The sequence below is a fragment of the Amycolatopsis suaedae genome, from assembly GCF_004214935.1.
Classification (GTDB): Bacteria; Actinomycetota; Actinomycetes; order Mycobacteriales; family Pseudonocardiaceae; genus Amycolatopsis; species Amycolatopsis suaedae.
The window spans coordinates 1-56,339 of the sequence record NZ_SFCC01000021.1 but is presented as its reverse complement, the minus strand read 5'-3'; the positions used below and the strand labels follow the sequence as shown (position 1 = coordinate 56,339).

General features: G+C 72.1%; 55 protein-coding genes and 1 pseudogene (1 of these 56 running past the window's edge). 15 read left to right on the top strand and 41 right to left on the bottom strand.

The annotated features are described in order from the left end of the window. From EWH70_RS32190 to EWH70_RS32135, 12 genes are all read right to left on the bottom strand, one after another. Nucleotides 1–272: the 5' portion of a hypothetical protein gene (locus tag EWH70_RS32190; protein WP_130479349.1), read on the bottom strand. 181 nt of this gene lie to the left of the window's left edge; 272 of the gene's 453 nt are visible here — the first part of the coding sequence; the start codon lies at nt 270–272; the stop codon falls past the left edge of the window. A gap of 7 nt (nt 273–279) precedes the next feature. After that, nucleotides 280–1,029, bottom strand: a complete 750-nt coding sequence (gene dapB, locus EWH70_RS32185; RefSeq protein WP_130479348.1) for a 4-hydroxy-tetrahydrodipicolinate reductase — start codon at nt 1,027–1,029, stop codon at nt 280–282. After that, nucleotides 1,026–2,393, bottom strand: a complete 1,368-nt coding sequence (locus tag EWH70_RS32180) for a M16 family metallopeptidase (protein WP_130479347.1) — start codon at nt 2,391–2,393, stop codon at nt 1,026–1,028. Before EWH70_RS32180 ends, dapB begins: the two co-directional genes overlap by 4 nt. A 73-nt stretch (nt 2,394–2,466) precedes the next feature. Next, nucleotides 2,467–4,725: a polyribonucleotide nucleotidyltransferase gene (locus EWH70_RS32175; RefSeq protein ID WP_130479346.1), complete on the bottom strand. Its 2,259-nt coding sequence runs from the start codon at nt 4,723–4,725 to the stop codon at nt 2,467–2,469. Between the two features lie 229 nt (nt 4,726–4,954). Next, on the bottom strand, nt 4,955–5,224 hold the full coding sequence (gene rpsO / locus EWH70_RS32170; protein WP_130479345.1) for a 30S ribosomal protein S15: 270 nt from the start codon (nt 5,222–5,224) through the stop codon (nt 4,955–4,957). A gap of 134 nt (nt 5,225–5,358) precedes the next feature. Then, nucleotides 5,359–5,856 carry an RNA 2',3'-cyclic phosphodiesterase gene (gene thpR, locus EWH70_RS32165; protein WP_130479344.1) on the bottom strand — a complete coding sequence of 166 codons (498 nt, stop codon included), beginning with the start codon at nt 5,854–5,856 and terminating at the stop codon, nt 5,359–5,361. Between the two features lie 11 nt (nt 5,857–5,867). Further along, nucleotides 5,868–6,350 (bottom strand): helix-turn-helix domain-containing protein, encoded by a 483-nt coding sequence (locus tag EWH70_RS32160; protein ID WP_130479343.1) that lies wholly within the window; start codon nt 6,348–6,350, stop codon nt 5,868–5,870. Between the two features lie 128 nt (nt 6,351–6,478). Next, a complete protein-coding gene (locus EWH70_RS32155; protein ID WP_130479342.1) occupies nt 6,479–7,435 on the bottom strand; it encodes a bifunctional riboflavin kinase/FAD synthetase in 957 nt (318 codons plus the stop codon). A gap of 9 nt (nt 7,436–7,444) precedes the next feature. Continuing rightward, nucleotides 7,445–8,341: a tRNA pseudouridine(55) synthase TruB gene (truB, locus tag EWH70_RS32150; protein WP_205669347.1), complete on the bottom strand. Its 897-nt coding sequence runs from the start codon at nt 8,339–8,341 to the stop codon at nt 7,445–7,447. 14 nt (nt 8,342–8,355) lie between these two features. Continuing rightward, the gene (locus tag EWH70_RS32145; protein WP_130479341.1) at nt 8,356–9,669 is read right to left on the bottom strand and encodes an MFS transporter; all 1,314 of its coding nucleotides are present in this window, start codon (nt 9,667–9,669) and stop codon (nt 8,356–8,358) included. A 751-nt stretch (nt 9,670–10,420) separates the two neighbouring features. Further along, nucleotides 10,421–11,740: an MATE family efflux transporter gene (locus EWH70_RS32140; RefSeq protein WP_130479340.1), complete on the bottom strand. Its 1,320-nt coding sequence runs from the start codon at nt 11,738–11,740 to the stop codon at nt 10,421–10,423. Between the two features lie 32 nt (nt 11,741–11,772). Further along, nucleotides 11,773–12,756 carry a DHH family phosphoesterase gene (locus EWH70_RS32135; RefSeq protein WP_240687340.1) on the bottom strand — a complete coding sequence of 328 codons (984 nt, stop codon included), beginning with the start codon at nt 12,754–12,756 and terminating at the stop codon, nt 11,773–11,775. Between the two features lie 24 nt (nt 12,757–12,780). Here EWH70_RS32135 and EWH70_RS32130 point away from each other — a divergent pair, with 24 nt between their 5' ends. Beyond that, nucleotides 12,781–13,800, top strand: coding sequence for a TRM11 family SAM-dependent methyltransferase (locus tag EWH70_RS32130; protein ID WP_130479339.1), 1,020 nt, complete (start codon nt 12,781–12,783; stop codon nt 13,798–13,800). Next, the gene (locus EWH70_RS32125) at nt 13,797–14,183 is read left to right on the top strand and encodes a nuclear transport factor 2 family protein (RefSeq protein WP_130479338.1); all 387 of its coding nucleotides are present in this window, start codon (nt 13,797–13,799) and stop codon (nt 14,181–14,183) included. Before EWH70_RS32130 ends, EWH70_RS32125 begins: the two co-directional genes overlap by 4 nt. Nucleotides 14,184–14,331: 148 nt before the next feature. Here the strand turns inward: EWH70_RS32125 and EWH70_RS32120 are convergent, their stop codons facing one another. Continuing rightward, nucleotides 14,332–15,039 (bottom strand): SDR family NAD(P)-dependent oxidoreductase, encoded by a 708-nt coding sequence (locus EWH70_RS32120; RefSeq protein ID WP_130479337.1) that lies wholly within the window; start codon nt 15,037–15,039, stop codon nt 14,332–14,334. A gap of 89 nt (nt 15,040–15,128) precedes the next feature. Here EWH70_RS32120 and EWH70_RS32115 point away from each other — a divergent pair, with 89 nt between their 5' ends. Further along, entirely contained in the window at nt 15,129–15,692 is a 564-nt protein-coding gene (locus tag EWH70_RS32115; protein ID WP_130479336.1) for a TetR/AcrR family transcriptional regulator, read from the top strand. Here EWH70_RS32115 and EWH70_RS32110 read toward each other — a convergent pair. The 7 genes from EWH70_RS32110 to rimP all read right to left on the bottom strand — a co-directional run bounded on the left by EWH70_RS32110 (nt 15,689) and on the right by rimP (nt 22,368). Next, nucleotides 15,689–16,525: an alpha/beta hydrolase gene (locus tag EWH70_RS32110; protein WP_240687339.1), complete on the bottom strand. Its 837-nt coding sequence runs from the start codon at nt 16,523–16,525 to the stop codon at nt 15,689–15,691. The two genes, EWH70_RS32115 and EWH70_RS32110, sit on opposite strands and share 4 nt — an antisense overlap. Before the next feature lie 9 nt (nt 16,526–16,534). Further along, entirely contained in the window at nt 16,535–16,999 is a 465-nt protein-coding gene (gene rbfA, locus EWH70_RS32105) for a 30S ribosome-binding factor RbfA (protein WP_130479335.1), read from the bottom strand. A gap of 22 nt (nt 17,000–17,021) precedes the next feature. Further along, entirely contained in the window at nt 17,022–17,315 is a 294-nt protein-coding gene (locus EWH70_RS32100; protein WP_130479334.1) for a DUF503 domain-containing protein, read from the bottom strand. A 73-nt stretch (nt 17,316–17,388) separates the two neighbouring features. After that, a complete protein-coding gene (gene infB, locus EWH70_RS32095) occupies nt 17,389–20,298 on the bottom strand; it encodes a translation initiation factor IF-2 (RefSeq protein WP_130479333.1) in 2,910 nt (969 codons plus the stop codon). A gap of 170 nt (nt 20,299–20,468) precedes the next feature. Beyond that, nucleotides 20,469–20,696: a YlxR family protein gene (locus EWH70_RS32090; RefSeq protein WP_130479448.1), complete on the bottom strand. Its 228-nt coding sequence runs from the start codon at nt 20,694–20,696 to the stop codon at nt 20,469–20,471. Between the two features lie 83 nt (nt 20,697–20,779). After that, nucleotides 20,780–21,853 carry a transcription termination factor NusA gene (nusA, locus tag EWH70_RS32085; RefSeq protein ID WP_240687338.1) on the bottom strand — a complete coding sequence of 358 codons (1,074 nt, stop codon included), beginning with the start codon at nt 21,851–21,853 and terminating at the stop codon, nt 20,780–20,782. Then, complete coding sequence (rimP, locus tag EWH70_RS32080; RefSeq protein ID WP_130479332.1) at nt 21,850–22,368, bottom strand: ribosome maturation factor RimP; 519 nt, start codon at nt 22,366–22,368, stop codon at nt 21,850–21,852. The genes nusA and rimP overlap by 4 nt, the downstream gene beginning before the upstream one ends. Nucleotides 22,369–22,487: 119 nt before the next feature. Here rimP and EWH70_RS32075 point away from each other — a divergent pair, with 119 nt between their 5' ends. Then, nucleotides 22,488–23,402: a ferritin-like domain-containing protein gene (locus tag EWH70_RS32075; protein ID WP_130479331.1), complete on the top strand. Its 915-nt coding sequence runs from the start codon at nt 22,488–22,490 to the stop codon at nt 23,400–23,402. 106 nt (nt 23,403–23,508) lie between these two features. Here the strand turns inward: EWH70_RS32075 and EWH70_RS32070 are convergent, their stop codons facing one another. From EWH70_RS32070 to EWH70_RS32055, 4 genes are read right to left on the bottom strand one after another with little or no spacing between them, the layout of a single operon-like run. After that, nucleotides 23,509–24,153: a hypothetical protein gene (locus EWH70_RS32070; RefSeq protein WP_240687337.1), complete on the bottom strand. Its 645-nt coding sequence runs from the start codon at nt 24,151–24,153 to the stop codon at nt 23,509–23,511. Between the two features lie 6 nt (nt 24,154–24,159). Further along, nucleotides 24,160–25,191 (bottom strand): aminotransferase class V-fold PLP-dependent enzyme, encoded by a 1,032-nt coding sequence (locus EWH70_RS32065; protein WP_130479330.1) that lies wholly within the window; start codon nt 25,189–25,191, stop codon nt 24,160–24,162. A gap of 11 nt (nt 25,192–25,202) precedes the next feature. Beyond that, complete coding sequence (locus tag EWH70_RS32060; protein ID WP_130479329.1) at nt 25,203–26,705, bottom strand: PH domain-containing protein; 1,503 nt, start codon at nt 26,703–26,705, stop codon at nt 25,203–25,205. After that, nucleotides 26,702–27,199, bottom strand: a complete 498-nt coding sequence (locus tag EWH70_RS32055) for a PH domain-containing protein (RefSeq protein WP_130479328.1) — start codon at nt 27,197–27,199, stop codon at nt 26,702–26,704. Before EWH70_RS32055 ends, EWH70_RS32060 begins: the two co-directional genes overlap by 4 nt. 86 nt (nt 27,200–27,285) lie before the next feature. Between EWH70_RS32055 and EWH70_RS32050 the strand changes: the two genes are divergently transcribed. Continuing rightward, entirely contained in the window at nt 27,286–27,885 is a 600-nt protein-coding gene (locus EWH70_RS32050) for a TetR/AcrR family transcriptional regulator (RefSeq protein WP_130479327.1), read from the top strand. 4 nt (nt 27,886–27,889) lie between these two features. Here EWH70_RS32050 and EWH70_RS32045 read toward each other — a convergent pair whose 3' ends face one another. Genes EWH70_RS32045 through EWH70_RS32030 form a run of 4 tightly spaced genes read right to left on the bottom strand, consistent with a single transcriptional unit; the run spans nt 27,890 to nt 31,726 of the window. Further along, a complete protein-coding gene (locus EWH70_RS32045; protein ID WP_130479326.1) occupies nt 27,890–28,543 on the bottom strand; it encodes a GOLPH3/VPS74 family protein in 654 nt (217 codons plus the stop codon). 20 nt (nt 28,544–28,563) lie between these two features. Next, nucleotides 28,564–29,988, bottom strand: a complete 1,425-nt coding sequence (locus EWH70_RS32040) for an ArnT family glycosyltransferase (protein WP_130479325.1) — start codon at nt 29,986–29,988, stop codon at nt 28,564–28,566. Beyond that, nucleotides 29,985–30,791 carry a hypothetical protein gene (locus EWH70_RS32035; RefSeq protein ID WP_130479324.1) on the bottom strand — a complete coding sequence of 269 codons (807 nt, stop codon included), beginning with the start codon at nt 30,789–30,791 and terminating at the stop codon, nt 29,985–29,987. Before EWH70_RS32035 ends, EWH70_RS32040 begins: the two co-directional genes overlap by 4 nt. Beyond that, nucleotides 30,788–31,726 (bottom strand): ATP-binding cassette domain-containing protein, encoded by a 939-nt coding sequence (locus EWH70_RS32030; protein WP_130479323.1) that lies wholly within the window; start codon nt 31,724–31,726, stop codon nt 30,788–30,790. Before EWH70_RS32030 ends, EWH70_RS32035 begins: the two co-directional genes overlap by 4 nt. Before the next feature lie 181 nt (nt 31,727–31,907). Between EWH70_RS32030 and EWH70_RS32025 the strand changes: the two genes are divergently transcribed. From EWH70_RS32025 to mgrA, 3 genes are all read left to right on the top strand, one after another. Beyond that, nucleotides 31,908–33,074, top strand: coding sequence for a sensor histidine kinase (locus EWH70_RS32025; RefSeq protein ID WP_130479446.1), 1,167 nt, complete (start codon nt 31,908–31,910; stop codon nt 33,072–33,074). Nucleotides 33,075–33,091: 17 nt separating this feature from the next. After that, entirely contained in the window at nt 33,092–33,745 is a 654-nt protein-coding gene (locus tag EWH70_RS32020; RefSeq protein WP_130479445.1) for a response regulator, read from the top strand. 397 nt (nt 33,746–34,142) lie between these two features. Beyond that, nucleotides 34,143–35,171: an L-glyceraldehyde 3-phosphate reductase gene (mgrA, locus tag EWH70_RS32015; RefSeq protein ID WP_130479322.1), complete on the top strand. Its 1,029-nt coding sequence runs from the start codon at nt 34,143–34,145 to the stop codon at nt 35,169–35,171. A 161-nt stretch (nt 35,172–35,332) separates the two neighbouring features. On the opposite strand, the gene EWH70_RS32010 is transcribed toward mgrA, so the two are convergent. Next, on the bottom strand, nt 35,333–36,583 hold the full coding sequence (locus EWH70_RS32010; protein WP_165436504.1) for a serine/threonine-protein kinase: 1,251 nt from the start codon (nt 36,581–36,583) through the stop codon (nt 35,333–35,335). A 94-nt stretch (nt 36,584–36,677) separates the two neighbouring features. Between EWH70_RS32010 and EWH70_RS32005 the strand changes: the two genes are divergently transcribed. Beyond that, the gene (locus tag EWH70_RS32005) at nt 36,678–37,496 is read left to right on the top strand and encodes a sulfurtransferase (RefSeq protein WP_130479320.1); all 819 of its coding nucleotides are present in this window, start codon (nt 36,678–36,680) and stop codon (nt 37,494–37,496) included. On the opposite strand, the gene EWH70_RS32000 is transcribed toward EWH70_RS32005, so the two are convergent. Next, on the bottom strand, nt 37,480–38,589 hold the full coding sequence (locus EWH70_RS32000) for a methyltransferase (protein ID WP_130479319.1): 1,110 nt from the start codon (nt 38,587–38,589) through the stop codon (nt 37,480–37,482). The genes EWH70_RS32005 and EWH70_RS32000 overlap by 17 nt on opposite strands. A gap of 78 nt (nt 38,590–38,667) precedes the next feature. Between EWH70_RS32000 and EWH70_RS31995 the strand changes: the two genes are divergently transcribed. Further along, the gene (locus EWH70_RS31995) at nt 38,668–39,411 is read left to right on the top strand and encodes a class I SAM-dependent methyltransferase (RefSeq protein ID WP_130479318.1); all 744 of its coding nucleotides are present in this window, start codon (nt 38,668–38,670) and stop codon (nt 39,409–39,411) included. Between the two features lie 70 nt (nt 39,412–39,481). On the opposite strand, the gene EWH70_RS31990 is transcribed toward EWH70_RS31995, so the two are convergent. After that, the gene (locus EWH70_RS31990) at nt 39,482–40,144 is read right to left on the bottom strand and encodes an aldehyde dehydrogenase family protein (RefSeq protein WP_130479317.1); all 663 of its coding nucleotides are present in this window, start codon (nt 40,142–40,144) and stop codon (nt 39,482–39,484) included. 106 nt (nt 40,145–40,250) lie between these two features. On the opposite strand from EWH70_RS31990, the gene EWH70_RS31985 reads away from it, so the two are divergent. From EWH70_RS31985 to EWH70_RS31975, 3 genes are all read left to right on the top strand, one after another. Beyond that, nucleotides 40,251–41,582 (top strand): MFS transporter, encoded by a 1,332-nt coding sequence (locus tag EWH70_RS31985; RefSeq protein ID WP_165436503.1) that lies wholly within the window; start codon nt 40,251–40,253, stop codon nt 41,580–41,582. 252 nt (nt 41,583–41,834) lie between these two features. Beyond that, nucleotides 41,835–42,581, top strand: a complete 747-nt coding sequence (locus EWH70_RS31980) for a GntR family transcriptional regulator (protein WP_130479315.1) — start codon at nt 41,835–41,837, stop codon at nt 42,579–42,581. Nucleotides 42,582–42,689: 108 nt separating this feature from the next. After that, a complete protein-coding gene (locus EWH70_RS31975) occupies nt 42,690–42,881 on the top strand; it encodes a hypothetical protein (protein WP_130479314.1) in 192 nt (63 codons plus the stop codon). A gap of 318 nt (nt 42,882–43,199) precedes the next feature. Here EWH70_RS31975 and EWH70_RS31970 read toward each other — a convergent pair whose 3' ends face one another. The 6 genes from EWH70_RS31970 to EWH70_RS31945 form a co-directional block, all read right to left on the bottom strand. Continuing rightward, a complete protein-coding gene (locus EWH70_RS31970; protein WP_240687336.1) occupies nt 43,200–43,748 on the bottom strand; it encodes a hypothetical protein in 549 nt (182 codons plus the stop codon). Between the two features lie 7 nt (nt 43,749–43,755). Then, on the bottom strand, nt 43,756–45,162 hold the full coding sequence (locus tag EWH70_RS31965) for an Nramp family divalent metal transporter (protein ID WP_240687335.1): 1,407 nt from the start codon (nt 45,160–45,162) through the stop codon (nt 43,756–43,758). 175 nt (nt 45,163–45,337) lie between these two features. Further along, nucleotides 45,338–47,476: an acetate--CoA ligase family protein gene (locus EWH70_RS31960; protein ID WP_130479312.1), complete on the bottom strand. Its 2,139-nt coding sequence runs from the start codon at nt 47,474–47,476 to the stop codon at nt 45,338–45,340. Between the two features lies 1 nt (nt 47,477). Continuing rightward, on the bottom strand, nt 47,478–48,704 hold the full coding sequence (frc, locus tag EWH70_RS31955) for a formyl-CoA transferase (RefSeq protein WP_130479311.1): 1,227 nt from the start codon (nt 48,702–48,704) through the stop codon (nt 47,478–47,480). A gap of 33 nt (nt 48,705–48,737) precedes the next feature. Beyond that, nucleotides 48,738–50,399, bottom strand: coding sequence for a thiamine pyrophosphate-binding protein (locus tag EWH70_RS31950; RefSeq protein ID WP_240687347.1), 1,662 nt, complete (start codon nt 50,397–50,399; stop codon nt 48,738–48,740). Between the two features lie 224 nt (nt 50,400–50,623). Beyond that, the gene (locus EWH70_RS31945; protein ID WP_165436502.1) at nt 50,624–50,869 is read right to left on the bottom strand and encodes a DUF6457 domain-containing protein; all 246 of its coding nucleotides are present in this window, start codon (nt 50,867–50,869) and stop codon (nt 50,624–50,626) included. A gap of 76 nt (nt 50,870–50,945) precedes the next feature. Between EWH70_RS31945 and EWH70_RS31940 the strand changes: the two genes are divergently transcribed. Both EWH70_RS31940 and fdhD read left to right on the top strand, forming a co-directional pair. Further along, a complete protein-coding gene (locus EWH70_RS31940; RefSeq protein ID WP_130479308.1) occupies nt 50,946–51,923 on the top strand; it encodes a ketopantoate reductase family protein in 978 nt (325 codons plus the stop codon). 2 nt (nt 51,924–51,925) lie between these two features. Continuing rightward, the gene (gene fdhD, locus EWH70_RS31935; RefSeq protein ID WP_130479307.1) at nt 51,926–52,759 is read left to right on the top strand and encodes a formate dehydrogenase accessory sulfurtransferase FdhD; all 834 of its coding nucleotides are present in this window, start codon (nt 51,926–51,928) and stop codon (nt 52,757–52,759) included. Nucleotides 52,760–52,807: 48 nt separating this feature from the next. On the opposite strand, the gene gcl is transcribed toward fdhD, so the two are convergent. From gcl to EWH70_RS31915, 4 genes and pseudogenes are all read right to left on the bottom strand, one after another. Then, nucleotides 52,808–54,493 carry a glyoxylate carboligase gene (gene gcl, locus EWH70_RS31930; RefSeq protein ID WP_130479306.1) on the bottom strand — a complete coding sequence of 562 codons (1,686 nt, stop codon included), beginning with the start codon at nt 54,491–54,493 and terminating at the stop codon, nt 52,808–52,810. A 21-nt stretch (nt 54,494–54,514) separates the two neighbouring features. Further along, nucleotides 54,515–55,396 (bottom strand): 2-hydroxy-3-oxopropionate reductase, encoded by an 882-nt coding sequence (locus EWH70_RS31925; protein WP_130479305.1) that lies wholly within the window; start codon nt 55,394–55,396, stop codon nt 54,515–54,517. After that, the gene (locus EWH70_RS31920) at nt 55,393–56,184 is read right to left on the bottom strand and encodes a hydroxypyruvate isomerase family protein (protein WP_130479304.1); all 792 of its coding nucleotides are present in this window, start codon (nt 56,182–56,184) and stop codon (nt 55,393–55,395) included. Before EWH70_RS31920 ends, EWH70_RS31925 begins: the two co-directional genes overlap by 4 nt. After that, nucleotides 56,184–56,339 (bottom strand): annotated as a pseudogene (locus EWH70_RS31915) (succinate--CoA ligase subunit alpha); the annotation flags it as partial. The gene EWH70_RS31920 and the pseudogene EWH70_RS31915, both read right to left, overlap by 1 nt.

The following is a 56,339-nucleotide window of genomic DNA, read 5'->3' as shown; positions in this document are numbered from 1 at the left end:
ACCCGGCCCGACGGCCGCCGCGGCAGGTCCGACACGTCGGGCAGTCCGCCCTCGGCCTCCAGCCTGCGGGCGAGTCTCTGGATCCGGGTGCCGGACCGCCAGGTGGACACGACGATCCACACGCCGATCAGCGGCAGCAGCAGCACGCCGATCCCGAAGATCACCGGCACGGTCTCGCCGGTGCGCAGCAGCGTGATCGCGCGGCCGGCCAGCAGCACGATGTAGACCACCACCGCGGCGGTCAGCACCAGCGCCAGGTTGCGGGCCCTCACAGCGTCATCACAGGTCGAGCAGGTGTTCCAGGCCGACGGTCAGCCCCGGCCGTCCGGCCAGCGACCGCACGGCGAGCAGCACCCCGGGCAGGAACGACGAACGGTCCATCGAGTCGTGCCGGATGGTCAGGGTCTCCCCCTCGGCACCGAACAGGATCTCCTCGTGCGCCACCAGCCCGGGCAGCCGCACCGAGTGCACCCGCACCCCGTCGACCTCGGCACCGCGGGCGCCGTCCAGCTCGCTGGTGGTCGCGTCCGGTCCCGGGCCCAGCCCGGCCTCGGCGCGCGCCTGGGCGATCAGCCGCGCGGTGTGCGCCGCCGTCCCGGAGGGGGCGTCGGCCTTGCGGTTGTGGTGCAGCTCGACGACCTCGGCCGACTCGTAGAACCGCGCGGCCTGCTGCGCGAACCGCATCGCGAGCACCGCGCCGAGCGCGAAGTTCGGAGCGATCAGCACGCCCAGCTCCGGCCGGCCCTCCAGCCAGCCGGCGACGGTGTCCAGCCGGTCCTGGTCGAACCCGCTGGTGCCGACGACGGCGTGGATGCCGTTACCGGTGAGGAAGCGCAGGTTGTCCATCACCACGTCGGGGTGGGTGAAGTCGACGACGACCTCGGCCTTGCCCGCGGTCAGCTCCTCCAGCGCGTCGCCGGCGTCGACCGCGGCCACCAGGTCCAGGTCGGCCGCCGCCTCGACGGCACCCACCACCTGGCTGCCGACCCGGCCGCGCGCGCCGAGCACGCCCACTCGGATCTTGGTCATGACGCGATCACCTCGTGCAGATCGTCGGGAAGGTCGTCGGCGTGAGCGTACGGGCCCACCACGGCGGCCGTGGACACCCCACCCGGCCTGCGCAGCAGTGTCGCCGCCAGCTCCCGGACGTCGTCGGCGGTGACCGCGTCGATCCTGGCCACCGTGTCGGCCACGCTGAGGTAACCGCCGTAGTTCAGCTCGTTCTTGCCGATGCGCGACATCCGCGACGCGGTGTCCTCCAGCCCGAGCACCAGCTGCCCGCGCAGCTGGCCCTTGGCCCGCGTCACCTCGGCGTCGGTGAGCCCGTCGACGGCGACCTTGCCCAGCACCTCGCACAGCACGCCGGCCACCTCGCCGAGCTTGTCCGGCTGGCAGCCCGCGTACACCGACAGCACGCCGGTGTCGGCGTAGCTGGCCACCGACGAGTACACCTGGTAGGCCAGCCCGCGCCGCTCCCGCACCTCCTGGAACAGCCGCGAGCTCATCCCGCCGCCGAGCGCGGCGTTGAGCACCGACACGGCGAAGCGCCGCCCGTCGTGCCGCGACGGCGACCGCAGGCCCAGCATCACGTGGGCCTGCTCGGTGTCGTCGGTGTGCAGCGCGAGCTTGCGCACGCCCGCGATCCGCGCCCGCCCGGCCCTCGGCCGGGCCGGCATCGTGTCCGAAGAGGACTTCTTGTCCCGCAGTGCCTTGCGGGCCAGCCGGAGCACCTGGCCGTGCTCGACGTTGCCCGCCACGGCCAGCACCATCTTCGGCAGCGTGTAGCGGCGCCGGTAGAACCCGCGCAGCGCGGCGGGCGCCATGCCCGCGATCGACGCCTCGGTCCCCAGCACCGGCCTGCCCAGCGGGTGATCGCCGAGCACCGCGCCGACGAACGTCTCGTGCAGCAGGTCCTCGGCGTCGTCGTCGCGCATGGAGATCTCCTCCAGCACGACGCTGCGCTCGGTCTCCACGTCGGCGTCGGCGCAGGTGGCGCGGAACACCACGTCGGTGACCAGGTCCATGGCCAGCGGCAGGTCGTCGTCGAGCACCTGGGCGTAGAAGCAGGTGTGTTCCTTGGCGGTGAACGCGTTGAACTCGCCGCCGACAGCGTCGATCTCCTCGGCGATCTGCCGCGCGTCCCGGTTCGCGGTTCCCTTGAACAGCAGGTGTTCCAGGTAGTGCGCGGCACCGGCGACGGCGGGCGGCTCGTCCCGGGAGCCGACGCCGACCCACAACCCCACGGTGGCCGACCGGACACCGGGCACCCGCTCGGTGATCACCCGCAGGCCACCGGGCAGCACCGTGCGCCGCACGAGCGGGCCGTCCGATGTGGACTCGAGGGTGCGGGTACTGCCCACCGGCTGCTCGTAGCCCGCGATCTGTCGCGCCATAGGTCCTTCTCGGTTGAACGCAACGAGTGACCCGTCCCCCGATCGGACGCGGGGACGGGCCACTCGGCGCTGGCTACTGGGCGGCGTCGGCCTTCTCGTCGGCCTTCGCGCCCTCGGCGGGCTTGTCGCCCTCGGCCTCGTCCTCCTTGACCAGGATGAGGCTGATCTTGCCGCGGTTGTCGATGTCGGCGATCTCCACGCGCAGCTTGTCGCCGACGTTGACCACGTCCTCGACCTTGCCGATGCGCTTGCCGTTGCCCAGCTTGGAGATGTGCACCAGGCCGTCCTTGCCCGGCAGCAGCGAGACGAACGCGCCGAACGCCGCGGTCTTCACCACGGTGCCGAGGAAGCGCTCGCCGACCTTCGGCAGCTGCGGGTTGGCGATGGCGTTGATCTTGCCGATCGCGGCCTCCGCGGACGGGCCGTCGGCGGCGCCGACGTAGATGGTGCCGTCGTCCTCGATCGAGATGTCCGCGCCGGTCTCCTCGGTGATCGAGTTGATCATCTTGCCCTTCGGCCCGATGACCTCGCCGATCTTGTCGACCGGGATCTTCACGCTGGTGACCCGCGGGGCGTACGGGCTCATCTCGTCCGGTGCGTCGATGGCCTCGGCCAGCACCTCGAGGATGGTCAGGCGCGCGTCGCGGGCCTGGTTCAGCGCACCGCCCAGCACCTCCGACGGGATGCCGTCCAGCTTGGTGTCCAGCTGCAGCGCGGTGATCAGGTCCTTGGTGCCGGCGACCTTGAAGTCCATGTCGCCGAACGCGTCCTCGGCGCCGAGGATGTCGGTCAGCGCGACGTACTCGGTCTTGCCGTCGACCTCGTCGGACACCAGGCCCATGGCGATACCGGCGACCGGGGCCTTCAGCGGCACACCGGCGTTGAGCAACGCCAGGGTGGACGCGCAGACCGAACCCATCGAGGTGGACCCGTTGGAGCCGAGGGCCTCGGACACCTGGCGGATCGCGTAGGGGAACTCGTCGCGCTTGGGCAGCACCGGCACCAGCGCCCGCTCGGCCAGCATGCCGTGACCGATCTCGCGGCGCTTGGGCGAGCCGACCCGGCCGGTCTCGCCGGTGGAGAAGGGCGGGAAGTTGTAGTGGTGCAGGTACCGCTTCGTCGTCTCCGGCGACAGCGAGTCGATCTGCTGCTCCATGCGCAGCATGTTCAGCGTGGTGACACCCAGGATCTGGGTCTCGCCGCGCTCGAACAGCGCCGAGCCGTGCGCCCGGGGGATCACGGCGACCTCGGCGGCCAGCGAGCGGATGTCGGTCAGCCCGCGGCCGTCGATGCGCACCTTGTCGGTGAGGATGCGCTGGCGGATGAGCTTCTTGGTCAGCGCGCGGAACGCGGCACCGACCTCCTTGTCGCGGCCCTCGAAGGCCTCGCCCTCACCGACGCCGATCTTCTCCAGCAGCGCGGCCTTGACCTCGTCGGTGGCGTTGTCGCGGTCCTGCTTGCCCGCGATGGCCAGCGCCTTGGCCAGGTCCTCCGTCGCGGCGGCCGCGACGGCCTCGTAGACGTCGTTCTCGTAGGCCAGGAAGACCGGGAAGTCACCGGTCGGCTTCGCGGCGGCGGTCGCCAGGCGCTGCTGCGCCTCGCAGAGCACCCGGATGAACGGCTTGGCCGCGTCCAGGCCCTCGGCGACGACCTTCTCGTTCGGCGCGGTCGCGCCGCCGGCCACCAGGTCGAGCGTGTGCTCGGTGCCCTCGGCCTCGACCATCATGATGGCGACGTCCTCGCCGACGATGCGGCCGGCGACGACCATGTTGAAGGTCGCCCGCTCCAGCTGCTTCCAGGTCGGGAACGCGACCCACTGGTCGTCACCCTGGCCGTCGCTGACCAGCGCGACACGCACGCCGCCGATCGGGCCGGAGAACGGCAGGCCGCCGATCTGGGTGGACGCCGACGCGGCGTTGATGGCCAGCACGTCGTACGGGTCGTCCGGGTTCAGGCTCTGCACGGTGATGACGACCTGGATCTCGTTGCGCAGGCCGTCGGTGAACGACGGGCGCAGCGGGCGGTCGATCAGCCGCGCGGTGAGGATCGCGTCGGTGGAGGGACGGCCCTCCCGGCGGAAGAACGCGCCGGGGATCCGGCCCGCGGCGTACATCCGCTCCTCGACGTCCACCGTCAGCGGGAAGAAATCGAAGTGCTCCTTCGGGTGCTTGGACGCGGTGGTGGCCGAGAGCAGCATGGTCTCTTCGTCCAGGTACGCGACGACGGCGCCGGCGGCCTGCTTGGCCAGCCTGCCGGTCTCGAAGCGGACCGTCCTGGTGCCGAACCGGCCGTTGTCGATGACGGCTTCGGTCTCGTGGACGGTATCTGTCATAGGTGTGTTTCTCCTCGTTCGGCGGGCGAGCGGGGTCCCCACCTCTTGGGGCACGTCCGAGGGAAACGAGGCCGGTCTTCGATCGAAGCCACCGGGACCTCTCCCGGCAGCCACTACCGAGGACCGGCGGGCTGACCCTCGTGCGCGGTACGCCCGCCCGGTTCGTTGGGCTTTCTGAGTTGTTAGACCGAGGGGGAGCGACCCGTGCGGGTCACTCCCCCTCGGAAGGTCATCGGCGGAGGCCGAGACGCTGGATCAGCGACCGGTACCGTTCGATGTCCACCTTCGCCACGTAGTTGAGCAGCCGGCGGCGACGGCCGACCAGCAGCAGCAGACCGCGGCGGGAGTGGTGGTCGTGCTTGTGAGCCTTGAGGTGCTCGGTGAGGCCGATGATCCGCTTGGTGAGCAGGGCCACCTGGGCCTCGGGCGACCCGGTGTCCGAGTCGTGCACGCCGTACTCGGAAAGGATCGACTTCTTCTCTTCGGTGGACAACGCCACGCTGTGACTCCTCGTTCTTCGTGTGCCGTGCGGCCCGGCCACGTCGTTCGTGCCGGGTGAGACGGTCGCGGCCGCCACGGACTGCAGCCGGACCCAACTCACAAGGCTACCAGCAGGCTTCGCGCCACCCGGGATCACCCGAGGTGGAACTGTTCCACGACCGTGTACTTCCCGCCGTCACTGCGCACCAGCGCGACCCGGTCGGCGGTCCACGCCGGGCCGGACAGCTCGGCCAGCGCGGCGACCCAGCGGACGGCGGCCGCCGTCCCGGCGCGGTCGGTGCGCTGCCAGCGGGCCAGCGTGAGGTGGGGGTGGTAGGGCCGGCCGGCGTCCTCCGCGCCGATGCTGACGGCCAGGTCGTGCAGCTCGTCACCGGCCACGCCGGCCCACAGCACACCGGGGAACATCCCGGCACCGGCCAGCCGCAGCGGGACCGCGGCGGCGCCGCGCAGCCGGGCCCGCAGGGACGCGGCCCGCGCGCCCGGGTCGTCCTCGCCGTAGAAGCCGAGGGTGATGTGCCACTGGTGTTCCGGCGACCAGCGCAGCCCCGCCTCCGGGGGCCCCGCGCGGACCGCCGCGCGCAGTGCCGTGACGACCCGCTGGGGCGGCCACAGCGCACTGAACAGGCGCATGGCGGGCGCCTCTAGTCGATCTTGGCGGCCTGACGCAGCAGGTCGGCGATGGCCGGGAACTCGTCGCCCAGCCGGTCGGCCGCCGCGTCGAGGTCCTCGTCCTCGGCGATGTCGTTCAGCGTGACCAGCACGGCCTGCCTGCTGACGGTGGCCGCCCGCAGCGGCAGGTTGTCCCGGCCCACGGTGGGCCGCGACGCCCGCACGTCCTCCAGCGCGGCCTTGGTGGCGGCGACGTCGCCGGAGGCGACCTCGGGCAGCAGCACCTTGCGTTCCAGCATGATCATGCGGGCCAGCACGGCCGGGTTGCCGATCTTGGCCCGCCTGCCGCTCATCACCTGGCTCAGCATCGGGGCGCTGATCCCCAGCACCTCGGCCAGGTAGGCCTGGGACACGTCGAAGGCGACCACCAGCCGCCGCACCCGGTCGCCGAGCGGTTCGCCGTACCACTCGCGCTGCAGCGCGATGTTGCGCTGGACGATCTTGTGGTCATCCACGTTGCCCTACTCCCCTGTCAGCATCGATGGTGCCCAGTCGGGAGCATTTTGCCAGCAGATGCGGCGCCGTCCTGCCCACTCGGCCTACCGATTCGCATTCGCACTTGCCGCCGACCGTGCCGGTCACGTTACTCGGTGAGCAGCGTCCGTGTGCGCTCGACGTCGTCCTCCATCTGGCGGATCAGCGCCTCGACCGAGTCGAACCTGGCCGTTTCCCGCAGCTTGACGACGAAGTCGAGGGCGACCCGCTGGCCGTACAGGTCGGAGTCCCAGTCCAGGACGAACGCCTCCACCGTGCGCTCGCGACCGGAGAATGTCGGGTTCGTCCCGATCGACACGGCGGCGCGGTGGCGGGTGCCCGGCTCGCTCTCCCGGACGAACCAGGCGCTGTAGATCCCGTCGGCCGGTACGGCCGCGTACCGCGGGGTCGACAGGTTCGCGGTGGGAAAGCCCAGGTCGTGCCCGCGGCCGGCGCCGCGGACGACGATGCCCTCCAGCCGGTGCGGCCTGCCCAGCGCGTCGGCGGCGGCAGTGACGTCGCCTGCGTCGATGCAGGAGCGGACGTAGGTGGAGGAGAAGGTGATCTCGCTGCCGTCACCGGCGGTCAGCGCCTGGCCCTGCAGCTCGGCGCCCTGCGCGACGAAGCCGAACCGGCGGCCCAGCGACCGCAGCAGGGTCACGTCACCGGCCGCCTTGGCGCCGAAGGTGAAGTTCTCCCCCACGATCACCGCCGCCGCGTGCAGGCGGTCGACCAGTACCTCGTGCACGAACTCGTGGGCGGTCAGCCGGGACAGCTCCGGGGTGAACGGCAGGACGGCGAAGACGTCCACGCCGAGCTGCTCGACCAACTCGGCCTTGCGCCGCAGGGTGGTCAGCTGCGCCGGGTGGCTGCCCGGCCGCACCACCTCGGACGGGTGCGGGTCGAAGGTCAGCACGACGCTGGGCACCCCGCGTTCGCGGGCCACCTCGACCGTCCTGCGGATCAGGGCCTGGTGTCCACGGTGGACACCGTCGAAGACACCGATGGTGACCACACACCGGCCCCAGTTTCCGGGAAGTTCCGCCAAACCACGCCAACGCTGCACGGGCTTACCTTAGGCCGGGAGCAGCACGACCACCGACCGGGCCGTCTCGCCCTCGTCGACGGCCAGCGCGAGCGCCGTGCCCGCCGGGTCGAACACGCCGTAGGTGCCGCTCAGCCCGGCCGGCCGCAGCCGCCTGCCGTGCCGGACGGCGAGGGCGGCGGCCTCGTCGACGTCGCGGCGGGGAAAGGCCGTCGCCACCGCGTCGTCCAGGCCGTAGGACAGCTCCGGCGCCTCCTCCAAGCGCTCCAAGGTGCGCGCGGCGGCCAGGGTGAACGGGCCGACGGTGGTGCGCCGCAGCGCGCCGAGGTGCCCGCCGACGCCGAGCCCGGCGCCGAGGTCGCGGGCCAGCGCCCGCACGTAGGTGCCCGACGAGCACTCCACGACGGCGTCCAGTTCGATCCGGGCGCCCTCGCGGCGGGTGGCCAGCAGGTCGAAGCGGTACACGGTCACCGGGCGGGCGGCCAGCTCCACCGTCTCCCCGGCGCGGACCCGGGCGTAGGCCCGCTTGCCGTCGATCTTGACGGCGCTGACGGCGCTGGGCACCTGGGCGATCTCGCCGGTCAGCCCGGCGATGCCTGCGGCGATCGCGTCGTCGGTGACCCCGGAGGCGTCGGCCTCCGACAGCGGCTCGCCCTCGGCGTCGTCGGTGCTGGTGGCTGCGCCCAGCACGATGGTGGCCAGGTAGGTCTTGCGGTCCAGTGCCAGGTGGCCCAGCAGCTTGGTGGCACGTTCGATGCCCAGCACCAGCACGCCGGTGGCCATCGGGTCGAGCGTGCCGGCGTGGCCCACCTTGCGGGTGCCCATGATCCGCCGGACCCGGGCGACGACGTCGTGCGAGGTCATCCCGGCCGGCTTGTCGACGACGAGCAGGCCGGGCGGCGGAGCGGGCTTCTTCGGCTGTGGCACGGCCGGAAGGGTACTCAGGCCGCCTGCGGCAGCGGCGCGGCGTCCCAGCGGCGGCGGGTGATCCGCACCGGGATCTGCTCGCCGCGGGCCTTGGCGGCGAACAGCTCGGCCCTGGTGCGCCGCCACCACACCAGCATCCGCACCGTGCCCAGCGCCAGCACCGCCACCACGGCCAGCAGCGACAGGCGGAACTGCCCGCCGGTCAGCTCCAGCAGCACGCCGATGCTCAGCGCGGCGACCGTCGTGGCGACGAAGCCGCCGACGTTGACCACCCCGGTCGCCGTGCCGACCCGGCTCAGCGGGTTGTAGTCCCGTGCCAGTGCGAAGCCGATCATCGAGGCCGGGCCGCCGAAGGACAGCAGCGCGAACGCCGGGATCAGCACGGCCAGCGGCAGCTGTCCCGGCCAGCCCAGCAGCACCGCCCACACCACGGCGGCGGCCGCAAGGTAGCCGCCGACCAGCGGCATGCGCAGCGACGGGTGGCGCGCGATCACGTTGCCCAGCAACGGCCCGAACACCATCGAGCCGAACACGAACACGGTGAGCAGGGCGCTCGCGGTTCCCGGCGACACGTGCTCGCCCTCGACCAGGAAGGGCACGCCCCACAGCAGCGTCAGCGTGTTGGGCGCGAACATCGTCGTGAAGTGCACCCAGAAGCCCAGCCGGGTGCCCGGCGTGCGCCACGCGGTGGCGACCTGCCTGCCCAGCTGCCGCACCGGCACCCGCTCGGCAGGCGGCGGCTCGGCACCGGCAGGGTGGTTGGCGATCCGCAGGCCGGCGACCACGGCGAAGGCGGCCGTGGCCATGCCCGCGACCAGGAAGGTGGGCACCCAGCCCGGCCCGGCGAGCAGGTAGGTCAGCGGCACCGTGGCGGCGAGGTTGCCGACGTAGCCCATCGCCGTGGTGAACGAGGTGACCACCGCGTACTGGCGCCCGGGGAAGTGCGCGGCCACCAGCCGCAGCACGCTGACGAACGTCAGCGCGTCACCGAAGCCGAGCACGCCGCGGGCCAGCAGCCCGAGCGGGTAGGACTGGGCGGTGGCCAGCAGGACCTGCCCGGCGCCGAGGAACAGCAGCGCGGCCGTGAGCACGGCCCGCGGGCCGTAGCGGTCCACCAGGACGCCGGTGGGGATCTGCATCGCCGCGTAGACGCCGACCTGGAGCACGGTGAACGTGCCCAGCGCCGCGGCGCCGACGCCGAAGCGGTCGGCGGCCTCCAGCCCGGCCACCCCAAACGAGGTGCGGTGGAACACGGCGAGCAGGTAGATGGTGGCGGCGGTCAACCAGATCAGCCACGACCGGGCGGTCGCGGTGCCCTGCGGCGACACGAAGCTGCTCCTCCCAGCAGAAGACACGACGGATCAAGGAGGCTTGTGGCCGCCCTACAAGTTGTATCGCCTAAGCAACCCTGAAACATACCCGTGACCAAAGTGCGATTCGCCACAGCGCCGGGCCGCCGGTCGGGCCGCGGAGCACGTGAAGGCCACCTTCACCACGTCTCACGTAATGAAGGTGGCCTTCACGTGCTTGTGCCGTCAGGGCCCCGGCACAGCCCGGGGCGCGGCAAGGCATCGTGGGTGGTCCCGAGCGCAGAATTCGCGGGCCGGAACGCAGAACTCGCGTGCGTGAGCGCAGAACTCACGATGTGAACGCCGGTTCTCACGTAGTGCCAGTCGCCCGCGGGAACGGCCCGTTCGCGCGAGTCGTACGTTCTCACGCGCGAGTTGTCCGTTCCGGACCCGCGAGTTGCACGTTCCCGCCCTCCTGGCCCCACGGTCCGGCACGCCAGTTCCAGATCGCGAGACCAGCCCGTCACCGGCTGGCCGAACGGACCGTTCGCGCGACCGCACCGGGCCGGAGCACGAGTTTCGCGTTCCCGAACACGTCATTCGCGTTCCCGAACACGACACTCACCATCCGGACCCCGCGTCCCAGCCCGTGAACCCACCTGCACCACCGGGCCATTCACCGCGAGTCTCGTGTTCAGGAACGCGAGTCTCGTCTTCCGGAACGCGAAAGACGCGCTCCGGACCACCCGACTTTGCCGGGACACCACGTCAGACGTAATGAAGGTGGCCTTCACGTGCTTGACGCCGGAGCGCCGGTGACGGCCCAGGCGCCCGCGCGCCAGCGCAGTACCACCGCGACCAGGCGGGCCAGCATGAACAGCGACAGACCGGTCCAGATCCCGGCCAGGCCCCAGCCGAACGCCAGCGACAGCCAGACCATCGGCAGGAAGCCGACGGCCGCGGCCAGCAGCGTCGTCGTCCGCAGGTAGGCCGCGTCGCCCGCGCCGAGCAGCACCCCGTCCAGCGCGAACACCACCCCGGCGATCGGCTGCAGCGCGACGAAGAACCACCAGGCGTTCGGCACCTGCGCCAGCACACCCGGATCCGAGGTGAACACCTTCGGCAGCACCCCGGCGACGGCCGCGAACACCACGCCGAGCGCGGAGCCGAACACCAGGCCGTACCAGGTGATCTGGCCGGCCACCCCGCGGGCCTGCTCGCGGGTGCCCGCGCCGAGCGCGGCCCCGACCAGCGACTGCGCCGCGATGGCGAGCGAGTCCAGCACCAGCGCGAGGAAGAACCACAGCTGCAGCACCACCTGGTGCGCGCCGACCGCCTCGGTCGACGCCCGCGCGGCCACCGCCGCCGCGGACAGGAAGCACGCCTGGAACGCCAGGCTGCGCAGCACCAGGTCGCGGCCCAGCCCCAGCTGCGCCCGCACCACGGCCGGCCGGGGCCGCAGCGGTACCCGCTCGCGTGCCAGCGCCACCAGGAACAGCGACGCCGAGATCGCCTGCGCCACGACGTTGGCGACGGCCGAGCCCTCCAGCCCCCAGCCGACCGGGTACACCAGGACCGGACACAGGACGGCGGAGATTCCGTTGCCCGCCAGCACGTAGCGCAGCGGGCGGCCGACCTCCTGCACGCCACGCATCCACCCGTTGCCGGCGAGCGTCACCAGGATGAACGGCGTGCCGAACAGGGCGATCCGCAACCACGACACCGCCTGCGCGGCGATCTCGGCGTCGCCGGCCAGTGCCCGCGCCACCGGTTCGGCCAGCAGCTGGCCGGCGCCGAGCAGCACCAGCCCGACCACCAGCGCCAGCCAGGTCGCCTGCACGCCCTCGCCGACCGCGTCCGCCCGCCGTCCCGCGCCGTGCAGCCGCGCCGCCCGCGAGGTGGTGCCGTAGGCGAGGAACGTCAGCTGCGTCGACACCTGCGACAGGACCACGCCGCCCAGCGCCAGCCCGGCCAGCGGCAGCGCCCCCAGGTGGCCGACGACCGCCGTGTCGACCAGCACGTAGAGCGGCTCGGCCGCCAGCACCCCCAGCGCGGGCACGGCCAGGCCGAACACCCGCCGCGGGGCGACCCGCTCGTTCACCTGTGTCACGCCCGGCAGACTAGCCACGGGCGCCGACAGGCTCAGGCGAGCGGAGCCCGCCCCAGCGCGCCGCGGATGCGGTCCAGGACCTCCTCCGCCGTGCCCTCGGCACTGCAGCCCGCGGCCAGCCGGTGACCGCCGCCGCCCAGCTCAGCGGCCGCCGCGGCGACGTCGACCGTGCCCGCCGAGCGCAGCGACACCGTCCACGAACCGGGCGACTGCTCCTTGAGCACCGCGGCTACCTCGGCCTCGCGGGTGGCACGGATCACGTCGATCACGCCCTCGGTCTCCTCCAGCCGCACCCGCGTGGTCAGCTCGGCCGGCACCACGGCGTGCACCAGCCCGCGCCCGCCCGCGGCGGACGGCTCCAGGCGGGCCCCTGCCAGCACCTCGGCGAGCATCGGCAGCCAGCCGAACGGCCGCTCGTCGACCAGCGTGCGGATCAGCCCGCCCGGCTCGACCCCGGCCGCGAGCAGCCGGGCCGCGATCCGGTGGGTGTCCGGGGTGGCCCTGCGGAACCCGCTGGTGTCGGTGACCAGCCCGGCGTACAGGCAGCGGGCGACCGGCTCGTCCAGCTCGGCGCCCAGCGCGTCGACGATCGCCAGCACCAGCACCGCTGTCGCCACGGCGGTGTCGTCGACGACGTGGTGGGTGCCGAACCGGGTGTTGGTGGCGTGGTGGTCGACGACCAGCACCTGCCCGGCCTCCGGTATCCGCCGTTCCAGCCGCCCGAGCCGCGACGGTGACGCGGTGTCCAGCACGACCAGCAGCGGCTCGGACTCCGGCAGCCGCTGGGCGGGCACGTACAGCCCGTCGGTGTCGAGCACGCTCAGGCTCTCCGGCAGGCTCGCCGAGTCCCCGAAGGACACCCGCACGGTCGCGCCCCGCCGGTGCAGCACCCGCGCCAGCGCGAAGGCGCTGCCCGCGGCGTCGGCGTCCGGGCGGATGTGGCCGAGGAGGGTCACGTCGGTGGCGTCGCGGAGGACGGCGGCGGCGTGGTCGATGTCGAGCTGCAGAGAGGTCACCTCCGCACGCTACGCTCTGTGGCGATGGCGGACTACGCGATACTCGTCTACCCCTCGGCCAACCGGGTCTACACCGACAGCGCGCCGGAACTGCTGGCAGCGGAGCTGGCCGTGTTCGGCGACGCCCTCGGCGTGCCGCTGACCGCCGAGCCCGCGCGGCTGGGCGGCGTGGACTACGTCCGCTTCGGCACCGACCGCCCGCTCGGCGAGCGGGAGCTGGCACTGCTGTCCAACACCTCCGCGCTCTACGCGTTGTTCGAGGTGACCGGCGAGTTGCTGCGCCCGGTGCCGATCACGCCGCTGGCCCGCTTCGACGACGACCTGCTCACCATCCAGAAGTACTCGGGCAAGACCAACGAGCTGTTCACCAGACTGCTGGTCAACGTCACGGCGCTGGCGGCCGGCGCCACGCTGGATCGTCCACTTCGGCTGCTGGATCCGTTGTGCGGCAGGGGAACCACGCTCAACCAAGCGATGATGTACGGCTGGCACGGGGTCGGGTTCGACGTCGACGGCCGCGACTTCGACGCCTACGAGGCGTTCCTCAAGACCTGGCTGCGCACCAAGCGGGTCAAGCACACGGCGACCACGGGTGCGGTGCGGCGCAACAAGGTCCGGCTGGGCAGGCGCATGGACGTCGAGTACGGCCACGACAAGGAGAGCTACAAGGCGGGCGACACCCGCACACTGTCGGTGTTCAACTGCGACACGCTGACCGCCGACGAGCTGCTGCGCCCGGCGTCGGTCGACCTCGTCGTCACCGACGCGCCGTACGGGGTGCAGCACGGCAGCCACCGGCAGACGACCCTGCAGCGCAGCCCGGCCGAGCTGCTGGCCGCCGCCGTTCCGGTGTGGACCCGGGTGCTGCGCTCCGGCGGCGCGCTGGGCATCTCCTGGAACACCCGCGTCACCCCGCGGGCCGACCTGGTGTCCATTCTGGACAAAGCAGGCCTGGCGGTACGCGAAGGCGGCCCGTACGACCGGTTCGAGCACCGGGTGGACCAGTCGATCGTCCGAGACCTCGTGGTGGGAGTGAAACCGTGACCGAGCCCCGGCAGATCGTGACCACGCTGTACGACCGCATTTCCGCGCGCGACATCGACGGCATCGCGGCGCTGCTGCATCCCGAGTTCGTCTCGCACAACCCGCGGGTGGTCCACGATCCGGCGACCGGCAGTGGCAAGCAGGCGTTCGTCGACTTCTTTCACACCGAAGCCGGCCAGCGCCTGCTCGCCACGCCGTTCCGGATCCAGCGGATCCTGGTCGACGGCGACATGGTGGCCGTGCACAACCGGGTCGCCCCCGTCGGCAGGCCGGTGCACGCGATCGTGGACCTGTTCCGGATCCGCGACGGCCTGATCGTCGAGCAGTGGGACGTCATCCAGCAGGTCCCCGACGAGCTACCGCACCCGCACGGAATGTTCTGAATCTTCTGCCCTCGCTCCGCTCGGGCGCGGTCGGGCCCTTCAGCCGGCGTCTTCCCTCCTCGCCCGTCGCTCGCTGCGCGAGCTTTGGGGCTCGTCAGTCCAGACGCCGACGGCCCGACCGGTGCGGGTCGACCTTTCCTGCAGCCGCTCAGGCCGCGAGCAGCGCACCCACCGTGTCCTCGGCACGGTCGCGCTTGCTGTAGAGGTCCCAGTATCGCTGCGCCAGGTCGGCCGGGTCGACGCGCTCGGCCTTCAGGCCGAGCGTCGCGGCCGGGTCGCTGTCGAACAGCCGCTGCGCGTCGCTGTTCTCGATCAGTGCCGCGATGGTCAGCGCCCCGGCGTACACGCCCCGGCCGGCCAGTTCGATGTGCAGGTTCAGCACGTAGTTGCGCAGCGAGGCCTGCGCGCTGCCCAGTGCGGCCATCGGCGGCATCGGGGTGTGCGCCGAACCGCCCAGGCCGTAGAGCAGCCCGCCCTCACCGCGCTCCAGCATGCCCGGCAGCAGCAGCCGGGTCAGCGACAGCGGCGCCAGCACGGCACCGTCGATCACCGCGCTCATGCTGTCCGGGTCGATGTCCAGCACCGGCCGGATCGCCGCCCGCTCGACGTAGCCGTTGAGCACCGCCACGTCGACCGGGCCGATCGCACGCACCAGCTCGGCGTGAGCGGACCGGTCGGTCAGGTCCGCGGGCAGCGCCCTGGCCCGCACCCCCTCTGCCGCCAGCTCCCGTACCCAGCCCTCCAGCCGCTCCCGGCTCCGCGCCACCAGCGCGACGTCGAACCCCTCCTGCCCGAACCGCCGCGCGGTGGCCAGCCCGAGCCCGGGTCCGGCACCGAAGATCGCCAGCGTTGCCATGACTACCCCTTCCAGTAAGTTGAGGAGACCCTCATGTTCCTCACCGTACGCGAAACTGAGGGCAGCCTCAAGTTTCTTATACTGGGAGCGTGAAGCCACTGCGCCGGGACGCCCAACGCAACCGCGACCTGATCGTCGCCGCGGCTGCCGAGGTGTTCGGCGCCCGGGGCGTCGACGCGCCGCTGGAGGAGATCGCCCGGAAGGCCGGCGTGGCGATCGGGACGCTCTACAACCGGTTCCCCCAGCGCACGGACCTGATCGAAGCCGTCTTCACCGGCCCGATCGTGCGGCTGGCCGACGACGCCGAGCAGGCCGCCCGTGCCGCAGACCCGTGGCAGGGGTTCACCGGGTTCGTCGAGCGTGCCTGCCGGACGCAGGTGGTGGACACCGGGTTCGGCGACGTCTGCGCCCGCACGTTCACCGGCGCACCCGAGCTGGAAGCCGCCAAGCGGCGCATTCTCGACGGGATCGTCGCGCTGCTGGAACGCGGCCAGGCCGCCGGGGTGCTGCGTGGCGACCTGGTCGCGGCCGACGTCGCCAGGGCCATCGCGGCAACCTCGGCCCTGCGTGGCATGCCCGGCTGGGAACGCAATCTGGCACTGCAGCTGGACGGCTTCCGCCCGCAAGCCGCGGTCGGGCCGCTGCCTGACTAACGCAGGCGCTCGCCGGCGAACCGCAGGATGGCCGGCAGCACCGACTTCCAGTACCGGTCGGTGTGCCCGCCCGGCGACAGCTCGGCCACCGCCGGCTGCGCCGCCTGCACGAACCGGCGGGCCGCACTGACGAACGGGTCGGCCGTGCCGCACCAGACCCCCACCGGCACCGGCCGCAGCTCGTCGACGTGGCGCAGCGGCTCGTGGGACTCCCAGTGCTGGCGGTCGCGGAACACGTTGCGCGAACGGGCGTCGCCCCAGCTGGTGAACAACGCCGGGCTGCAGGCCGCCACCGCCCGCAGGTCGCGGTGGTCACGGGCGTAACGCAACGCGCCGAACGCGCCCATCGAGATACCCAGCGCCGCCGACGGCGCCCTCAGCCCGCGGCCGGCGACCCAGCGGGGCACCTCCTCGGACAGCATCCGCTGCGGATCGTCGCCGCGCTTGCCGTCCACCCAGTAGTGGTCACCGTCCGGCGCGACCACCGCGAACGGCGGCAGCCCGGACCGCACCACCTCGGTCAGCATCGCGGGCAGCCCGAGGCCGAGGAACCACCGCGCACTGGCACCGCGGCCGTGCAGCGCCAGGCACACCGGCAACCCGGCGGCCGCAACACCCTCCGGGACGATCAGCACCAGGTCGACCTCGCGGCCGCGGGCCGCCGAGTGTTCCCGCTGGACGGTCACCGGGTCGGTCAGCGGAGCCGGCCCGGGTGGCGGTGGCACCGCGGGCGGTCCCGGCGCGGACGGCTGCGGCTCCGGCTCACCACACGCGGTGAGCGCGCCCAGCGCGAGACCCGCCAGCGCGACGCGACGGGACACTTCGGACGGCACGGCCGCTGCTCAGCTGTCCGAAGTGGACTCTGAGTCCTCGGTCTCGCGGGGCGCCTTGTACGGGTCGGCCTCCCCCGCGTGCCGCGCACCGGTGGCGCGGCGGGCGACCTCGGCGTCGGCCTCCCTCGCCTTGGCCAGCAGCTCCTCGATGCGCTGCGCCTCCTGCGGGACGTTGTCCGCGACGAACGTCAGGGTCGGCGTGTACCGCACGCCGGTGCCCTGCCCGACCTTGGTGCGCAGTGCCCCCCTGGCCTTCTCCAGCGCCGCGGCGGCACCGGCCAGGTCCGGCTCGGCGTCGAGCGTCTCGCCCAGCACCGTGTAGTAGACGGTGGCGTCGTGCAGGTCGGCGGTGATCTTCGCGTCGGTGATCGTGACGTAGGCCAGGCGCGGATCCTTGATCTCGTGCTCGATGGCGGACGCGACGATCTGCGAGATCCGCTTCGACAACCTGCGCGCGCGTGCCGGATCGGCCACAACGCACCCCTTTCTCAGAAACCTAATCTTCCGGACCCACCAGCCGGCGACGCGCCGACAGCAGCTCCACCTCCGGGCGGCCGGCGACCAGCCGCTCGCAGCTGTCGAGCACGTCACGGACATGCTCGCCGTCCGCGGCGACCACCGCCACCCCGATCAGGGCGCGGCGGTGCAGGTCCAGGTGGCCCGCCTCGGCCACCGACACCTCGAACCGCCTGCGCACCTCCGCGATCAGCGGCCGGACGACCGACCGCTTCTGCTTGAGCGAGTGCACCTCACCCAGCAGCAGATCGACTTCGAGAGCACCCACGTACACGAGAAACCCCCTTCACAGCGTGCACCGGCCGGGGCGCGGGCTCACACCCGCGCCCCGGCCGGGCGTGCCACGATCAGACGCGCGGCTTCTCGCGCTGCTCGTAGGTCTCGATGACGTCGTCGACCTTGATGTCGCTGTAGGACCCGAGCGTGAGACCACACTCGAACCCGTCGCGCACCTCGACCACGTCGTCCTTGAACCGGCGCAGCGAGCTGATCGGCAGGTTCTCCGCCACCACGACGTTGTCCCGCAGCAGGCGGGCCCGCGCGTTGCGGCGGATCTCCCCGGAGGTGACGAGGCAACCGGCGATGGTGCCGAACTTGGACGACTTGAAGACCTCGCGGACCTCGGCCTTGCCCAGCTCGACCTCTTCGTACTCCGGCTTGAGCATGCCCTTGAGAGCCTGCTCGATCTCCTCGATCGCCTGGTAGATCACCGTGTAGTAGCGGACGTCGACGCCCTCGCGGGCGGCCCGCTCGGTCGCCTTGCCCTGCGCCCGGACGTTGAAGCCGAGCACGATGGCGTCCGACGCGGTGGCCAGGTCGATGTCGCTCTCGGTCACGCCACCGACACCGCGGTGCACGACGTTGAGCTCGACCTCGTCGCCGACCTCCAGCTGCAGCAGCGACGCCTCGAGAGCCTCGACGGTACCCGAGTTGTCACCCTTGATGATCAGGTTGAGGGAGTTGGTCTCCTTCAACGCGGAGTCCAGGTCCTCCAGGCTGACGCGCTTGCGCTTGGCCGCGTTCTGCGCGTTGCGGATCCGGGCCTGGCGCCGCTCGGCGATCTGCCGCGCGACCCGGTCCTCGTCCACCACCAGGAAGGTGTCACCCGCACCCGGCACCGAGGTGAAGCCGATCACCTGGACCGGCCGCGACGGCAGGGCCTCGGTGACGTCCTCGTTGTGCTCGTCGACCATCCGGCGCACGCGGCCGTAGGCGTCGCCGGCCACGACCGAGTCGCCGACCCGCAGCGTGCCGCGCTGCACCAGCACCGTGGCCACCGGACCGCGGCCGCGGTCCAGGTGTGCCTCGATCGCCACGCCCTGGGCCTCCATGTCCGGGTTGGCCCGCAGGTCCAGCGTGGCGTCCGCGGTCAGCAGGATCGCCTCCAGCAGGCCGTCGATGTTGATGCCCTGCTTGGCGGAGATCTCCACGAACATCGTGTCGCCGCCGTACTCCTCGGCGACCAGGTTGTACTCGGTCAGCTGCTGCCGGATCTTGTCCGGGTTCGCGCCTTCCTTGTCGATCTTGTTGACCGCGACCACGATCGGCGCCTTCGCCGCCTGGGCGTGGTTGATCGCCTCCACCGTCTGCGGCATCACGCCGTCGTCGGCGGCGACCACGATCACCGCGATGTCGGTGGAGTTCGCACCACGGGCACGCATGGCGGTGAACGCCTCGTGACCCGGGGTGTCGATGAACGTGATCAGCCTCGGGGTGCCCTCCAGCTGCGTCTCGATCTGGTAGGCGCCGATGTGCTGGGTGATGCCGCCGGCCTCGCCCTCGCGCACCTTCGCCTTACGGATCGTGTCCAGCAGGCGGGTCTTACCGTGGTCGACGTGACCCATGACGGTCACCACCGGCGGCCGCACCTGCAGGTCCGACTCCTCCCCGGCGTCCTCGCCGTAGGTGATGTCGAACGTCTCCAGCAGCTCGCGGTCCTCCTCCTCGGGGCTGACCACCTGCACGGTGTAGTTCATCTCCGAGCCGAGCAGCTCGAGGATGTCCTCGGACACCGACTGCGTGGCGGTCACCATCTCACCGAGGTGGAACAGCACCTGCACCAGCGAGGCCGGGTTGGCGTCGATCTTCTCCGCGAAGTCGGTCAGCGACGCGCCGCGCGGCAGCCGGATCGTCTCGCCGTTGCCCTTGGGCAACCGCACGCCACCCACGCTGGGGGCCTGCATGTTGTCCATGTACTCCTGGCGCTTCTGCCGCTTGGACTTGCGGCCCTTGCGCGAGGGACCACCGGGACGCCCGAAGGCACCCGCCGTCCCACCGCGGCCGCCGCCACCACGGCCACCGCCGCCACCGCGGAAACCACCACCGGCGGGAGCGCCACCGCCACCACCGGGACGGAAGCCGCCGCCACCGCCGCCGCCACCTGGGCCGCCGCGGAAACCGCCGCCGCCACCACCGGGTCCACCGCGGCCGCCGGGTCCACCGCGACCGGCACCACCACCGGGGCCACCACGGCCACCGGGTCCGCCACGGCCCCCACCTCCGGGGCCGGCCGGACGGGCCGGGCGCGCCGGCATCATGCCGGGGTTCGGCCGCGGCGGCATGTTGCCCGGGCTCGGGCGGTTGCCCGCGGGACGGTCGCCACCGGGACGCGGCGGCCGGTCACCGCCGGGACGCGGCGGCCGGTCGCCACCGCCGCCCTGCTGGCCGCCACCCGGACGCGGCGCGGCCGGACGCGGCGGCGGGGCACCCTGGCCGACGCCGAACGGGTTGTTGCCGACCCGCGGCGGGCGCGGACCGGGCTTGGGGCCACCGGGCTTGGGGCCCTGCGGCTTGGGCGGCACCACCGACGGCTGCTGCGACTCGGGCTTGGCCGGAGCCGGGGCGGCCGGGGCCGCCTTGGCGGCGGCCGGAGCCGGGACCTCGTCCTGCTTGGGCGCGGGCGGCTTGGGAGCCGGCGGCTTCGGGCCCGGCCGGGGCCCGGGCCGGGCGCCGGACTGGGTCGGCTGAGCCGGCTGGGCCGGAGCCGAGGGCGCGGACGATCCGGCACCGGCGGAGGCCGGCGCGGACGGGCGTGCGGGGGCACCGGGCTTCGGGCCCGGCGTGGCGCCGGAGGGCTTCTTGCCCTTGGCGCCGTCCTTCTTGGGGTAGGCGTCACGCAGACGGCGGGCCACCGGGGCCTCCACCGTCGACGACGCCGACTTCACGAACTCGCCTTGTTCCTTGAGCTTGGCGAGCAGCTCTTTACTCGTGACACCGAGCTCCTTGGCGAGCTCGTGCACGCGGGCCTTGCCTGGCACAGCACTCCTAATCTGGGGAGGCCGGCGGCTAGCCCGCTGACCTCGTCCTATTGTCGCGCGTTCATGGCTTCAGCTTCACGGCTGACTCATGACGGGTCGACCTGCTTCCTTGGTTCCAACCGGACTCGGGGCGCTCCCTCGTCCGTACCGCTGTCCGACGCGTTACTGCGCTACCCGGTCCATGATCGCAGGCCCCCGGTGTCGAGCGGCCCAGAAACCCGTAATGCCCTGGGCAGCGCCCGCCGCCGTTCGGCCTGGGACAGGCACCGCGGGGAGGGATGCATCCACGCCCCGCGGCCCGGTAGCCGCCGTTCCCGGTCGACCACCAGAGCCCCGTCCGCCACGACCAGTCGCAGCAACGCATCGATCGAAGCCCGCTCCCGGCACCCCACACACATCCGGACCGGAACCTTCCGGTCCGCTGCGTGCGCGGTCTCCGAGTGCGAGCTTCGGGTCACTCCTTAGTCTAGCCCGTCGCCAATCACTCAGCCGAACCGGTTGCCGCTGCGCGCGGCGCCCCGTCCCGGCCCTCGTCGGCGGCGGACGCCGGAGACTCCTCCGGCTCCTCTGTCTCTTCCATGGCGGCGTCGCTGCGGATGTCGATGCGCCATCCGGTCAGCCGCGCCGCCAGCCTGGCGTTCTGGCCTTCCTTGCCGATGGCCAGCGAGAGCTGGAAGTCCGGCACGACCACCCGTGCCGTCTTCGCGCGCTCGTCGACCACCCGTACCGACACAACCTTCGCGGGCGAGAGCGCATTCCCGACGAAGCGGGCCGGGTCGTCGGAGTAGTCGATGATGTCGATCTTCTCACCGGCGAGCTCGCTCATCACGTTGCGTACCCGGGCGCCCACCGGGCCGATGCAGGCGCCCTTGGCGTTGACCCCGGCCACGGTCGACCGCACGGCGATCTTGGACCGGTGACCGGGCTCCCTGGCCACGGCCGCGATCTCCACCGTGCCGTCGGCGATCTCCGGCACCTCCAGCGCGAACAGCTTGCGCACCAGGTTCGGGTGGCTGCGGGAGAGCATGATCTGCGGGCCGCGGGCGCTGCGGGACACGCCGTAGACGTAGGCCTTGATCCGGCTGCCGTGCTCGTAGGACTCGCCGCTGACCTGCTCGGCCTGCGGCAGCACGCCCTCGGTGCCGCCGCCGATCTGCACCACGACCATGCCCCGGGCGTTGGCCCTGGCGTCGCGCTGGATGACACCGGCGACGATCTCGCCCTCCTTGGCGGAGAACTCGCCGAAGGTCTTCTCGTGCTCGGCGTCGCGCAGGCGCTGCAGGATCACCTGGCGGGCGGTGGTCGCCGCGACCCGGCCGAAGCCCTCCGGGGTGTCGTCCCACTCCTCGTCGATCTCGCCGTTGGCGTCGAGGGTGTGCGCGAGCACCCGGACGTAGCCGGTCTTGCGGTCGATGTCGATCTTGGCGTGGGGCTGGTGGCCCTCGGTGTGCTTGTAGGCGGTGAGCAGCGCTGTCTCGATGGCCTCGAGCACGGTCTCGAAGGGGATGTCCTTGTCCCGTTCGATCGCCCGCAGTGCCGCGATGTCGACGTTCACTCCGACCCCTCCTTCGATTCGTTCGATTCTCCACCCAGCAGCGCGAGTTCGGCCGCGGGCGGCTGACGGAACTCGATCTCCACGACGGCCTTGGCCACGTCGGCGTAGCGGACCTCACGCACCGCGCCGTCGACGAGTACCCGCACGCCGTCCTCGCCCGCGTCGCCGACCCTGCCGACGAACTCCGCGCCCTCGGCGGGGGTGATCCGCACCAGCCGCAGGCGTGCCCTGCGCCAGTGACTGGGCCTGGTCAGCGGGCGGTCGATCCCCGGCGAGGTGACCTCCAGGGTGTAGGCCCCGGCGATCACGTGCTCGTGCTGGTCGAGGACGGCCGAGACCGCCCTGCTGATCTCGGCGACCTGGTCGAGGCCCACTCCGTCGTCGGAGTCGACGACCACCTTGACGAGCTTGCGCCTGCCCGCCTGTTGCACATCGAGTGCATCGAGTTCGAAACCCGCTGTCGAAACGGCGTCGGCCACGATCGGCTCGAGCCGGCTGGCGAGTTCTCCTGCCACCGTGACGCACTCTCCTGTTCGGCTATTCGGCTCAGTCAGAGGTAGTCCAGCTTATCGGGTGTGGTGTTCCGTGCGCATGAGCGCGGGTGGCCGGGCGCGGCCTGGCAGGATGGGTTTCCGTGAGTCCGAGACCGACCCTGACCCGCCGCCGCGCCCTGCTGGTCGCGCTGTGCCTGCCCGTGGCCGCCGCCTGCTCCCCCGGCTACTCCGAGGAGCCCGACGTCCTGGTGCCGCTGCTGGAGCGTGCCCGAGCCGACGCGGCCGCCGCCGAGGCACTGGGCACCGAGGCGGCGAAGCAGGTCGCGCAGGCCCGTGCCGCGCAGGCCACGGCGTTGCAGGCGGAGGTCGACCGGCTGAACCGCCCGCGCCAGGAAGGGCAGCAGGCCCCGCCCGGGCGGGTCCCCGACGTCACGGCACTGGCCCAGCGGCTGGTGGAGGCCCGGCAGCAGGCCGAGCAGCTGGTCGCCACGCTGCCCCGGCACCGGGCCGGGCTGGTCGGATCGGTCGCGGCCGGGTCGGCCGCGCTGCTGCAGCTGTTCCCCGAACAGCGGGGCAAGCTCGATTCCGGCGAACTCGACGCCCCCGCCACCGGCGCGCTGGAGCCGGACACCGTCCAGGCCGTCCAGGGCGCGCTCGCCGCCGAGCACGGCGCGGTGTGGGTGTACGGGCTGGTGACGGCGTTCCTGCCGGGCGACTACCGCACGGGGATGACGGAGGGCGCCGCCGTGCACCGGGACCGCCGCGACGCCTGCGAGCGGGTGCTGGCCGCCGCCGGGGCGACCCCGCAGCCGGCCGAGCCCGCCTACCTGCCGCCCAAGCCGGTGACCGACGCGGCGTCGGCCATGGCGCTGGTCGCCACCGCGGAGTCCGACGCCGCCGCGGCGTGGCGCGGTGTGCTGGAGCGCACCGACGACGCGCAGCTGCGCGGGCTGGCGCTGACGGCGCTGGTCGGCTCGGCCACCCGCGGCACCCGCTGGCGCGAGGCGGCCGGTGAGAAGCCCGCCGCGCCCGCCCTGCCCGGCGCGCCGGCCTGACCCGCGGGGCTGCTCCGGCCCCGGCCAATGCACGTGAAGGCCACCTTCATTACGTGAGACGTGGTGAAGGTGGCCTTCACGTGCTTTGAGGCGTGGGCGCCGCCGGTCAGGCGGCCGAGCGCAGCTGGTCGGCCAGGCGCAGGGCGTCGGCGGCGACGCGCATGAGCAGGGCGTTGTCCTTGTGCTCGTCGAAGAACTGGGCCTCGACGATGGTCACGTCGGCGCCCGCCGCCTTGGAGGTGTACTCCCCCGTCGCCACCCTCGGCGCGCCGGGCAGCTTGGCGGTGCCGTCCTTGACCAGGTCGTTGACGTTGCCGGTGTCGTCGGTGTCGGTAATGGCCTTGAGCTGCTGCGCCGTCTCCGGCGAGTCCATCGTGACCACCACGACCGACACCAGGGCCCGCACGTTCTGCCCCGGCGTGGTGACGTACAGGCCACGCACCACCTTCCGGCAGGGGTGCTCGGCGAACCACTCCTTGATCTTGCCGTAGGAGTTGCCCGCGCAGTCGGTGGCCGAGACCGGCTGGTGGGCGGCGTCGAACCGGAACTCGCCGGTCGTCTGCTGCGCGGTCTTCTCCGTGTCGGTGCCCGGGTCGTGGCGGATCAGCCACCAGACCAGCCCGGCGACGACCGCGACGGCGACCAGGCCCAGGGCACGCAGCGCGAACACGAGCGCGGGCCGTCCCGGCGGCGCGCCCTCGACGCGCCGCAGCGGCTGGGTGTCACCAGACGACGGTAAGTTCACTCCCACGGGTGGTCACCGTAACTCACCACGCAGCGCGTCGAGCACCTGCTCGACGTCGGCGGCGGTGTTGTAGAGGTGAAAGCCCAGCCTGGCCCGCCCGGCTCGCACCCCGTGCGAGATGCCCGCGGCGGTCAGCGCCGCGGGCGCGCCCGGGTGCGGCAGCGACACGATCACGCTGTCCCCCGGCTCCAGCCCCAGCTCGCTCCGCAGCAGGTTCGCCAGGCCGGCACCGTGCCGGTGGACGGCCTGGACACCGAGCCCGGCCAGGTAGGGCAGGGCGACGGCGGCGCCGATCTGGGCCAGCCACGCCGGCGACAGGTCGAACCGGCGGGCGTCGGCGGCCAGCCGCAGCGGCAGCCCGTAGATCGACTCCCAGCGCCGCTGCCCGGCGAACCAGTTGGCCGCCACCGGCACGGTCCGTTCCAGCACCCGTGGGTGCACGGCCAGCCACGCGGTGCCGCGTGGGCTGAGCAGCCACTTGTACCCGGCGGCGACAACCCAGTCGGCCCAGTCCAGCCGGGCGGGCAGCCAGCCCGCGGCCTGGGTGGCGTCGAGCAGGACCGGCACGCCCTCGGCCGCGCAGGCCTCCCGCAGTGCGGCCAGGTCGACGATCGCGCCGTCGGCGGACTGCACGACGCTGACCGCGACCAGGTCGTGCCCGCTCACCCGGCCGGGCAACGCGGCCAGCGGCACCTCGGTGACCTCGCAGCCACGAGCGGCGAACGGGAACGTGACGCTGGTGAAGTCGCCCTCGGCGACCAGCACCCGGGAACCGGGCGGCAGCGCGGCGGCCACCGACGCCACCAGCTGCGAGGCACTGGCACCGGAGGCCACCCGGTCGGCGGGCACGCCCAGCAGGTCGGCGAAGCCCTGCCGGGCGGTCTCCACGTGCTCGTCGAACGCGGGGGCGTTGTCCGCTCCCGTCCGCCACCGCGCCACCCCGCGGGCCACCGCGTCGGCGACCACCACCGGCGGGATTCCGACGCTGGGGGTGTTGAGGTAGCCGCCGTCGATGTCGAACCCGGCGCCGAAAGCTGTCCGCATACCGCCCGACACTAACGCGAGTCGCGTTCCAGGAACTCGCTCAGCAGCCCGGGGACGGCGTCCTCGGCGAACAGCAGGCCCTGGTCCTGCCCGGCGTCGAGCACCGAGTACCCGCCCGCGCCCGCCGCCGTGGTCGCCATGACGGTGACCAGGCCTGCCCGCCGCTGGAAGACCGACTGCTTGACCCGCCAGCCGATCACGCCACCGCGCTGCAACGCGACCGTCGACCGGCGCACGGTTCCGGACCGGGCCACCAGGTACTCGCCGGTGATGCCGTGCCCGAGCGAACGGTAGGCGTCCAGCGCGAGCAGCACCGCCACCGGCAGGGTCACGACGGCGGCGATCCACGCGATGTGCAGCAGGACGTCGGTGAGCAGCCAGCCGAGCACGGCGAGGATCGCCACCAGCAGCAGCGCGGACCCCACCGCCCAGCGCAGCCTGCGCCCGCGCGCGGCCACCGGGTGCCCGGCCAGCCGCACCGCCGCCGTCGGCGCCACGGGCTCACGCAGCACGTCGGCCGCCACCCGGTCGGCGATGTCCTTCGGCGCCGCGGGCAGCAAGGTCTTGCTGTCGGTCTTCTCGTTCTCCTGCTGCTGGGCGATGCCGGTGGCGATGGCGTCGACCCTGGCCGCGCCGGCCAGCCGGGTGCCCAGCGGCTCGACCACGTCGACGCCGCGCAGCCTGCGTTCCTCCAGGGAGATCGACCGGGTGGTGAGCAGCCCGCGCCGGACCCGCAGGGTGCCGCCGGGTTCACGCTCCAGGTGGAAGTTCCACCACATCTCCACCCACAGCCCCAGCGAACCGATCACGCCGACCACCAGCAGGATCGCCGCCAGGACGACGATCATCGCGACCAGCGGGAGGTCGCGGAACAGGTCCCCGACCCAGGCGATGACACCCTTCTGCAGGCCGAACCACTCCGACACCTGCATCACCGCGCCACCCGCGGCGATGCCCAGCGCCGGGGCGACGAACGACAGCGGCGCGTACCGGATCCAGCCGGGGTCGAGCACGGCGAGGCTGCCCTCGCCGGTGGGCGCCTCGCCCTGCTCGGCACGGCGCAGCAGTTCCCGCCGCAGCCGGTCGCCCTCCTCCCGGGTGACCGCGTCCAGCGTCAGCGTGCTCTGCCCGGACTCGGCCCGCTCGCCGGTGCCGATCTTGACCTTCACCAGGCCGACGATGCGCAGCAGCGGGTTGGCGGTGAGGTCGACGGTGCGGATCCGCTCGCGTGCCAGCGAGCGCCGCTGGGTGAACAGCAGCCCGGTGTGCAGTTCGACGCGTTCCTCGCCGGTGCGGTACCGGGTCTTGAGCAGCCGCACGTAGTCGGCCGCGGTGCCGAGGACGATCAGGGCTGCGGCGAAGGGCAGCACCCACGCCAGCGCGACACCCAGCCCGGCGCCGCCGGAGATGCCGATGGCCACCGGCACCCCGGCCGCGACGGCGACCCCGGTGTACCCGAGCGCGGTGGCGACCAGCGTCCGGTTGTCCAGTGTGGACCATCCGGCGGGGATCACGTGGCATCACCCGGGGTCGCCTGCGTGGTCTCGGTGAGCTGCTCGGCGACCTGCGCGGCCAGCTCGTGGTCGAGCCCCTCGATCTTGACCGCGCCCTTCGACGACGCGGTCGTCACCGTCACCGAGGCCAGCTTGAACAGCTGCTGCAGCGGGCCGCGGGTGGTGTCAACGGTCTGGATGCGCGACATCGGCGCGACCCGCCACTCCTGCCAGAAGAAGCCGGTACGCACGTAGACGGCGGTGTCGGTGATCTCCCACCGATGCACCCGGTACCACCACAGCGGCATCAGCAGCGTGACCGGGATGCCGATCACCACCAGGCCGACGGCGGGCCACACCAGCCAGGTCCGGGCCGCGCTGAGCAGCACGCCGTTGATCACCAGGATCAGTGCCGGCACGGCGAACAGCAGCGCGCAGTTGACCCGCCACCACGCGACCGTCCTGGGGTCGAACTGATTGCGCGGCGGGCGCAGCCGCACGGTTTCCTCGGCCATGGTGTCCCCCTGAGTTCCCCGGAATTCGTTACAATGCGATCGCATCGTAAAGGAGGCCGTGCTGCCGCGGCAACGGAGGGGGCGGGGTGCCCAGACAGGTCGACCACGAACTGCGACGCCGGCAGATCGCCGAGGCACTGCTGCGGCTGACCGCCTGCCGCGGGCTGGAGGCGGTCAGCCTGCGCACGGTCGCGGCCGAGGCCGGCCTGTCGATGGGAGCGGTCCAGCACTATTTCGGCAGCAAGGACGAGATGCTGCTGTACGCGGTGTCCTATCAGGACGCGTTGCGGACCGAGCGGATCACCACACGGGTGCTGGCCGGGTCGGCCGAGCCCACGCCGAAGGCGATCCTGCGGGCGTGTGTCGCCGAGTTCCTGCCGATCACCGAGCAGAGCCGCACCGAGACGCTCGTCGGCATCGCGTTCTTCATCCGGGCGCTGTCCGAGCCCGCGCTCGCCACGTCCTACGCGGAGAACCTGCCCAAGACACTGACGTTCTTCGCCGAGCAGATCCGGCAGGGCCAGCGCTCCGGCACCGTGGCGGCCGACCGCGACCCCGAGCACGAGGCGGAGATCCTCTGGGGACTGGCCGACGCGCAGGGCACCGAGATCCTGCTCGGCCACCGCACGCCCGAGCAGTCGCTGGCCACACTGGACTACCACCTGGACCGCCTCTTCGGCGCCTGAGACGTCAGGAACCGCCGTGGCCGTGGGCGGCGGCGTGCCGCACCGCCTGCAGCTCCTTGAACACCTTGCGCAGCGCGGGCACCGCGGCGCCGCCGCGTTCCTCCAGCTGCCGCAGCCGGTCCTTGTACTGCCTGCGGTCCCTGGCCGAGACCACCGGCTTCAGCTCCACCGCGGTCACCAGCGCGGTCAGCGCCGCGTCCTCCCTGCTGATCCGCTCGACGTCACCGCCACCCCGCAGCGTCTGGTCGACGACGCCGGCCAGCCGGCTGACCACCGCCTCGTCGCGGACGGTGACCCGGTGCCGGGGCAGCAGCAGGAACACCCGGCCCCGCTCGATGTCGACCAGACCCGCCGCGGCCAGCTGCTCCTCCTGCGAGCGCAACGCGTCGCGGCCGTCCCTGCGCACCCAGGCCCGCCAGGTGCGCGGCCGGTCGGTGGCCACCTGGCGCTGGACCTCGTCCCGCAGCAGATCCCCGGCGGACCCGCCGGGAACGGCCTGCACCATCCCGTCGTGGTCGATCAGCCTGCCCCGCAGCACCAGCTCGGCCAGCGCCGCGGCCCGCATCAGGTACCCGGCACGGTCGCGGTCGCGCACCCGCTGCCGCGCTACGTCGCAGCTGAGCAGGTACGCCTTGGCCGGAAGCGACAGCTCCCTCATCGACATCATCCCCTCGTCGCTCACCGGCGCCGCAGCTGCGGCCAGATCTCGGCCCACGGCCGGCGCCGTCCTTCGTACAGCCACATCAACCCCTCGGCAACCGGGGTCTGCCCGGCGAAGTACGGCCGCAGCAGCGCCGGGTCGAACCCGACGAACAACACGGCGTCCGCACTCTCCGGTGGCGCGCCGAAGAACCAGTAACCCCGGTGCCCGCTGTAGGCCCTGGCGACGCCCTGGTCCCGACCGTATACGTCCACCGCCGCCGCGAACGGGTAGATCTCGGCGAACACGGCCGTGCGGTCGCGCCCCGGCAGCGCGGCCCAGGTCGCCGCGACCATCCGGCCCAGCTCCTGCTGCGGCAGCTCGCCCCCGGCCATGGCCGAGCCGAGCACGAACGGGCCCCACGTGGGCGGCACCCGGTCCAGCGCCGAGCGCGGATACACCGGCAGCGACGCCAGCGCCACCACCGCCGACAGCACGAACGCCGGCCACGCGGCGGCCCGCCACCACCGGGCGAGATCCCGCTTGGCGATCTCCACCGCCGCGACGGCGAACGGCACCGCGAACATTCCCAGCAGGTAGTTGGACCGGCCCTGCGCCACCAGGAACGCCACCACCAGCACCAGCAGCGCCACGCCGAGGAAGCGCAGCGCGGGATCGCGCAGCAGCCGCCACGTCCCGTACAGCAACGCGGGCACGCCGACCCCGATCCCGGCGCCGAGCACCACGTCGCGCAGGAACGCCCAGTGCCCGGGGAACTCCGCGGCCACCACCTCGGACATGGCCAGGTACGGCCAGCCGTGGGCGGCCTGCCACACCAGCGCGGGCACGGTCACCAGCGCGGCGATCGCCGCGCCGGTCCACAGTCCCCGCTGGCGCAGCAGCTCCCGGGGGCCGAACACCGCCGCCGCGGCCAGCACCGCCACCCAGAACGCCGGGATGAGGAACTTGGTCTGCAGCGACACCGCGGTCACCACACCGGCGAGGACGAGCGTGCCGTGGCGCCGGGTCCGGTTCCAGCGGACCAGCAGCCAGGCCACGACCGTCCAGAAGAACGGGTCGAGGGTGTAGGTGGCCAGCCAGTGGCTCAGCGTCAGCAGGCTGGACGTCGCGTACAGCCCGGCGGCCATGAGCTGCGCGCCCCGGCCGCCGCCGAGTTCGCGGGCGATCAGCCCGGTCACCACCACCCCGCCGGCGAACGCCAGCGTCACCGGCAGCCGCAGTGCGACCAGTGAGCCGGGGAACAGCCAGTCCATCGCCGCGGCCAGCGCCGGGACCAGCGGCGGCTGGTCGAAGTAACCCCAGGCCGGGTGGTCGCGCCCGGCGACGAGGAAGTACATCTCGTCGAAGCCGTAGCCGTACCGGCCGCTGGTCAGCAGCAGCGCGAGCCCGGCCAGCCCGGCGACGGACAGGACCGGCCCGGCGGCGAACCGGGCGGCGGTCATCGCGCGTCTCGCGCCGACAGCGTGGCCCGCGCCAGCAGCGCCAGGCCCGCGATCCAGCCGACGAGCACCAGTCCGGCCGCCCACGGCGGCAGGTAGGTCGGCGACGCCGGGTCCGGGTTCAGCTCGGCCAGGGTGCCCGCGGCCATGCCGGGCAGGAACCGCAGGACGTACTCGCTCACCCAGGCAGGCAGCATGTCGCCGAACATCGCGGGCAGGTAGATCACGGCCAGCAGCGCCGCGATCGTCCCGGCGGCACTGCGCAGCAGCACCGCGACGAACACCGCCAGCACGCTGAACACCACCATCTCCGCGGTCCAGCCCGCCAGCACCCGGACCACGCCGGAGTCGCCGAGCGACGCGTGCGGTGCACCGGCCCCGGCGAGGACGGACTGGCCGAGCACGAACGAGGCGACGGTCAGCACGGTGCCTGCCACGGCCGCGACCGCGCCGACGACGAGTGCCTTCGCGGCCAGCCAGCGGCCGCGGCGCGCAGTGACGGCCAGCGTCACCGAGATCATCCGGCTGGCGAACTCGGGCGCGGTCGAGCCGGTGCCGAACACGATGAACAGCACCAGCGCCAGGCTCAGCCCGACGGTGCCGACCGACACCGGCCGCAGCGCCTGCCGGGCCTGGGCGTCCATCGTGGGGAAGTCACTGCCGATGACGACGGTGAACAGGACGGTCAGGCCCAGCCCGACCGCGGCGGCGACGGCCAGGGTCAGCCAGGTGGACCGGACCGAGCGCAGCTTGGTCCACTCCGACGCCAGTGCCGAGCCCAGCCGGGGGACGATGTAGCCGGTCACCGGGTGCTCCCTTCGTGTGCGAGTGCGCGGGCGGTCTCGGCCGCGTACTGGGCTTCCTGCGCGGTCAGTTCCATGAACGCGGCTTCGAGGCTGGCCCGCACCGGGGTCAGCTCGTGCACCGCGATCCGCTGGGCCAGCGCGAGTTCGCCGACCTGGCTGGCGTCGACGCCGGTGACCAGCAACTCCCCCGCCCCGCCCGTGCCGACCCGAGCGCCGTGGCCGGCGAGCAGATCGCCGAGCCGGTCGGCCTGCGGGCTGATCACCCGGATGTGGGCGTGCGAGCTGCGTGCGGTGAGCTCGGCGATGCCCGTGTCGGCGATGAGCCGGCCGCGGCCGATCACCAGCACGTGGTCGGCCGTCTCCTCCATCTCGTTCATCAGGTGGCTGGAGACGAACACCGTCCTGCCCTGCGCGGCCAGGTCCCGCATCATGCCGCGGATCCACCGGATGCCCTCCGGGTCCAGGCCGTTGACCGGCTCGTCGAACAGCAGGATGCCGGGGTCGCCGAGCAGTGCGCCGGCGATGCCGAGCCGCTGGGACATGCCCAGCGAGAAGCCACCGATCCGCTTACCGGCCACCGAGGTCAGGCCCACCTGGTCGAGGACCTCGTCCACCCGGCGCCGGGGCACCCCGCCCGCCTGCGCCATCCAGGTCAGGTGCGCGCGGGCGGTGCGCCCGCCGTGTACCGCCTTGGCGTCGAGTACCGCGCCGATCTCCTGGACCGGCGCCGGAATGTCCACATAGGACCGCCCGTCGACGGTGACCGAGCCGGCGTCGGGCCGGTCCAGGCCCAGCATCATCCGCATGGTCGTCGACTTGCCCGCGCCGTTGGGGCCGAGGAAGCCGGTCACCAGGCCGGGCCGCAGGTCGAACGACAGCGCGTCCACGGCGGTCACGTCGCCGAATCGCTTGGTCAGTTCTCGTACCTTGATCACGCGGTCAAGGACACCGGCCCGGGTGGTTGCGGCACCAGCACTGTTGGTGGTGTCCCGGATCAACTTTCGTTGACTCTCCCGCGCCGGAGGTGGTGTCCACAGTGGCCGGGAGCCCGCCGCGGGCTACCGTGAGCCCGTGTACCGGACGAAGCGAGGCGACTCCATCGCGGTGATCCTGGCCATGGTGGGTTTCACCGCCCTGGACACGCTGTACTGGCTCGTCGGGCCGCGCACCACCGGCTGGGCCGGGCCGCACGCGGGCTACCTGCTGCAGCTGGCCGTCGACCTGTCGCTGCTGCTGCTGATCCGCTTTCCCCGCGCGGTGTGCGGGCTGGCGCTGGCCGCGGGCACCGTGATGCTGGCCTCCGACCTGTTCGCGCCCGGGTTGTTCGTCCCGACCGAGCCGCTGTCGCTGGCCACCGTGCCCACCTGCACGCCGGTGATCTGCGGCGCCGCCGTGCGGCTGCTGGGCCGCAGGGAGGGGCTGTGGTTCGTCGGCGCGATGGCCGTCGTCGCGGCGCGGCCGTGGTCGCCGGACTGGGCGATCACCCCGTTCGGACTGCTGATCACCGCCGGCTCGGCGCTGATCTCGCTCTACGCCGAGGCCCGCGGCAGGCTGCTCGACTCGCTGCGTGACCGTGCCGAGCGGGCCGAGCGGGAGAAGCACCTGCTGGCCGAGCAGGCGCGGTTCGCCGAGCGGCGGCGGCTCGCCTCGGAGATGCACGACGTCGTCACCCACCGGCTGAGCCTGATCGTGCTGCACGCCGGGGCACTGGGGGTGAGCAGCCCGGACCCGGCCGCCCGCGCGGCGGCCGAGGACATCCGCACGGCGGGCACGCAGGCGCTGGACGAACTGCGCGACCTGGTGGGAGTGCTGCGTTCCAGTCCGTCCGAAGTGGACGAAGAGGGGGAACCGACGCGGGTCACGCCGGAGGGACCGCCGCCGGACCCGGCACTGCTGGCAGCCGAGTCCGGCGCGGTCGGTATCCCGGTGGACTACGCCGCCGACGGCAGCGCGGCCGACGTCTCCCCCGCGGTGGCGCGGACGGTCCACCGGGTGGTGCAGGAGGCGCTGACCAACGTCCGCAAGCACGCGCCGGGGTCGGCGGTGACCGCGCGGCTGCGGTACCGGCCCGACGGTGTGCGCGTCACGGTGACCAACACCGCCCCGGCCGGCCCGCCCGATCCGGTGCTGGCCACCCGCGGGTCCGGGGTGGGCCTGGCCGGGCTGCGGCAGCGGGTGGAGCTGCTGGGCGGCTCGCTCACGGCGGGTCCCGCGACCGGCGGCGGGTTCGAGGTCAGTGCGATACTGCCCGCCTACGTACCCACTGCCGAGGCGAGCCGGTGACCGACGAGAACAGCCGTGTGATCAAGGTGGTCGTCGTGGACGACGAGCCGATGGTCTGCGCCCACCTGACCACGATCCTCGGCTCGGCGCCCGACGTCGAGGTGGCCGGGCAGGCACAGGACGGCGCCGAGGCGGTCGAGGCGGTGATCCGGCACCGGCCCGACGTGGTGCTGATGGACCTGCGGATGCCCGGCGTCGACGGGCTGACCGCGACCGAGCGGATCACGTCGATGCCGAGCCCGCCCGCGGTGGTGGCGCTGACGACGTTCGACGCCGACACCTACGTCATCCGCGCGCTGCGGGCGGGCGCGGCCGGTTTCCTGGTGAAGTCGACGCCGCCGGAGGACCTGATCGGCCTGATCCGGGTGGCCGCCGACGGGCACACCGTGCTTTCGCCGGAGGCGGCGCGGCGGCTGGTGGCGGCGTCGGACGGGGAGCGGCAGCGCTCGGCCGACGCCAGGCGGCGCACCACCGGCCTGACCGAGCGCGAGGTGCAGGTGCTGCGCTGCCTGGGCGAGGGACTGTCCAACGCGGACATCGCGGGCCGGCTGCACCTGTCGGAGGCGACGGTGAAGAGCTACGTCTCCCGCATGCTGGTCAAGCTGGGCTGCACCAACCGCACGCAGGCCGGCCTGCTGGCCCACGAGGCCGGCCTGATGACGGCGCGCTAGGGGCTGTCGCCTTGCCGTGAAGGCAAGGTCGGGTAACGGGCAGGGCGACGTGGCTGGTCCCGAACGCAGAACTCGCGTGCGTGAGCGCAGAACTCGCGTGCGTGAGCGCAGAACTCACGATGTGGACGCCGGTCGCCCGCGCGAGCGGACCGTTCGCGCGAGTCGTACGTTCTCACGCGTGAGTCGTACGTTCTCACGCGCGAGTTGTCCGTTCCGGACCCGCGAGTTGCACGTTCCCGCTCGCCGGTCTCACCGTCCGGCACACCGGTTTCAGATGGCGAGACACCAGCCCGGGTAAAGGCACGTGAAGGCCACCTTCATTACGCCTCACGTGGTGAAGGTGGCCTTCACGTGCTCTGGTGGCCCGGACCGGTGGCGCTCTCGTAGGCTCGGCGCCGTGACCTACCTCGCGGCTGCCGACCGGTACGACTCCATGACCTACCGCCGCAGCGGGCGCAGCGGGCTGCACCTGCCCGCGATCTCGCTCGGCCTGTGGCACAACTTCGGCCACGACCGGCCGTTCGAGACGCAGCGGGCGATCTGCCGGCGCGCGTTCGACCTCGGCGTGACCCACTTCGACCTGGCCAACAACTACGGCCCGCCCTGCGGCGCCGCGGAGACCAACTTCGGCCGCATGCTGGCCGCGGACTTCCGGCCGTACCGGGACGAACTGGTCATCTCCTCCAAGGCGGGCTACGACATGTGGCCCGGCCCGTACGGCAACTGGGGTTCCCGCAAGTACCTGCTGGCCTCACTGGACCAGTCGCTGTCCCGGATGGGCCTGGACTACGTCGACATCTTCTACTCGCACCGCTTCGACCCGGACACCCCGCTGGAGGAGACGCTCGGCGCGCTGGACAGCGCGGTGCGCTCCGGCAAGGCACTCTACGTCGGCATCTCCTCCTACTCCTCGGCCAAGACCGCCGAGGCCGCCCGCATCCTGCGCGAGCTGGGCACGCCGCTGCTCATCCACCAGCCGTCGTACTCGATGTTCAACCGCTGGATCGAGGAACAGGACCTGCTGGGCACGCTGGAATCCGAGGGCGCGGGCTGCATCGCCTTCTCCCCGCTGGCCCAGGGCCTGCTGACCGACCGCTACCTGGACGGCGTCCCCGCCGACTCACGGGTCGCCACCGGCGGCGCGATGTCGGAGTCGATGCTCACCGACGACGCGCTGTCCCGGGTGCGGGCACTGAACGAGCTGGCGAAGGGCCGGGGCCAGTCACTGGCGCAGCTGGCACTGGCCTGGGCACTGCGGGACCCGCGGCTGACCTCGGTGCTGATCGGCGCGAGCAGCGTGCGCCAGCTGGAGGACAACCTGGGCGCGCTGGACAACCTGGACTTCACCGCCGAGGAACTGGCGCGGATCGACGAGCTGGCCGTCGACGAGGGCATCAACCTCTGGGCGCCCTCCAGTTCCCATTAGTGTCCTGCGCCGGAAATCCGCCGTGCAATTCGCCGGGCCCAGCTTCCCGCTGACGGCGTTGCCGGTCCGCCCGAGTACGGTCCAGTACGAGGACGAACCGGCGCCTTGCCAGCGGAAACCTGGACTCGCCGACTTACGCGCCGGACTTCCGGCGCAGGACACTAGTCCCCTTTCGGCCCCTTGCCCCGGCTCGACGGCGGGTTGTCCGGCTTGCCCTTGCCGGGCTTGCCCTCGCTGACCGGCTTCGCCTCCTCGGTCCGCTCCTGGCCGGACGACGGCGCCGGGCTCTGCCCGGGTGACGGCGTGGCCGTACCCGGGGGGACCGTGGTACCGGCCGGGCCGCCGTCGCCGGCCGCGGGGGTCGTCCGCCCGGCGTCGGCAGCCGGGACGACACCGCCGGACACCGGCCCCGTCTCGCCGGCGGGCGCCGACGGCGGGCCGTCCGGAGGCGCGGCGGGCGCGGACCGGACCGGCGGCGACTCGGCGGAGCCCGGCCCTGGCGGCGTCCCGCCGCCGAGCAGCAGCGCCCCGGTCACCAGGCACGCGGCGGCGCCGGGCACGCCCAGCCACAGCACCGGGCGCCGCTGCGCGGCCTGCTCGCCCGCCCGCACCCGCTCCAGTTCGGCAGCGGCCTCGGCGGCGGTGGGACGGGTCGCGGGACCGCCCGCGGTCATCCGCTTGAGCAGCCGGGCCAGCGCGGGCGGCAGGCCCTTGGGCACGGTGGGTGCCCGGCGCAGCCTGGCGACGGCGGCCTCGGCCATCGGCCCCGGGTAGACCCGCTGCCCGGTCAGGCATTCCAGCAGCACCAGGCCCAGCGCGTAGACGTCGCTGGGCGGGCCGACGCCCTCACCACGCACCTGCTCGGGCGAGAGGTAGGCGGCCGTGCCCATCACCGCTCCGGTGACGGTCAGCTTGGTGGCGTCGGCGACCCTGGCGATGCCGAAGTCGGTCAGCGCGGGGCCGTCCTCGCCGAGGATCACGTTGCCGGGCTTGACGTCGCGGTGGGTGATGTCGGCGGCGTGCACGTGGTCGAGCGCGGCGGCCAGCCGCTGCCCGAGCGTCACGGTCTCGTCCAGTTCGAGCGGTCCCTCGGCGAGCCGCTGCGCCAGCGTCGGGCCCTCGACCAGGCGCATCACCAGGAACTGGCGCCCGCTGTGCAGGCCGGCGTCGAACAGCTCGATCAGCCCCGGGCAGCGCAGCCCGCGCAGCACCTGGACCTCCCGGGGAAACCGGCGCTCGACCGAGTGGAACAGCTTGACCGCGACCAGCCGCCCGTCGGTGCGGTCGAACGCGCGGTAGACCGTGGCGGTGCTGCCCTCGCCCACCGGCGACCGCAGCTCGTAACGTCCGGCCACCACGGCGGGTGGACCCTCGGATTCGTGGTGGGGCCGGGTGTCGCCGTCCTGCGTCACCGCCGCAACTCCGTTCGCTCGCCGGCTCGGGGGATTAATCACGGTACCGGCCGGTGTCACCGGAACGAAAGCCCGGCTGTGCCAGCATGCGCGCATGCACCCGCTGATCACGGTCGACGAGCTGAGCGCAGGCCCCCGCGTCACCCTGCTCGACGTGCGGTGGAGCCTCACCGGCCCGCCCGGCGCCGAGGCGTTCCGCGCCGGGCACGTGCCGGGCGCCCGCTTCGTCGACACCGACACCGAGCTGGCCGCCCCGCCCGGCGACGGCGGCAGGCATCCGCTGCCGGACACCGCGGTGTTCCAGGAGACCCTGCGCGGGCACGGCGTCCGCCGCGGCCGCGGGGTCGTGGTGTACGACCAGCGCGACGCCACGGTGGCCGCCCGGCTGTGGTGGATGCTGCGTTACCACGGCGTCGAGGACGTGCGGGTGCTCGACGGCGGCTTCGACGCGTGGACCGCGGCGGGCCTGCCGGTCGCCACCGGCGACGAGCCCGCGCCCGAGCCCGGCGACGTGGTGCTCTCCCCCGGCGCGCTGCCGCTGCTGACCGCCGGCGCCGTGCCCGGCGTGGCCGAGCGGGGCGTGCTGCTGGACGCCAGGGCCGCCGAGCGCTACCGCGGCGAGTCCGAGCCGGTCGACCCGGTGGCCGGGCACATCCCCGGCGCGGTGTCGGCTCCCACCCAGGCCAACGTGGACGGCTCCGGCCGCTTCCTCGACGCGGCGGCGCTGCGGGAGCGGTTCGCCGGGCTCGGCGTCACCGACGACACCGAGGTCGGCGTCTACTGCGGTTCCGGGATCACCGCGGCACACGAGGTGCTGGCGTTGCGGCTGGCCGGGTTTGACGCGGCGCTGTACGCGGGTTCGTGGAGCGAGTGGATCCGCGACCCCGGGCGGCCGGTCAGCCGGGGAGCCTGAGCCGCCACAGCGAGGTCACCTCGGCCGACCGCGCGGCGTGCAGCGGATCGGTCTCGTCGGCCGCCTTGCGGTGGCGGGGCCGGGTGTCCAGCCGGCCCTCGACCCGCAGCCCGGCGCCGGTGATCCACCCGGTCAGCTCGTCGCGGCCCCGCAGGCCGACCCGTTCGGCCAGGTCGGACATGATCAGCCAGCCCTCGCCGTCCGGCTCCAGGTGCCCGGCCAGCCCGGCGAGGAACCCGCGCAGCATGCGGCTGTCCGGGTCGTAGACGGCCGCTTCCAGTGCCGAGGTCGGCTCGCCGGGCAGCCACGGCGGATTGCACACCACCAGCCGCGCCCGTCCCGGCGGGAACAGGTCGGCGGCCACCACCTCGGCCCCGCTCGCGCCGAGCCGGTCCAGGTTCTCCCGCGCGCAGGCCAGCGCCCTGGGGTCGGCGTCGGTGCCGACGACCGGCCGCACGCCGCGGGCGGCGAGCACGGCGGCCAGCACACCGGTGCCGGTGCCGATGTCGAACGCCGGGCCGTCGCCCGGCAGCGGTGCCCGCGCCACCAGGTCGACGTACTCGCCCCGCACCGGGGAGAACACGCCGAAGTGCGGGTGGATGCGCCCGGCCAGCGCGGGGACCTCGACGCCCCTGCGGCGCCACTGCGCCGCGCCGACCGCGCCCTGCAGCAGCCGCAGCGGCAGCACCGAAGGGCCGCCGGACTCGCCGAACGCCTCGGTGCAGGCCTGCGCCACGTCGGGTGCGCGCCGCAGGTGGCTGCGGTAGTCCGTGTCGAGTTCCACCAGGACCAGGCCGAGCAGGGTGGCCCGGCGGGCCTGCCGTTCGCGGTGCCGCCGGAACGCCTCGGCCGGGTCGGCCGCGGGTGGTTCACGACGGCGGTCGAGGCGGCGGGCCATCGCCGACAGCAGTTGCCTGGCGTTGTGGAAGTCGCCGCGCCACAGCAGCCCGGTCCCCTGCTTCGCCAGCCGCAGGGCGGCGTCGGCGGTGGTGCGGTCGTCGGCGAGCTCGACCCGCCGCGGCGGTGGCGCGCCGGCGGACCGCCACCGGGCCGAGCGGGCCTGGCCGTCCTCGGTCCAGTCGAGCGTGTCCACGCCGAGGACTCTGTCAGGCGGCACCCGGCCTGCCGAAACCGGGTTGCCCGCGGCCGGACCGGCTCCGACACTGGCCGGATGACGTTCGACGAGCTGCTGGCCGAGGGGTCCGCCGTGCCGGTGGAGGGCTGGGACTTCTCCTGGTTCGACGGCCGCGCCACCGAGGAGCGGCCGCCGTGGCGGTACTCCGGCCTGCTGGCCGGGCAGATGGCGGCCGCCTCGTCGTCGCTGGATCTGCACACCGGCGGCGGCGAGGTGCTGGCCGGGGTCGCGGCGATGCCGCCGAGGGCCGTCGCGCTGGAGGCGTGGCAGCCCAACCTGCCGGTGGCGAGGCGCAACCTGGGCCCGCGCGGGGTCGCGGTGGTCGGCGGCGCGCACACCGGGCTGCCGTTCCGCGCGGAGGCGTTCGACCTGGTGACCACCCGGCATCCGACGGTGGTGCCGTGGGCCGAGGTGGCCAGGGTGCTCGTGCCGGGCGGGCGGTATCTGGCCCAGCACGTGGGGATCGGGTCCAACCGGGAGCTGTACGAGTTCCTGATGGGCCCGCAGCGGCACGATCCACGGCCCAACCCGGAACGCATCGCGGCCGAGGCCGGCGCGGCCGGGCTGGTGGTGGACGAGGCCCGGGAGGCGTGGATCCGGCTGGAGTTCTTCGACGTGGCCGCGGTGGTGCACTTCTTGCGCAAGGTGGTCTGGACCGTGCCGGACTTCACCGTGGAGCGCTACCGCGACCGCCTGGCGGCGCTGCACGAGCGGATCGGCGCCGAGGGCCGGTTCGTCGCGCACGCCTCGCGGGTGCTGGTGCGCGCCCACCGGCCGTGAAGGCCGCCCCACCGAGGTCGGAGGGAGGGCGGCCGTCACGGCCGGCTAACCCGGCAGAGGCGGGCCACCTCTACCGGGGGTCCGGGATGCCCGCGGCGCGAGCGGCGGCGGCCTCCAGCGTCATGGCGCGCAGCATCGCCTCGCCCGCGCCGTGCCTGCCGTCGAGCCAGGTGACCGCACCCGCCATCGGCAGCGCGCCCGCGCCGACCAGGGTGACCGGCAGGCCCGCCCGCACGGCGAGCGCGACCGCGGTGGTCAGGAAGCAGGGCCCGCGCGAGTCGGTCGTGGTGATGACGGCGTTGCCCGCCAGCGCCTGGACGAGCATGGCCTCGGTCAGCAGGCCGGCCGGGTAGTTCCAGCTCGCGATGTTGCCGACCGGTCCGGGCAGCGGGTCGCGGCCACGCAGCCGCGGGCCGACGTCGGCGAGGAACCGGCGCACGCCGGCCAGGCAGCGGTCGACCTCGGCGACGGCGACGTGCCGGGGCGTCCCGGTCTCGGCCTCCAGCAGGACGGCCAGCAGGCTGCGGTGCCGTTCCAGCGCGTCGACCGCCGCCAGTACCCGGGTGGCGCGCTGCGCCAGTGGCATCTCCCGCCACACCCGGTGCGCGCTCAGCGCCGACTGGACGGCCTCCAGCGCCGCCGGGCCCTCCGGCTGAGCCTGCGGGACGAAGGCGTCCGGAGTGAGGTCACAGCCACGGCCGTAGACATCCGCCCAGGTGACGACACTGGTCATCGGGATCTCCTGCTTTCAACTGATGTGTTCCGCGTCACGTACGATGCCTGTAGACTGTATGCAGTATGGAACACCTTGTCCATCTCCAGTCCACAGGGAGGCGACGATGAGCCCCGAGACCCGGGAACTGCTCGACTGCTTCGGCAGGCGTTACGTCGTGGGGCCGACCGCCGAAGAGGCCGGTGGCGGCAGGCCGCGCGCTTGGCAGCTGTGGGCCGCGGTCGCCGCGATGGCGGCGGTCGGCGTGCTCCAGTACGGCTACGGCGCGCTGGCGCCCGGCCTGCTCGATCGCGGCTGGAGCGCGGCGGAGGTGTTCGGCCTGCTCGCGTTGTGGACGGTGTTCCAGGCCGCCACCGGCTTCCCGGTGGCCTACCTGCGCGAACGCGGCCGGATCGGGCCACGCAGCGCGATGCTCACCGGCGCGGTGCTGACCGCGGCCGGCCTGCCGGCGCTGGCACACGGCTCGGTGCCGGTCGCGCTGGCCGGGTTCTCCGTACTGGCCGGCACCGGCGCCGGGCTGGTCTACGCGACCTGCTCGTCGACGGTGGCCAAGTGGTACCCGGAACGCTCGGCTGCCTCGGTGAGCCTGGCCACCGGCGCGTTCGCGTTCGGCTGCGTGCCGTTCGTCGTCGCCTTCGCCGTCGCCACCGGCACCGGCGGCCTGTCCCCCGTGCTCGTCGTCGCCGGCCTGCTGCTGGCCGCGGTCGTCGCCGCGGCGGGCCTGCTGTTCCGCGACCCGCCCGCCGACTGGTGGCCGCCGAAGCCCGACCCGCGCGAGTGGGCACTGCGACGGCACGGCCCCGCGGCGGCCCGGCAGTTCTCGTCGAGGGAGGCGCTGCGCACCGGGGCGCTGACGCGCATGTGCGTGATCCTGCTCTGCGCCAGCGCGGTGTCCCTGCTGGACGTGGCCTTCCTCGCCACGGTGGCCGTCGAACTGGGCCTCGGCCTGGTCATCGCCGCCGTCGGCACCTGCCTGCTGGTCGGGGTCAACGGCACCGGGCGGTCGCTGGCGATCCGGGTCGCCGAGCGGATCGGCCTGCGGTCCACGCTGCGCCTGGTCCTGGCACTGCTCGGGACCGGTCAGGTGCTGCTGGCCGGTGCCGCCGCGTCCGGCTCCGCGGTACTGCTGCTGATCGCCGCGCTGGTGGCCGGTGCGGGCGGGGGCGCCTTCTACCCGCTGTTCGCCGAGCTGGCCAGGGAGTGCTTCGGCGACCGGGCCGGCCTGGAGGTCAACGCGGTCATCTACAGCGCGAAGGCACTGGGCGGGCTGGCCGGTGTCGGCGCGGGCGCGGCGCTGGCGCACCTGTGGGGCTACCCGGCGGTGTTCCTCGGCGCCGGGACGGTCGCGCTGGGCGCCGCGGCGCTCTGCCAGGGCCTGCGCCGCCCCGGTTTACTCCGCGTCATTCCGGCTACCCCGGTGGTAGTGCGCGAAGCGTAACCGGCAACCGAAAAAGTTGATCTACATCCTTTGTAGGTAAAAATACCCCCAAATGGAGCTGTGTGTAATCACGAAAATGCGCCCCGACATAGCCGTCGAACATGTTGCGAACGCACAATCGGAGCAATTACCCGTGATGTGACTGCATTCACCAAATCGGACAACGTTCTCATTGTATGCTGTAGGCAGTCGACGATCACTACGGTCAGTGGCCGGAACCCCGGTCCGTCCCCACAGTAATTTGGAGTTCACATGCAGCCGACGCAGTTGCCGAATGACCTGGCGGCTCGCCGGATCGACCGGCCGGTCCCGCTCCGTGAGCGGGTTTACCAGTCGATGCAGGAACTGATCATCACCGGCCACCTCGCCCCCGGCCAGCACCTGGTCGAGAGCGAGCTCGCGGAGATGCTCGGCGTCTCCCGGCAGCCGGTACGTGAGGCCCTGCAGCTGCTGAACTCCGAGGGCTGGGTCGACCTGCGGCCGGGCTACGGGGCGTTCGTCCACGCTCCCACCCAGGCCGAGGCCGACGAGCTGCTGGCGGTACGCGCGCTGCTGGAGACCGAGTCGGCACGGCTGGCGGCACTCAACACCGACGCCGCCGGTGTCGCGCGGCTGCGCGAGCTCTGCCGCAAGGGCGAGGCGGCCCAGGAAGCCGGCGACGTCGAGGGAATGGTCGAGGCCAACGCGGCGTTGCACCGATGTGTGACCGAACTGTCCGGCAACCGCGTACTCCTCGACTTCGCGACGCAGGTCGACCGCCGGGTGCGCTGGTACTACACGCCGGTCGCACGGCAGCGGGGAAAGCACTCCTGGGAAGAACATTCCAGGATGGTCGACGCCATCGAGCGCAAGGACGCCGAGGCCGCCGCGACGATCATGCGGGAGCACACCGAGCGCACCCGCAGGTCCTACCTCGAACAGCACCAGGACAGCGTGGCCACCGAGCCGCCTGCCCAGGTGCGCACCCGCAGGCGGCCGGGCACGACCGCCAAGCGCTGAGCCGGGCAACCCCCGCTCCCCCACTCTCCCGGAAACCAACGGCGCGTTCCGGGACCAGGCGAGCACGCCTGGAATCCACCGCAGGGAAAGAAAGAAGGTGAATCTGTGATGCGTTCCTTCACGGACATGATCAGGGCGATCGCCCGTGCGCCGCGTGGTTTCAACGCCGACGGGCGCCCGCAGGGCCTCGGGATGGCCATGGCCATGGAGGCCGCCCGCCGCGACCCCAGCACGCAGGTCGAGGACTACCTGCGCCGAGAGGCTCGGACGGGCGACCGCCACGCATCCGTCTCCTCCTGACCGCTACTCAGGAGGAACCGGATCCAGGTTCCGCGGAAAGCCGCCACCGTCGGCGCGGCCAGTGAGCCGGCGGTGCAAGCACCACGATGGGGTCTGCGGGGGCCCACCAGGCCCCGTCGTGGTGCACGGCCCCGAGGGACCAGCTCCGAATACTTGCTGAATTCCTCAGCGAGGTCACTCTATCGCAACAGTTTCCAAACAGAAAGCCTCCCCCGGCCCCCGAAAACGAAGATCCACTCAACTGGGTCACCCAAGCTCGGGAAGGCCACCCTCACCACGTCGGACGTAATGAAGGTGGCCTTCCCGAGCGATCCGGAACTACCGGCGAGCGCGCGCCGCCCGCGCCTTACGGCGTTGTTCCCGCTGTTCGTAGAGCAACCGCGAATGCGCGACATAACGCTGGAACACCGCGCCCGCGTCGGGATTGCGGTCGGCGACCTTGCGCCACCACTGCGGTGCGATCCGCTCGTGCATCCACAGGAACCCGATCGCGAACCCGGCGCTGACGATGCCCTGGTAGGCGAAGAAACCGAGCAGGTCCGGCGGGAGCCCCGGCTCGCCGACCACCACGGCCCGGGTGAGGACCTCCTGCAGCAGCCGGGACAGCGGGAACCCGATCAGCCAGAACAACGCCGCGGGGGCGAACGTTCCGGGCCGGGCGATGCCCTTGACCACCAGCAGGCCGTAGCCCATCCCGAACAGGCCCAGCGGCAGGCCGAGCGTGACCATCGCGGTCAGCGCCCACGCCGGGGTCTGCCCGGCCACGGCCGTGAGCCCGCCCGCCACCACACCGCCGATCAGGCCGGCGAGGAACCCGGGGAACCCGAGTTCCGCGAGGCTGCGCATCCGTGCCATGTCCAGGCTCATGTCGACCTCAATCCAGTACGACGCCGTAGGCGAACAGACTGTAGAAGAGCATTCCGAGGTAGAACAACGCGCCGAAACCGATGATCGCGTTGCTCCACCACTTCGGGCGGATCGGCTTCGGCAGCAGCTTGTTGTTCACCAGCAGCAGTACGACGCAGTAGGCACCCATCGCGAACGCCGACAGGAACGACAGGATGTCCAGGATCTGGCTCGGTCCGTCCGGGTCGCCCAGCAGCAGCACGAGCACACCGAAGATGATCAGACCCCACAGGAACGCGAAGTACAGATGCGACATCTTCATCTTCTTCGCGCCGGGCACGAAGAAGAACGTCATGTCGGCCTGACCACGCGAGAACGAGTCGAACAACCCGAGTGTCGCGTTCATCCCGATCAGCGCGATGAACCCGAGGAACACCGTGCCCAGTGCCTGACCGCCCACCGAGGAGAACGTGGCCGCCATGGCGTTGAGCGCGGCCTCCCGGTCGCCACCCTCGATCAGTGCCTTGACGTCCGGGCTGTTGCGGTCCGCGGCCTTGGCCAGCACCGTGAACGAGATGGTCACCAGCATGGTGACACCCCAGAACAGCAGCAGCGCGTCGAACGTGACCCAGCGCCGCCAGCCCTTCCACTTGCGCATCTCGTCCGGGTCGGAGGTGTCGAACATGTACCCCCGGCTGGGCATCTCCTCCTGCTCACCGGCGTGCCGCAGGCCCCGGATCTTCGGGATGTGACTGCCCATGCCTGCGCCGCTGTCGCGCAGGTGCAGCGTGTACCACATCTGCTGCATGCCCGACGGCCCCGCGAACGCGATGGAGCCGACCACGATCGGGAACCACGTCGAGGAGAACATCTCCGTCGGGAAGTACCCGAACTGGAACATGCCGGACAGCGTGCTGGACAGGTCCTCCCACGTGCCGACCATCGAGGCGATGACCGCGGAGCCGAGCACCAGCGCTCCGATGAGGACGGACAGCACGTTCTCGAGCAGGTTGTAGACCACCTTGGCCAGGCTGAACACCACGCCGACCAGTACCAGCCCGACACACGCGGCGGTGATCCAGTTGATCCCGGTTATCTCCTGGAACGCCGCCGCGCCCGCGGAGATGTGCCCCGGCCAGATATAGACCAGGATCGCCACCGCGAAGAAGAACCACATGAGTGGTTTGAATATTCGTGCCGCACCGAAGAAGATGCTCTCCCCGGTGGCCATGGCGTAGCGTGCCATCTCGAGCATGACGACGGCCTGCAGCGTCACACCAATCAGGAACAGCCACCTGATGTCCGGCCCGAAGACCAGGACCAGCCTCGGCCACAGGTAGGACTCGCCCATACCGACGCCGAGTGCCACCAGGAACACCGTCGGTCCGAGGATGTGGATCGAAGGTGGTGCTTCGGGCAGGGGACGGATGGGCATGGGTTCGAGCTTGCCCGCCCGCCATACCCGTTCTGTTCCGCCCGTGGGTGAGGCCGTCACCTCACCACTGGACGACCCCGTCGCCGGGGCGTTCGACGCATCCACTGTTGCAACCTCCGTCTTCCACTGTCACTTCCGTCCTATGTGTTCCGACCCCCTTGTCCTCGTTCGTGGGTCAAACCTGGCCGAGCAGTCCCGCCGAGCGGGCCCAGCGGTACTTCGCACCGAGCACGGCGACCGGCTTCTCCGTGGTGTACGGGTAGGCCACGATGCCGTGTTCGAACAGGTAGTCGCAAGCCTGCTCGACCTCGGTGTCGCCGGCCAGCGACGCGACCACCGGCTTGTCGATGCCCTTCGCCCTGGCCTGTGCGACGACATCGGCGGTGAGCTTCGCGAACACCATCGGCGGTGTCACGATCGTGTGCCAGTAACCCAGGATCAGCGAGTGGATCCGGTCGTCCTCCAGGCCCAGCCTGATGGTGGCCTCGTAGGTCGACGGCGGCTCGCCACCGGTGATGTCGATCGGGTTACCCGCGGCGCCGAACGGCGGGATGAACTTGCGGAACGACTCGTCGAGGTCCGGCGGGATGTCCATCAGCGACAGTCCGGCCTCGACACACGCGTCGGACAGCAGCACGCCCGAACCACCGGCCCCGGTGATGATCACGACGTTCTCGCCCTTGGGCGTGGGCAGCAGCGGAAGGCCCCTGGCGTATTCGAGCATCTCGTTCAGGCCGGGGGCGCGGACCACGCCGGCCTGGCGGAGGATGTCGTCGTAGACCTTGTCGTCACCGGCCAGCGCGCCGGTATGCGAGCTGGCCGCCCGCGCCCCGAGGTCGGTCCGGCCCGCCTTGAGCACCACCACCGGCTTCTTCTTGGTGATGCGCTGGGCCGCGTCGACGAACGCCCTGCCGTCCTTGAGGTCCTCCAGGTGCATGGCGACACACGTGGTGTTGTCGTCCTGCTCGAAGAACGTCAGCAGGTCGTCCTCGTCCACATCGGACTTGTTGCCGAGCCCGACGATGGCCGATACGCCCATCTTCGTGGTGCGGCTGAAGCCGAGGATGGCCATGCCGATGCCGCCGCTTTGCGAGGTCAGCGCCACCCCGCCGCGCACGTCGTACGGGGTGCAGAACGTCGCGCACAGCTTGCTCGGCGTGTAGTAGTAGCCGTAGATGTTCGGCCCCAGCAGGCGGATGCCGTACTTGGTGGCCGTCGCCACGACCTCGTCCTGCAGCTCCTGGTTGCCGGTCTCGGCGAACCCGGACGGGATCAGCACCGCCGCGCCGACGCCCTTGCGGCCGCACTCGTCGACCGCGCCGGCCACGAACTTCGCCGGGATGGCGAACACGGCCACGTCGATGTCGCCCTCGACGTCGCTGATCGACTTGTAGGCCTTGATGCCCTCGACCTCGTCCGCTTTGGGGTTGATCGGGTAGATCGTCCCCTCGAAGCCGCCGCCGATGAGGTTGCGCATGACCGAATTGCCGATCTTGCCCACCTCGTTGGACGCGCCGATCACGGCCACGGCCGACGGGTTCATCAGCCGCCGCATCGAGGCGAGGATCTCCTCCGGCGAGCGCTCCACCCTGGGGGCGACCTCGCCGGTCTCCACCAGGATCCGCACGTCGGCGGCGGTGGCGCCGGACCCGGTGGCGAACACCGGGTTCAGGTCCACCTCGGAGATCTCCGGGAAGTCGGTGACCAGCGCGGACACCCGCTCGATCACCCCGGCCAGCGCGTCGGCGTCCACCGGCTCGGCGCCGCGGGCGCCCTTGAGCACGTCCGCGGCCTGGATGCCGTCCAGCATCGACCGCGCCTGGTCCCGGTCGACCGGCGCCAGCCGGAAGGTGATGTCCTTGAGCACCTCGACCAGCACGCCACCGAGACCGAACGCCACCACCTTGCCGAACGTGCCGTCGGTGGTGGCGCCGATGATGACCTCCTGGCCACCGCCGAGCATCTGCTGTACCTGGACGCCGACGATGGTCGCGCTCGCGTCGTAGGCCTTGGCGTTGGCGATGATCGACCGGTACGCCTGGCGTACCGCGTCGGCGTCGGCGACACCAATCTCGACGCCGCCGGCGTCGGTCTTGTGCAGGATCTCCGGCGAGACGATCTTCATCGCCACCGGGAAACCGAGGTCGGTGGCGATCGACACCGCCTCGTCCTCGGTGGTGGCCAGGCCCTCGCCCGGCGTGGGGATGCCGTAGGCCTCGCAGATCCGCCGCCCCTCGGGGGCGGTCAGCGCCGCGCGCCCCTCGGCGCGGACCTTGTCCAGTACTTCCTTGACCGCGGCGGTATCGAAAGCCACGTCAGATCACTCCGTTCGCCTGGAGTTCGGCGACCTCGGCGGCATCCACCCCGAGTTCGGCCAGGACTTCCACGTTGTGCTCGCCCAGCAGCGGCGAGCGTTCGATGTCGACAGGTGAGTCGGACAGCTTGATCGGCATGCCCACCGTGGTGAACTCGCCGCGCTCGGGGTGGTCGACCTTCACGACGATGTCGTTGTCGGCCAGCGAGCTGTCCTCGATCAGTTCCTTTGTGGACATGATCGGTCCACACGGGACGTTGTGCGCGTTGAGCTTGGCCAGCACGTCCCACTTGTTGTGGTTGACCGTCCACTCCTCGATCAGCTGGAACATCTTGTCCAGCTTGTTCAGCCGTGCCTCCGGCGTGGCCCACTCGGGGTCGTCGACCAGCTCGGGCCTGCCGATCAGCCGGGCGATGGGCTCCCAGCCGACCGGCTGCACGATCACGTAGACGTAGTCGTTGGGACCGCCGGGAGCACACTTGACCGCCCAGCCCGGCTGCCCGCCGCCGGAGGCGTTGCCCGAGCGCGGGACCTCGTCGCCAAACTGCTTGTTCGGGTACTCGGCCAGCGGCCCGTGCGTCAGCCGCTGCTGGTCGCGCAGCTTGACCCGGCACAGGTTGAGCACGGCGTGCTGCATGGCCACGGTGACCCGCTGGCCGGTGCCCGAGTGCTCACGCTGGTAGAGCGCGGCCAGGATGCCGGCCACCGTGTGGATACCCGTACCGGAGTCACCGATCTGGGCACCGGTGGCCAGCGGCACCCCGTCCTCGAAGCCCGTGGTGCTCATCGAGCCGCCCATCGCCTGGGCGACCACCTCGTAGGCCTTGAAGTGCTTGTACGGCCCTTCGCCGAAGCCCTTGATCGAGGCGTAGATCAGCCGGGGGTTGAGCTCGCGCAGGGTGTCCCAGTCGAAGCCCATCCGCTCCAGCGTGCCCGGGCCGAAGTTCTCCACCAGGATGTCGAACTTCGGCACCATCTTGGTGAACAGTTCCTTGCCCCGCTCGCTTTTCATGTTGAGCGTGATGCTGCGCTTGTTGGCGTTGAGCATCGTGAAGTACAGACTGTCCACATCGGGCACGTCGCGCAGCTGCTTGCGGGTGATGTCGCCGGAGGGAGCCTCCAGCTTCACCACGTCCGCACCCAGCCAGGCCAGGATCTGCGTGCACGAGGGCCCGGACTGGACGTGGGTCATGTCGAGGACCCGGATGCCCTCTAGCGCTTTTGCCATGACGGTGTCCCTTTCGGTGTGCGAACGGGCCGGTTACTTGTACATGGTCTGGTTCATCGTTCCCGGGGCGTAGACCTCCGGGTCGACCCAGACGTTGATCAGCGACGGCTTGCCGGACTCCCTGGCGCGCTCCAGCGCGGGCCGGATGTCGGCCGGGTCGCGGACCTCCTCGCCGTAGCCGCCGAGCATCCGCGCGAACTCGTCGTAGCGGACGTCGCCGAGCGTGTTGCCGATCCGGCCGCGGGCCTCGCCGTACTTGGCGATCTGGCCGTAGCGAATCTGGTTCATCGACGAGTTGTTGCCGACGATGCCGACGAACGGCAGTCCGAACCGGACCATCGTCTCGAAGTCCCAGCCGGTGAGGCTGAACGCGCCGTCACCGAACAGGCAGACGACCTCCGAGGCCGGCCGGGCGTACTTGGCCGCCATGGCGAACGGGACGCCGACCCCGAGTGTCCCGAGTGGACCCGGGTCCATCCAGTTGCCGGGCGCCTTGGGCTGCACGACCTGACCGGAGAAGGTCACGATGTCGCCGCCGTCGCCGATGTAGATCGAGTCCTCGGTGAGGAACTCGTTGATCTCGTGCACCAGGCGGTACGGGTCGATCGGGTTCTTGTCCGACAGCTGGCGGGGCAGCCGCTTCTGGTAGGCCTCGTTCTCCACCGCGCGCAGCTCCTCCAGCCACGCCTTGCGGCCGGCGACGCCGTTGCTGATCCGGCCGGACGCCGCGGCGGTCACCGCGGACAGCACCAGGCCGGCGTCACCGACGATGCCGAGGTCGATGTCGCGGTTCTTGCCGACGGTGCGGTAGTCCAGGTCGATCTGCACCACGGTGGCGTCCGGTGAGAGCCTGCGCCCGTAACCCATCCGGAAGTCGAACGGGGTGCCGACGATGATGATCAGGTCGGCGTTGTTGAACGCGTAGCGGCGCGAGAGCTGCAGGTGGTGCGGGTCGCCGGGCGGCAGGGTGCCGCGGCCGGAGCCGTTCATGTACGCGGGCACGTTGAGCGTGCGGACGAACGTGGTGGCCGCGTCGGTGGCCCGGCAGGTCCACACCTGGCTGCCGAGCAGGATGCACGGCTTCTCCGCCCTGGTCAGCAGGTCGGCCAGCCGCTCGATGGCGGCCGGGTCACCGGCCGACTTGGTGGAGGCCCGGTAGTGACCGGCCTCGGGGATGCGGGCCTTCTCCAGCGGCACCTTGGCGTCCAGGATGTCGCGCGGGATCTCCAGGAACGACGGGCCGGGCGCGCCGTGGAAGCACTCGCGGAACGCCATCGACACGATGTCGGCCGCCCGCTCGGTCGCCGGCACGGTGGCCGAGAACTTGGTGATCGGCGCCATCATGTCGACGTGCGGCAGGTCCTGCAGGGACCCCATCTTGTGCTGCGACAACGAACCCTGGCCGCCGATCAGCAGCATCGGGCTCTCCGCGCGCAGCGCGTTGGCGACACCGGTGACGGCGTCGGTGGTACCGGGACCGGCGGTGACCACCGCGCAGCCAGGGCGGCCGGTGATCCGCGCGTAGCCGTCGGCGGCGTGGGCGGCGACCTGCTCGTGACGTACGTCGATGACCGAGATGCCCTCGTCGACGCAGCCGTCGTAGATGTCGATGATGTGCCCGCCGCACAGCGTGAAGATCACGTCCACGCCCTCGGCCTTGAGCGCCTTGGCCACCAGATGACCGCCGGAGATCATCTCGGGTTCGGCCTTGTCCCCTTCGCCGACCCGGCCGGCGCTCTCAGGCACTGTCTGGACCGTTTGCGCCATCTGCCTGTCAACTCCCTCACTCGAAACTGTCTCCGGCATACTGCATACCGTATGGGTGTCATAGTGGACCTGTGATCGTCCGCTTGTCCAGCCCCAATCCGCGGTTTTCCGGCGGACAGTGATTTGTCTTGCACTGCACGTGAAAAGGCGCGCTAGTCACGCCAGTCGATACGCGGCCAGGAGGCCATGAGCTTCGCCAGGCGGTCGGCCGCCTCCTTCACCGGCACACCCCTGCCGACGGCCACGCCGAGCAGATAGGCCGTCAGCGGTGCGGCCGGGCGCGCCACCGAGCGGGCGGAGTCCCGCGCGATCGCCAGCACCGTCGCCCGGTCCACGTCCTCGGCGTCCACACCCAGTTCGGCGCAGGCCGCCGCGGTCCATTCCCCGAGCAGGTTCACCCGTAACCTCCCGCCGTTGACGAAAGCCTTACATACCGTATACTGCATACAGTTCTGAGACAAGAACGGAGCCGCCGTGAAAGTCGCAGTTGTCGGCGCCGGCGCTATCGGCGCATATGTCGGTGCCCACCTCCACCGGGCGGGGGTCGAGGTCCATCTGATCGCCCGGAACGCCCATCTCCACGCGATGCGAAGCAACGGAATCCGCGTACTGTCCGCGCGCGGAGACTTCGAAGCCCGTCCCCACGCAACCGACGACCCGTCCAGCATCGGCCCGGTCGACCATGTCTTCCTGGGCCTGAAGGCCAACTCCTACGCCGCCGCGGGACCGATGATCCAGGGCCTGCTGCACGACAAGACGACGATCATCGCCGCGCAGAACGGCATTCCGTGGTGGTACTTCCACCGCCTGCCCGGCCCGTACGAGAACCAGCGGATCAACAGCGTCGACCCGGACGGTGCGGTGAGCGCCGTGCTGCCGGTCGAGCGCGCCATCGGCTGCGTCGTGTACGCGGCCACCGAGATCACCGAACCCGGTGTCGTCACGCACCTGGAGGGCACCCGGTTCACCATCGGCGAGCCGGACGGCTCGATCTCCTCGCGGTGCACCGAGTTCGCCGACGCCATGATCGCCGGCGGGCTGAAGTGCCCGGTGGAGCCCGACGTCCGCCGCGACATCTGGCTCAAGCTGATGGGCAACATCGCGTTCAACCCGATCAGCGCGCTGGCCAGGGCGACCATGGCCGGCATCTGCCGGCACGGCGGGACCAGGGAGCTCGTCGTACGGATGATGCAGGAGACGCTGGACGTGGCCACCAAGCTGGGGGCCCGGCCGGAGATCTCCATCGAACGCAGGCTGGCCGGGGCCGAACGGGCGGGCGAGCACAAGACGTCCACCCTGCAGGACCTGGAGAAGGGCAGGCCGATGGAGCTCGACGTGCTGCTGCAGGCGGTGGTCGAGCTGGCCGACCTGACCGGCACCGAGGTGCCCACGGTGCGCGCGGTGTGCGCACTGGCCGATCTGCTCAACGCCCAGCTGGCGAAGACGGCCTGACCGTGGGAAGAGTGACCACACGCCGGCCGGTGCTGCGCATAGCCGCCGGCCGGCGTGGACAGCGCCCCGACACGCTGACCGTCGAGGAGCCGCTGGAGATCCGCGCAGGCGGGCGGCCGCTGTCGGTCACCATGCGCACGCCCGGCCACGACTTCGACCTGGCCGCGGGTTTCCTGGTCAGCGAGGGAGTGGTGGCCAAGCCGGGCGACGTCGCGGCCATCGCCTACTGCGCGGGGGCCACCGTGGAGGGGTCCAACACCTACAACGTCCTCGACGTACGGCTGGGCGAGGGCGTCGAGCTGCCCGAGTTCTCACTGGACCGCAACGTGTACACGACCTCGTCGTGCGGCGTGTGCGGCAAGGCGAGCCTGGAGGCCGTGCGCACGGTCGCCCGCTGGTCGGTGCGCGAGGACGACGCGCGGCTGGACGTCGGCGTGCTGACCGCGCTGCCGGACCGGCTGCGTGCCGCCCAGCGCGTGTTCGACCGCACCGGCGGGCTGCACGCCGCCGGACTGTTCACTGTGGACGGTGAGCTGCTCTGCCTGCGGGAGGACGTCGGGCGGCACAACGCCGTGGACAAGGTCGTCGGCTGGGCGCTGCGGGAGGGCATGCTGCCGTTGCGGTCCACCGTGCTGCTGGTGTCCGGGCGGGCCTCGTTCGAGCTGGCGCAGAAGGCCGTCATGGCCGGGGTGCCGATCCTGGCCGCCGTGTCGGCGCCGTCGTCGCTGGCCGTCGACCTGGCCGACGAGGAGGGCCTGACCGTCGTCGGCTTCCTGCGCGGCACCTCGATGAACGTCTACTCGCGTGCCGACCGGCTGGTCCTGCCGGTGCCGTGAAGGGGGCCCTCACGGCGTCTGATGCCGTGAGGGCCCCCTTCACGGCAGTCAGTCCGCGGCCGCGACCACCTCGGGCACCGGCTCGAACTCCTTCACCGCGTCCAGGGCCGGGCCCATGGCGGCGTTGGCCTCGCGCTCGACCATGATCTCCACCAGCACCGGCAGCTGCTGGGCCTCCGATTCCTTGGCCGCCCACTCCAGTGCCCCGGCGATGTCGCCGGGCCGCTCCACCCGCCGCGCCGGACAGCCCATCGCGTCCATCACCTTCACGTGGTCGATCCCGCCCTCGCCGTAGTGCAGGTCGACCGCGTAGTTCATGTCGTAGGCCAGCTCGGCCTGCCGGATCAGGCCGAGGTACTCGTTGTTCACCATCACGATCACGAACGGGATCCGGTACTGCGCCGCGACGGCCACCTCCTCCATGAGGAACTGGAACGAGTAGTCGCCTGCCACCGCCACGACCGTGCGCTCCGGGTGGGCGCACTTGACGCCCATCGCCGCGGGCACCTCCCAGCCCAGCGGGCCGGCCTGCCCGCAGACCAGGTACCGCCGGGGCAGTTGCGTGTGCTGGAACTGGCCGGACCAGATCTGGTACAGCCCGATGGCGGTGACGAACGTGGTGTCGGCCGGGAAGTACTCGTTGAGTTCCCGGTAGACCCTCGGCGGTTTGATCGGCACGTCGTCGAAGTCGTCGCGGCGCACCAGCGTCCGCCGCAGCTGCCCGACCCGGGCGGCCCACTCCCCCGCCTGCCGCGCAGGCGCGGCGGCCCGCAGTGCGGCCAGCGCCGTGCGGGCGTGTGACACGATGCCGAGGTCGGGTTCGAACACCTTGCCCAGCTGGGTGGGCTCGATGTCGACGTGGATGAACTTCCGGCCCTGCCGGTAGGTGTCCAGGTTGCCGGTGTGCCGGTCGCCGAACCGCGCGCCGACCGCCAGCACCAGGTCGCTCTCCAGGAACGCCTGGTTGCCCCACCGGGTCTGCGTCTGGATGCCGGCCATGCCGGCGAACAGCTCGTGGTCCTCCGGGAACGATCCCTTGCCCATCAGCGTGACCTGCACCGGCACGCCGGTGTGCTCGGCCAGCGCGCGCAGCTCGTCGGCGGCGTCGGCGATCACCACGCCGCCACCGGCCAGGATCAGCGGCCGCCGCGCGGACATCAGCATGTCCACGGCGGCCCGGATCCGTTCCGGTGCCGGTTCGGGGACGTCCACCGGCAGCGGGCCGTCCAGCTCCGGGTCGTAGCGGCACAGGCCGCGCTGGACGTCGATCGGCAGGTCGATCAGCACCGGGCCGGGCCGCCCGGAGCGGGCGACGCGGAACGCCTCGCGGAACACCCACGGTGCCTGCGCGGCCTCCTTGAGCTGCACCGCCCACTTGGTGACCGGCTTGGCGATCTCCACGATGTCGACCGCCTGGAACGCCTCCTGGTGCAGCTTGGCGCGTTCGGCCTGGCCGGTGATGCAGATGATCGGGATCGAGTCGGCCAGCGCGGTGTACAGGCCGGTGATCATGTTCGTGCCCGCCGGGCCGGACGTGCCGATGCACACGCCGACGTTGCCGGTGACCCGGGCCCACCCGTCGGCGGCGTGCGTGCCGCCCTCCTCGTGGCGGACGGTGATGTGCCGGATCCCGCTGGTCCGCAGCGCGGAGTAGAGCGGCAGGATCGCGGCGCCGGGAATGCCGAACACGGTGTCGACACCCTCGGACTCCATCACGGAGACGACCGCCTCCATACAGGGAATGCTGCGCACGTTTCAGTCCTTTCCGGACAGTGACTCGGCGACCTTCAGCAGCGCCGAGTGGTCCAGGCCGCCATGGCCCTGTGCCCGCGCGGCGGCGATCAGCTGGGCGACCAGCGCGCCCATCGGCAGGCTGACCTCGGCCTCCCTGGCGGCGGCCAGGACGATGCCCATGTCCTTGTGGTGCAGGTCGATCCGGAAACCGGGGGCGAACTCGCGCGCCACCATGGACCGGCGTTTGAGCTCCAGGATGCGGCTGCCGGCCAGTCCGCCGGCCAGCACGTCCAGGCCGCCGGCGGCGTCGACGCCCGCGGCCTCCAGCAGCACGATGGCCTCGGCCACCAGCGCGTAGGTCCCGCCCACCACGAGCTGGTTGGCGGCCTTGACCGTCTGGCCGGCACCGTGCGGCCCGACGTGGACGATCGTCTTGCCCAGCGGCTCGAACACCGGCCGCGCGGCTTCGAAGTCGGCCGCGTCGCCACCGACCATGATCGACAGCACGCCGTCGATCGCACCCTGCTGGCCACCGCTGACCGGGGCGTCCAGTACCCGCAGGTTGCGGCATCTGCCGACCTCGGCGACACGCTTGGACGTCTCCGGCCGGATGGTGCTCATGTCGATGACCAGCACGCCGGGCTTGGCGTTGTCCAGCACGCCGTTCTCGCCGAGGACGACCTCCTCGACCTGCGGCGAGTCGGGCAGCATGGTGATCACCACGTCGGCGCCGGACACCGCGTCGGCGATGCTGTCCGCCACGCGGCCGCCCGCGGCACGCAGCGGCTCGGCGGCGGCGGTGTGGACGTCGTAGCCGACCACGGTGTGCCCGGCGGCGGTCAGGTTCACCGACATCGGGCTGCCCATGATGCCCAGCCCGAGGAACGCGATCGTCGAGGTCATGCCAGCTCCTTGATCCACTCGAAGCTCTGCGCGCTCGGTCCGGACGGCTTGTACTCCAGCCCGACCGGGCCGTCGTAGGGGCTGTCGGCGAGGCGCTTGAGGATGTCGCCGTAGGGCATGTCCCCGGTGCCGGGTTGGCCGCGCCCGGGTACGTCGGCGATCTGCACGTGGCCGAAGCGGTGCGCGCTGCGGTCGATCAGCGCGAGCACGTCCTCGCCCATCATCGTCAGGTGGTAGAAGTCGGCGAGGAACTTCACGTTGGGCCGCTTCAACCGGTCGATCACGGTGAACGCCTGGTTCGACGTGGTGATCGGGTAGTGCGGGTTCTGCTCGGCGTTGAGCGCCTCCAGCACCACGGTCGCGCCCGCCGCGTCGGCGGCCCGGGCGGCCAGCGTGAGGTTCTCCTCGGCGAGTTCGTCCTGCTGCTCGGGGAACACGTCGGGTTCCCGGTTGCCGTAGAGGGCGTTCAGTGTCGTGCAGCCGAGTCCGGTGGCGAAGGCCACCGCGACCGGGATGTTGGCCCGGAAGCGGGAGCTCTGCGCCGGCCGGGACAGCAGGCCGCGGTCGCCCTCGGCCATGTCGCCCGCGTCGAAGTTCAGCCCGACCAGCGAGACCCCGGCGTCGCGGATGGCGTCGGCGAGCCGGTCCAGTTCGCGGTTGGCCGGTTCGGCGTCGGGGAACGGCCACCACAGCTCGACCGCGTCGAACCCGGCTGCCTTGGCGGCCGCGGGCCGTTCGAGCAGCGGCAGCTCGGTGAAGACCAGGGACAGGTTGACGTCGAACCGCATCAGGTGTCCTCCAGGATCCGCCGGACGTGCGCGGCGGCTTCGGTGGGGGTCTTGCCGACCTTCACCCCGGCCGCCTCCAGGGCTTCCTTCTTCGCGGCCGCGGTGCCCGAGGAACCGGACACGATCGCACCCGCGTGACCCATCGTCTTGCCCTC

What these genes read in the sequence shown, in the direction of transcription:
- dapB (WP_130479348.1), bottom strand. Translation starts at nt 1,029, where the DNA reads ATGACCAAGATCCGAGTGGGCGTGCTCGGCGCGCGCGGCCGGGTCGGC.
- EWH70_RS32180 (WP_130479347.1), bottom strand. Translation starts at nt 2,393, where the DNA reads ATGGCGCGACAGATCGCGGGCTACGAGCAGCCGGTGGGCAGTACCCGC.
- EWH70_RS32175 (WP_130479346.1), bottom strand. Translation starts at nt 4,725, where the DNA reads ATGACAGATACCGTCCACGAGACCGAAGCCGTCATCGACAACGGCCGG.
- thpR (WP_130479344.1), bottom strand. Translation starts at nt 5,856, where the DNA reads ATGCGCCTGTTCAGTGCGCTGTGGCCGCCCCAGCGGGTCGTCACGGCA.
- EWH70_RS32130 (WP_130479339.1), top strand. Translation starts at nt 12,781, where the DNA reads ATGGCGGACTACGCGATACTCGTCTACCCCTCGGCCAACCGGGTCTAC.
- EWH70_RS32120 (WP_130479337.1), bottom strand. Translation starts at nt 15,039, where the DNA reads ATGGCAACGCTGGCGATCTTCGGTGCCGGACCCGGGCTCGGGCTGGCC.
- EWH70_RS32090 (WP_130479448.1), bottom strand. Translation starts at nt 20,696, where the DNA reads ATGTGTGTGGGGTGCCGGGAGCGGGCTTCGATCGATGCGTTGCTGCGA.
- EWH70_RS32065 (WP_130479330.1), bottom strand. Translation starts at nt 25,191, where the DNA reads ATGCGGACAGCTTTCGGCGCCGGGTTCGACATCGACGGCGGCTACCTC.
- EWH70_RS32055 (WP_130479328.1), bottom strand. Translation starts at nt 27,199, where the DNA reads ATGGCCGAGGAAACCGTGCGGCTGCGCCCGCCGCGCAATCAGTTCGAC.
- EWH70_RS32045 (WP_130479326.1), bottom strand. Translation starts at nt 28,543, where the DNA reads ATGAGGGAGCTGTCGCTTCCGGCCAAGGCGTACCTGCTCAGCTGCGAC.
- EWH70_RS32040 (WP_130479325.1), bottom strand. Translation starts at nt 29,988, where the DNA reads ATGACCGCCGCCCGGTTCGCCGCCGGGCCGGTCCTGTCCGTCGCCGGG.
- EWH70_RS32025 (WP_130479446.1), top strand. Translation starts at nt 31,908, where the DNA reads ATGGTGGGTTTCACCGCCCTGGACACGCTGTACTGGCTCGTCGGGCCG.
- EWH70_RS32005 (WP_130479320.1), top strand. Translation starts at nt 36,678, where the DNA reads ATGCACCCGCTGATCACGGTCGACGAGCTGAGCGCAGGCCCCCGCGTC.
- EWH70_RS31995 (WP_130479318.1), top strand. Translation starts at nt 38,668, where the DNA reads ATGACGTTCGACGAGCTGCTGGCCGAGGGGTCCGCCGTGCCGGTGGAG.
- EWH70_RS31990 (WP_130479317.1), bottom strand. Translation starts at nt 40,144, where the DNA reads ATGACCAGTGTCGTCACCTGGGCGGATGTCTACGGCCGTGGCTGTGAC.
- EWH70_RS31985 (WP_165436503.1), top strand. Translation starts at nt 40,251, where the DNA reads ATGAGCCCCGAGACCCGGGAACTGCTCGACTGCTTCGGCAGGCGTTAC.
- EWH70_RS31980 (WP_130479315.1), top strand. Translation starts at nt 41,835, where the DNA reads ATGCAGCCGACGCAGTTGCCGAATGACCTGGCGGCTCGCCGGATCGAC.
- EWH70_RS31975 (WP_130479314.1), top strand. Translation starts at nt 42,690, where the DNA reads ATGCGTTCCTTCACGGACATGATCAGGGCGATCGCCCGTGCGCCGCGT.
- EWH70_RS31970 (WP_240687336.1), bottom strand. Translation starts at nt 43,748, where the DNA reads ATGAGCCTGGACATGGCACGGATGCGCAGCCTCGCGGAACTCGGGTTC.
- EWH70_RS31965 (WP_240687335.1), bottom strand. Translation starts at nt 45,162, where the DNA reads ATGCCCATCCGTCCCCTGCCCGAAGCACCACCTTCGATCCACATCCTC.
- frc (WP_130479311.1), bottom strand. Translation starts at nt 48,704, where the DNA reads ATGGCAAAAGCGCTAGAGGGCATCCGGGTCCTCGACATGACCCACGTC.
- EWH70_RS31950 (WP_240687347.1), bottom strand. Translation starts at nt 50,399, where the DNA reads ATGATCTCCGGCGGTCATCTGGTGGCCAAGGCGCTCAAGGCCGAGGGC.
- gcl (WP_130479306.1), bottom strand. Translation starts at nt 54,493, where the DNA reads ATGGAGGCGGTCGTCTCCGTGATGGAGTCCGAGGGTGTCGACACCGTG.
- EWH70_RS31925 (WP_130479305.1), bottom strand. Translation starts at nt 55,396, where the DNA reads ATGACCTCGACGATCGCGTTCCTCGGGCTGGGCATCATGGGCAGCCCG.
- EWH70_RS31920 (WP_130479304.1), bottom strand. Translation starts at nt 56,184, where the DNA reads ATGCGGTTCGACGTCAACCTGTCCCTGGTCTTCACCGAGCTGCCGCTG.